Origin of the sequence: Halomonas aquatica, assembly GCF_040196335.1 — a bacterium.
GTDB lineage: Bacteria > Pseudomonadota > Gammaproteobacteria > Pseudomonadales > Halomonadaceae > Halomonas > Halomonas aquatica.
This window is the reverse complement of record NZ_JBEGCJ010000004.1, coordinates 394,384-451,489: the sequence shown is the minus strand read 5'-3', so window position 1 is coordinate 451,489 and position 57,106 is coordinate 394,384. Positions and strand designations below refer to the sequence as shown.

The window sequence follows — 57,106 nt, the reverse complement described above, 5'->3', positions numbered from 1 at the left end:
CCGGCGGTGCGTCCCTTCCAGAGTTTCCTGGGACCGGTGATGGGCCGCTTCGACCTTGCCACCCTGGCCACGGCCTTCGTGATCAAGGCGGCCAGCATCTTCCTGATCCTGCAGATCGCCGGCTTCGGCATGGCCCCGATCGCCGGCGTGGCTATCGGCTCCGTGGCCGCCATCGCCAACGCCATTCTCAAGATCTACTTCTTCGCCCTGATCGTGATGATCATCCTCAGTTGGGTGGCGCCCCAGGCCAGCCATCCAGGTGCCCTGCTGGTGATGCAGCTGCTTGAGCCGATCATGGCACCGGTGCGCAGGGTGATCCCGCCGCTGGGCATGATCGACCTGTCACCCATCGTGGTGTTCATCGCCATCAGCCTGATCGATGGTATCGTGGTGAGCTCGCTGACCCGCGCCGCCGGCATCGCCGGGGCCCTGGTCGGCCTCTGACGCTGGCCCATCACAACGACTGGACACGACAGACCGATGCCCGAGTTTCCCCACGATTCGGTCGGCCTGGTGACGCCCGAGACGGCGCACTTCGACGACCCCCTGGTCCTGGCCTGCGGCAGGACGCTGCCTACCTATGACCTGGTCTATGAGACCTACGGCACCCTCAATGCAGAGCGTTCCAATGCCATCCTGATCTGCCATGCCCTATCCGGTAACCACCATGCCGCGGGCTTCCACTCGCCGGACGAGCGTAAGCCCGGCTGGTGGGACTCGCACATCGGCCCCGGCAAGTCGATCGATACCGACCGCTTCTTCGTGGTCTCGGTGAACAACCTCGGCGGCTGCCACGGCAGCACCGGCCCCACCAGCGAGAACCCGGAGACGGGGCGCCGGTGGGGGCCGGACTTCCCGATCATGACGGTGAGCGACTGGGTACACAGCCAGGCGCGACTGGCCGACCGGCTGGACATCGAGTGCTTCGCCGCGGTGATCGGCGGGAGCCTGGGCGGCATGCAGGTGCTGCAGTGGACCCTCGCCTACCCCGAGCGCATCGCCCATGCCGTGGTCATCGCGGCGACGCCGAAGCTGTCGGCCCAGAACATCGCCTTCAACGAGGTGGCCCGCCAGGCGATCCGCTCCGACCCCGACTTCCACGACGGCTGGTACGCGGATCACGGCACGGCGCCGCGCCGCGGGCTCAAGCTCGCCCGCATGGTGGGCCATATCACCTACCTGTCCGAAGATGCCATGGGCAGCAAGTTCGGCCGCGACCTGCGCACGACCGACCTCAACTTCGGCTTCGACGTGGAGTTCCAGGTGGAGTCCTACCTGCGCTACCAGGGTGACACCTTCTCCACCTCCTTCGATGCCAATACCTACCTGCTGATGACCAAGGCCCTGGACTACTTCGACCCGGCCGCGGCCCATGACGGCGACCTGGCCCGGGCACTCGCCCCGGCGGCCTGCCCGTTCCTGGTGGTCAGCTTCACCACCGACTGGCGCTTCCCGCCGCCGCGCTCCAAGGAGCTGGTCAATGCCCTGGTGCGCGCCGACAAGTCGGTCAGCTACGTCAACATCGACTCGTCCCACGGCCACGATGCCTTCCTGATGCCCGAGCCCCGCTATCAGGCGGTGTTCGCCGCCTTCATGAACCGCGTGGCCGGGGACCTCGGCCTGGAGGGTCAATCATGATGCGTGCCGACCTCACGCTGATTCACGAGTGGATCCCCGAAGGCGCCCGGGTGCTGGACCTCGGCTGCGGCGAGGGCACGCTACTGGCGACGCTGGCCCGAGACAAGCGAGTCACCGGCTATGGCCTGGAGATAGATCCGGACGGCATCACCGCCTGCCTGGCGAAGGGCGTCAACGTCATCGAGCAGAACCTCGACGAGGGGCTGGCCAACTTCGAGGACGACGCCTGCGACCTGGTGGTCATGACCCAGGCACTGCAGGCGCTGCGCCGCCCCGACCTGATGCTCGACGAAATGCTCCGCGTCGCCGGCGAGTGCATCATCACTTTCCCCAATTTCGCCTACTGGCGCCATCGCGCCTACCTGGGCTTCAAGGGCTACATGCCGGTCTCCCGATCGCTGCCTCACGCCTGGTACGACACGCCCAACATCCACCTGTCGACCTTCAACGACTTTGAACGCCTGTGCCGCGACAAGGGTCTGAGCATTGTCGACCGGGCGGTGGGCATCGGCGACCACGAGGGCCACTGGACCTCGCGGTGGTGGCCCAACCTGTTCGGCGAGATCGCCATCTTCCGGGTCGCCCGTCGGCCGTGATCCCGGAAGGGCCTCTGACGAGATTCCCAGAGGGAGAACAGGCGATGATGCCGCAGCTCTGGTTAATGAACCGCCCCGTCGCGACATCGGCCGATGGAAGCAGCAGCGGGCTCGATCGAAGCAAGAGCAGTACCCTGGCCGGGGCAAGGTAGAACACCCGTCACGGTGACGGGACAGACCAGACCTCACTTGCGGCGTGTGGTGCACACACCCTGCGCCTACGCGCCTATCGTCTCGAGAACCTCCGCATGAAGCTCTGGCGTCGAGGTCGCCACCACGTAGCCGTCCGAGCCGAGATGCAGACGCTGTCCCTGCCAATCGGTAATGACGCCACCCGCGCCCTCGATGACGGGCACCAACGCCATGAAGTCGTAGGGCTGCAGGTTCATTTCCATTACGACGTCGATGTGGCCCGAAGCCAGCAGTCCGTAACAATAGCAATCCCCACCATAGCGTCGCATGGCAGAGAGGCTGCTGACGCGGTCGAACACCTTCAGACCGGCTGCATCGAAATTGTCGGGTGAGGTGGTGTAGGCCAGCGCATCGGCCAGCCCCGTGCAGGTGCTGGTGTGGCAGGCGACCCTGTTGAACTGGGTCGCTTGACCGTCTCGACCGATCCATAGCTCTCCCGTGGGCGGGATCGAGATCACACCCAGGACAGGGCGTCCGTCTTCGAGCAAAGCGATCAGGGTGCCGAAGATGGGCATGCCGGTGACAAAGGACTTCGTGCCGTCGATCGGGTCGAGAACCCAGACATGCTTACTGTCCAGATGGCTTGCGCCATGCTCTTCACCAAAGATCCCGTGGCCGGGATAGGTCTTCTCGATCAAGGCCCGCATTGATGCTTCGATGGATCTGTCGGCATGCGTTACCGGCGACAGGTCCGCCTTCTGTTCCACTGGGATATTCCGTCGGAAATACTCCATTGCCATGGGGCGCGCCAGATCGGCGAGCTCGCACGCGAAACTTGCCAAACCACCGGATTCCGTCTGCTCTGTACTTGGCTTCATGGCTCTTCCTCACCTCGGACTTCATCTGCCCCGTTTAAAAAAACAGTAGACAAAACGCAAAAAAACGCAAGACTACATAAATATACCCAAATCGCTTTGCCGCTTCGGGCAGCGAGGAGGGCAAGCAAAACCAAGACACGACATTGGGCCGTCTGTCTGCCGGGGCCAAGATGATGGTTTCGGCGCAGGGATGGCATATCGGACACAAGAACAAATGGAGAGGGAATGATGAAAAACTGGATCTACAACATTGGGCTGTCGACCCTTGTCATGGGCGCGGCGACCACCGCATCGGCTGGGTCGCTAACGATTTACACCGCGCTGGAGGAAGAAGAAGTTGCGGGGTATGTGGCCGCCGCGGAGAAAGCGTTGCCGGATGTCGAACTCAACGTGCTGCGGTTATCTACCGGCAAGCTGGGCGCGCGCATCCTGGCCGAGGCCGACAACCCCCAAGCCGATGTCATCTGGGGCTGGGCCGTGACCGCGATGATGGACCCGCGCATCCTGGACATGCTCGAATCCTACAAGACCAAGGGGGTCGAGGTGCTTGGCGATGCGTTCCGCGACCCGCAGGATCGATGGTTTGCGCCCATCGGTTACATGGGGGCGTTCTGCGTGAACACCGCGCGCCTTGAGGAAAAAGGGCTGACGATGCCTACCAGTTGGAAGGATCTGGAAGACCCTGCCTTCAAGGACGAAATTCTGATGCCTGATCCGAACTCATCAGGCACGGGCTACCTGCACGTCAACGCCGTCCTGCAATCCATGGGCGATGAGGCCGGTTGGGCGCAGCTCGAGGCCGTGGATCCCAACATGGCGCAATATACCTCCTCGGGGTCGAAGCCGTGCAAGTCGGCACGCGTGGGTGAGTACACCGTCGGCATCTCGCTGGCCTTCACCGCGATGCAATCCATCGAGGAAGGGTATCCTCTCGCCATGGTATTTCCCGAAGGCGGCGTCGGCTACGAGCTGGAAGCCTCCGGCCTGATGGCCAGCAGTGACAACAAGGCCGATGCCCAGAAATTCCTCGACTGGACCTTGTCGGAAGAGGCCACCGACCTGTACAGCGAATACAAGGCACTGATCACTATCCCGGGCGTCAAGAGCAAGGCCGCGACCCCCGAGATGGGGATGCCCGACGACATTGGTGACATCCTTGCCGATGTCGACTTTGCCGCCTCTGCCGATCGACAGACGGCGATCAAGAAGACATGGAAGGAAAAATTCGGGCGCTAACCCGGATGCGTGGTGCAAGGTGATCTTGCGAGGATCCATGCCTAGCGTGGCTGGTGCCAGTATGGGCACCAGCCACTGCGACCTCGAAAAAGAGAAACCCCAAACATGTATCTTACAGCCCGAAACGTTACCAAGAAATTCGGTGGTTTCACTGCGTTGGACAATGTTTCGATTTCCATTGCGAGTGGCGAATTCGTATGCCTGCTCGGGCCCAGCGGGTGTGGAAAGACAACGCTATTACGACTGATCGCCGGATTGGCCGAATTGGACGAGGGAGCTATTCGCCTGGAAGAGGAAGACCTGTCGCGAACCCCCGCGCGCAAGCGGGGGTTCGGCATCGTGTTCCAATCCTATTCGCTGTTCCCGAACATGACGATCGCGGAAAATATCGGTTATGGCCTGAAAATCCGCAACACACCGGCAGCCGACATCGCCGCGCGGGTTGCGGAGCTTCTGGAGCTCATCAAGTTGCCGCAGGCTGCCGACAAGTTTCCCGGACAGCTCTCGGGAGGACAACAACAACGCATCGCACTGGCAAGAGCCATCGCCGTGGAGCCGCGCGTCTTGCTCCTCGATGAGCCGCTGTCGGCGCTCGATGCCAAGGTGCGTGGCGAGCTGCGCAGCGAAATTTCGCATTTGCAGCGCCAACTGGGCATTCCCACCCTAATGGTCACCCATGATCAGGAAGAAGCGCTGGCGCTTGCCGACAAGATCATCTGCATGAACCAGGGCACGGTAGTCCAGACAGGCAGCCCCGAGGACCTCTACAACCGGCCCGCCACTCGCTTCGTGGCGGATTTCATCGGTACAAGCAATCTTATCGAAACCGCGCGGGCGCGCGAGGTTCAACCGGATCTGCTGGAAACTCGCCCCGAGGGAGCGGATGCCGCCTATGTCGCCTGCATCCGTCCTGAGCACATCATTCTGAGGCCTGATACCAATGGGCGGGCGACCGTGCGTTCGGTCATCTTCCTGGGCAACATGTGTCGTGTCGAAGTTGACGATCCTCTCGGTTTGCTGACCGTCGAAACCCATGGAGGGGAGAGCTATCGCGAGGGCGAGACGGTGGACCTATCCATACCGCGCGAGATGTGTACATGGGTCGCCGACGATGTCAGCGAGGCGGCGTCATGATCGCGCGCAACGCCATCACCGCTAGGAGCGGAGCTGCCCGGCGCCTTGATGGCGACCGGGTGCTGACATGGATCTGCGTGGGCCTGCCTACGCTCGGTCTAATACTCTTCTTCGTCTATCCGATGCTTATCGTGTTCGTTAAATCGATTACGGACCTCGATGGCGCCTATACCTTGGGAAACTATTCCGAGGTTCTGAATTCCGCCGGTTTCTGGCGCGCCACCCGCCACTCCATGGTGATGGGACTCTCGACCACGGTGATCAGTGTGGCCCTGGGCTTTATCATCGCACACGGATTGCATCGCTGTTCATTCCGGGGAAAGTGGCTGATCAGGGGCGCCATCGTCCTGCCGCTTCTGGCACCGTCGCTGGTTCAGGCGCTCGGCCTGATCTTTCTTCTGGGACGCAATGGACTGGTCAATCGCTTTCTTGGACTGGAACTGGACATCTACGGGTTCTGGGGGCTGATGATCGCCAATACCCTGTATGCCCTGCCACAGGCCGTCATGATCATCGGTGCGTCGCTGGTATTGCTTGATGCACGCGTTTATGAGGCCGCAGAGGTGACAGGCGCGACGCCATTGCAGCAATTCCGGGATCTGACGCTGCCGGCTTCACGGTTCGGCGTGTTGAATGCTGCTTTCGTTGTGTTCATCATCACCATTACCGATTTCGGCAATGCCGCGGTGATCGGCGGGGACTATTCGGTCCTTGCCACCGAAATCTATGCACAGGTTATCGGACAGCGCAATTTCAACATGGGTGCGGTCGTGGGGATCATGCTCTTGTTGCCTACCGTCGCGGCCTACTACATTGAGCGCCAGGCAATGAAGCGCCAACAGAGCACGAAAGCAGGGGATACGCAGCCTTTCGTACCGAGCTTCAGGCCGCTTCGCGATCTTCCCATGGCTGGACTTTGCTTCGCGGTATGTACTGCAATCGTGGCGATCCTCGGCGTCGTCATTTTCGCCAGCTTCGTGCATCTGTGGCCCTACAATTACTCCCTTAGCCTGCGGCACTACGACATCACCCTCGCGGGAGGATATTCATCGCTCTGGATCACCATTGTCATTTCCGTGATGGCGGCGACCGGAGGGACACTGGCCGTGTTCCTTCTCGGCCTGGGGATGCGCCGCATCGCCGACAGGGTCGCGGGCCCCTTGCAGGTGTTGGCGGCCATGCCGGCCGCCGTGCCCGGCATGGTGCTGGGTCTGGCCTATATTCTCACCTTCAATTCCACGGCAACGCCACTCTACCTGCTCTATGGCACAGCCGCGCTAATCGCCATCGTGAACTTCTACCATTATCATACACAGGCTTTCCTGACGACGATGACCGGCTTTCGACAACTCCCCGGCGCCTATGAGGAAGCGGCCAGCAGCCTGGGGGCGGGAATGGGGCGCATTGCCATCAACGTGATCGCGCCTTTCATCGCGCCGATGCTGATCTCGGTCTTCTTTTTCATATTCATGCGCTCAATGGTCACGCTCTCGGCTGTCGTGTTTCTCACCACCCCGCAACTCAACGTTGCCGCCGTTACCATCATGCGGCTCGACGATGCAGGGCTCACCTCTCAGGCTGCTGCTTTCTCTACCTGCCTAATGGCTGTCGTCATGGCAGCATTGCTGGGCATGAAGGGAATACTGGCCTATTATCGACGCAGAAAACCATTTGATACAGCAGGTTAGATCATCATATGTGGTCCAGGGAACGGCACAAGCGCATCCTGAATGTTCTGGAAACCAAGGGAAAGGTCAGCGCGAATGATCTCGCAAACATGCTTGGTGTGTCGCGGGAAACCGTGCGGCGTGATCTCGTCGATATCGAGGCGGATGGGCTGATTACCCGGGTCCATGGCGGTGCATTGCTGTCACAGGCGCGAACCGAAGCACCCTTCCGCAAGCGCCAGGACAAACAGATCAGGGCAAAGCGTGAAATCGCTCGCAAGGCCGCCGGCCTTGTGCTGCCGGGGCAGACCATTCTCGTGGATGCCGGAACGACCACTTCGGTGTTCGCGCACGAACTCGCGAAACTCAGCGGCATCACGGTCATTACCAACTCGATTGATATCGCCACCACGCTTCAAGGTGCCGGTACGAAAATCGAACTCTTACTACTGGGCGGCAGCATCATCAGCGATGTTCCCGCTACCTATGGTGAACTCACTCTTACGGAAATCCGACGTTTTCACGTTGATCTGACCTTTGTGGCACCGGTTGCGTTGGACAGTGAAAAGGGCGCTTTCGACTTCGACTTGCACGAGGCGACCGTGGCGGGCGCCATGATGGAACAAGCCACCGAAAGCGTGCTGCTGGTCGATCACACAAAGCTGGGGAAAATAAGCCGCGTGAAGTATTGCGATCCGGGGCAGATCGATATTCTGGTCACCGACAGATCCGTCTCCGATGCTGTTTTACACCCCTTTCAGGACAGGGGAATGCGGATCATAGTCTGACTGGTACGCCACGAAATTCCTGTGATCCTACCTCGCAGACTCGGATCGTCTAGGCGTTAAGGCCGATTCCTCAACCCATCGACCTTCAACGACCTGGCTTCAGCGACCTGCCTTCAAAGAAGTTGAACGCCTGTGCCTGGACAAGGGTCTGAGCATGGTCGACCGGGTGGTGGACGTCGGCGACCACGAAGGCCACTGGACCTCGCGGTGGTGACCCGACCTGTTCGGCGAGACGGCCATCTTCCGGGTCACCCGTCGGCCGTGATCCCGGAGGGGCCCCTGACCAGATACCCAGAGGGAGAACAGATCATGATGCGACACAGACTGGCAGCCCTGTTGATGAGCCTGATGCTGCTGGCGACCCTGCCTGCCCAGGCCCAGCAGTTCGAGCAGGTGGGGGACTACCAGATCCATTACAGCGCCGTGAGCACCAGTTTCCTGCCGGAGGCCGTGGCCCGTGAGCACGGCATCCAGCGAAGCCAGATCATGGCGCTGCTCAATGTCAGCGTGATGGAGCAGCTCGAGGATGGCTCGACCCGCCCCGTTACGGCATCGGTCGATGGAAGCAGCAGCGGTCTCGAAGGGGACGACAGCAGTCCGCTGGCCTTCCGCAGCCTGCGCATCGACGACACACCGACCCAGGTTGCAGTCTTCCGCATCCGCGAGGACGAGCCGATGCGTTTCGACCTTCGCGTGCGCTATGACCGCAATGCCGAGCCCGCCGAGGTGAGCTTCATTCAGCGTTTCTACATGGATCACTGATACATGCATCACCGAATACATATGTCACTGAAGCCTCGAGCCTCGCTGCCCTGTCCCTTCGTGAGCCTCCCGTCTCAATCGAGGACCTCGGCCTGGCTCACCTCGCGGGTGAGTGAGACAGGCAGCCTGCTCCCCAGACGGATCTCGACCGGCAACTCCCCCTCGCGGATGAGCTCGCAGCGCCGCGCCAGCACCTCCACGCCGCGAGCGGACACCTCTCGCAGGGCCACGGCGTAGGCGGGATCCAGGTGGGCCGCCGGCGCCACGTCGTCGATGCCCTCGTGGGCCACGCAGAAGAGCAGCACGGCCCGATGTCCCTGGGCCGCCAGCGCCGCCAGTGCCTCAAGGTGGCGCCGCCCCCGCTCGCTAACCGCGTCGGGGAAGTAACCATGACCATCGGCCTCCTGCAATGTCACCTGCTTGACCTCGACGAAGGCAGAACCGTGCCGAGGATCCTCGAGGAGAAAGTCCAGCCGTGTTCGTGCGAGGCCCTTTCCATCGACCTGCGCCTCGACCCGCGCCTCGCGCCTGAGCGCCGCGTAGCCCGTCAGCTCCTCCACTCGCCCCTCGCACAGCGCCTCCTCGACGATACGGTTGGCCCGCCCGGTATGCACAGAAGCCGCCGCCAGCGAGCCATCGGGCTGCGGGAGCTCGATCAGTTCCCAGGTCCAGGCCAGCTTGCGTGCCGGATTGTCGCTCGCGGCCAGCCATACCCGGCAGCCTGGCAGGTTCACCGCCCGCATCGAGCCGGTGTTGGGGCAGTGGGCCACCACCTCGCGGCCATCGTCGAGGCGCACGTCGGCCAGGAATCGCTTGTAGCGGCGCAGCAGGGTACCGGGCACCAGGGTCGGGTACTGCATCAGCGACGCGCCAGGAAGCGTTCGAGACGGCTCACCGCCTCCTCGAGCCGCGCTTCGCCGGTGGTGAAGGCGATGCGCACGTGATGCTCGCCATCCGTGAGGGCGAAATCGGTGCCCGGGGTGATGGCAACATTTTCCTCCTCGAGCAGCTCGCGGCAGAACGTCTCGCTGTCGCGGCTGACGCGCGAGACGTCTAGCCACAGGTAGAAGGCCCCCTGGGGCGGCAGCTCGGGCGCCAGCCCCAGCCGCGACAGGCCCGCCAGCAGGGCATCGCGACGCCTGCCGAGCTCGAGGCGGCGGGCCTCGAGCACCTCGCGGCATTCGGGCGTGAAGGCGGCCAGGGCGGCATGCTGGGCCGGGGTGGACGCCGCCAGGAAGACGTTCTGGGCCAGCCGGGTGAGCGGCTCCACCGCCGCCTCGGGGGCCAGCAACCAGCCCAGGCGCCATCCTGTCATGCCAAAGTACTTCGAGAAGCTGTTGACCACGAAGGCGTCCGGGGTGATCGAGGCCACCGATAGCGGCTCGAGGTCGTAGCAGAGCCCTTGGTAGATCTCGTCCACCAGGAGCTCGCCGCCGCGGGCCTTCACGGTATCGGCCACCGCCGCGAGCTGCCCCGCGTCGAGCATATGGCCGGTGGGGTTCGAGGGCGTGGCCAGCATGGCCAGGCGGGTGTCGTCGCGCCAGTGGCGCGCCACCAGGTCGGCATCCAGCTGCCAGCCACTGCGCGCCCCCACCGGCACGGCCTCAACCTCGGCACCCGCCAGGGCCATGAAGTGGCGGTTGCAGGGGTAGTTCGGATCGGCCATCAGCACCCGGTCACCGGGGCCCGCCAGCAGCTGGCTGGCCAGCAGCAGCGCCCCGGAGGCCCCGGGAGTGACCAGGATACGTGCCGGGTCTACCGTGGCACCGAAGTGCTCGGCATAGTGTCCGGCGATGGCCTCACGCAACGCGGGCAGGCCGGCCGCCGGAGTGTAGCGGGTATGGCCGGCCGACAGGGCTGCGTGGCCGGCCGCCACGACCGGCTCGGGGGTGGCGAAATCCGGCTCGCCGACCTCCAGGTGGATGACATCGTGGCCCGCGGCCTCCCGGGCCTGGGCGGTCTCCAGCAGGCTCATCACCCGGAAGGGGGCGACGCGCGCCACGCGGGAATTCCAGGACATGCTCGGCTCCTCTCGTCTCGCCGGGCAGAAGGGGACATCTGTATCCGGCGGCCGGTGGTCGAATTCGGCATGTTACGACTTTTGGCGAGCCGTCGCAGTCCTGTCGACGGAAGAGGTTGCAACATTCGCCTTTTTCCGATAAACAAGCACCCCTTTGGCGTAAGATACCGTGCACACCACGGGTATTGATCAGTAGTCACTCAAGTAACGAGGCAGTCCCATGCCAGTAGCAGCAAAGAAGATGGATGCTCCCAAGAAATTCACCCCGTACGAGCCGGCGCAGGGTGAAGAGTACATGAACGAGAAGCAGCTGGAGCACTTCCGGAAGATCCTGCTGGGCTGGAAACAGGAGCTCATGGAAGAGGTCGACCGCACCGTGCGTCATCTGCAGGAAGAAGCCAACAACTACGCCGACCCGGCCGATCGCGCGACCCAGGAAGAGGGCTTCAACCTGGAGCTGCGTACCCGGGATCGCGAACGCAAGCTCCTCAAGAAGATCAACGAGACCCTCGATAAGATCGACGACGATGATTACGGTTTCTGCGAGGCCTGCGGCGTCGAGATAGGCATCCGCCGCCTCGAGGCACGCCCCACTGCCACCCTGTGCGTGGACTGCAAGACCCTGGCCGAGCTCAAGGAAAAGCAGCTGGGCGGCTGACACGGCGGTGCCGATGCGCCGGATCACTCCCCGCGACGGGCACCCAAGGGTGCCCGTTTGCATGACAGCCTCCCGAGGCGGAGGGCACCGATGAGCGACTACAGCGGCCGCTTCGCGCCGACCCCCTCTGGGCCCCTGCACTTCGGCTCCCTGGTGGCGGCCCTGGCGAGTTTCCTCGATGCCCGCCGCGCGGGTGGCAAATGGCTGCTGCGCATCGAGGACATCGACCCCCCGCGCTGCCCGGACGGCGCCTCCGACACCATCCTGCGCCAGCTCGAGGCCTTCGGCCTGCACTGGGACGGCCCGGTGACCTGGCAGCACGACCATGATGACGCCTATATCGACGCGCTGGAGCGCCTGAAGACCCTGGGCCTGGCCTACCCCTGCAGCTGCTCGCGCAGGCAGTGGCGTGACCACCCCGTCTACCCCGGCTGGTGCCGCCACGGCATCAGCGAACCCGGCAAGCCGGCGGCCTGGCGACTGCGCAGCGACCTGGGGCTTCGCCCGGTCGTCTGGCGGGATCGCCTGTTCGGCGAGCAGCGCTTCGACCCGGCCGCACTCGGCGACGTGGTGCTGAAGCGCAAGGACGAGCTCTGGGCCTATCAGCTCGCCGTGGTGGTGGACGACGCCGACCAGGGCATCAGCGACGTGGTCCGCGGCTTCGACCTGCTCGACAACACCCCCTGGCAGCGCCAGCTCCAGCACGCCCTGGGCTATCCCGAGCCGCGCTACCTGCACCTGCCGCTGATCCTGGGTCCCGATGGCCAGAAGCTCTCCAAGCAGAACCTGGCACCGGCCCTGCCCGAGGAGGAGCAGGCCGTGCGTCCGCTGCTGCACGCAGCCCTGACGGCGCTGGATCAGGCCCCCCCGGAGGGGCTTTCCACGGCACCGGTGGCGGAGCAACTGCAGTGGGGCATCACTCACTGGGATATCGCCCGACTGCGCGCCGAGGCCCATCGCCAGACCAACGCCACCATCCCCTGAGAGGAGCCCGTCGTGTACGTCTATCGCATCATGCTCTTGCTGGTGTTCGGCGGATACCTGCTCTCGCCGCTGCTGATGAGCGGCTGGGCCAGCCCCGATATCGCCTGGTATCGCCCCTTCGTGATCTGGGCGGTACTGATCGCCCTGACCCTCTGGCTGGAGCAGAAGAGGAAGCTCGATGAACGCTAGCCTCGGCGGCATCCTGGCACTCGGCAGCGGCTACCTGCTGCTGCTGTTCCTCTGCGCCCTGGCGGTGGAGCGGGGCTGGATCCCCGCGCGGATCGCCCGACATCCGGTGGTCTACACCCTGGCACTGGGCACCTATGCCAGTGCCTGGGCGATCTACGGCAGCCTGGAGCTGGCCAGCCATTCCGGCTACGGCTATCTGACCTACTATCTGGGAGTGGCCGGCGCCTTCCTGCTCGCCCCGGTGCTGCTGGTGCCGATCCAGCGCATGACCCGCACCTACCAGCTCGCGTCGCTGGCCGACCTCTTCGCCTTCCGCTTCCGCTCGCGGTGGGTCGGCGCCCTGATCACCCTGGTCAGCCTGCTCGCCGTGCTGCCGCTGCTGGCCCTCCAGGTGCAGACTCTGGGTGACACCATCTTCCTGATGACCGGCACCGCCTCCCCGGCCCTCCTGGCACTGCTCTTCTGTGGGATGATCGCGTTGTTCGCCATCCTCTTCGGCGCCCGCCATACCCGGCTCCACGCCCGCCATGACACCCTGCTTGCCGCCATTGCCCTGGAATCGCTGGTCAAGCTCGTCGCCATGCTGGTGCTGGGAGCCTTCGCGCTGTTCGTGGTCTTCAACGGCCCTGCAGACCTGCAGGCATGGCTCGAGGGTCCCGGTCGCCTGGCCCAGGAGCGCGTGGAACAACTGGATCCGGCTCAGTGGCGCACCCTGCTGCTGCTGTTCTTCGCCGCGGCCTTCCTGATGCCTCACATGTTCCACATCACCTTCGCCGAGACCCTCTCGCGGCGCACCCTGCTCCAGGCCGCCTGGTCACTGCCGCTGTTCCTGCTGCTGATGGCGCTGCCGGTGCCGCTGATCCTGTGGGCCGCCCAGCGCCTGGGTGCCGACACCGGGGGACTGGGGAGCGCCTACCTGGCCTACGGCCTCTCTGAATCGCTGTGGCTGAAGGGCGTGGTATTCATCGCCGGCCTGGCGGCCACCAGCGGCACCATGATCATCATCTCCCTGGCACTGTCGGGAATGATCCTCAACCACCTGGTGCTGGCGGCCCATACCCCAGTGGACCAGCCGGACCTCTACCACTGGTTGCGGTGGCTGCGTCGCGCCCTGATCGGCGCGGTCATCTTCGGCGGCTGGCTCTTCTATCGCCTGGTGGGGATGAACCACGACCTCACAACCCTGGGGCTGGCCGCCTTCATCGGCATGGCTCAGTGCCTGCCGGGCATGCTGGCGCTGCTCTACTGGCCCGGTGCCAACCGCAAGGGCATGGTCACCGGGCTCCTTGCGGGCGTGCTGGTGTGGCTGGCCGGCACCTGGGTGCCCCTGCTGAGCGACTTTCCTGCCATGGTGCTGCTGCCGCCAGGCCTCGAGGCGCTGGCCGGCGAGCCGGACTGGTTCGTGGTGACCCTGGTATCGCTGACGGTCAACATGCTGACCTTCATCCTGATTTCCCTGGTCACGCCCACCTCCGCCGGTGAACGCGCCGCGGCAGAGGCCTGCTCAGTGGATGCCGTGATCCGGCCAAAGCGCCTGCCACTGGTCGCCGGTAACGGTGAGGAATTCAAGTTCCATCTGGCTCGCGCCCTGGGCGAGGAGATCGCAGGGCGTGAGGTCGACCGGGCGCTATCCGACCTCGGCCTCTCGCCGCTGGATGGCCGCCCCTACGCGCTGCGCCGCCTGCGCGACCGCATCCAGGCCAACCTGTCCGGCTTGATGGGCCCCTCTGTGGCCCAGGACATCGTCGACCGCCATCTGCCCTATCGCCGCGGCGGCCTGGAGCCCACCGACGATATCCACTTCGTCGAGAGTCGCCTGGAGGCATACCGCACCCGTCTGACCGGCCTGGCCCGAGAGCTCGACGGCCTGCGCCGCTACCACCGGCGAATCCTCACCCGGCTGCCGGTGGGCCTGTGCGCCTTCGGCGTCGATGACGAGCTGCTGATGTGGAACGACGCTCTCGCCGAGCTCACCGGCATCGACGGAGCCAGCGTGGTCGGTTCCCGCCGGGACGACCTCCCGGCCCCCTGGGGCTCCCTGCTGGGTCGCATGTTCCTCGAGCATCACGACCACCTCTACAAGCAGGCGGTGATGCTGGAGGGCACCACCCACTACCTGAGCCTGCACAAGGCCGAGCTGGAGCCCGATGAGAACATGCGCGGTGGCACCGTGGTCCTGGTCGAGGACCACAGCGAGATGAAGTGGCTGGAGGACGAGCTGGTACATGCCGCGCGGCTCGCCTCCATCGGTCAGCTGGCGGCAGGAGTGGCCCATGAGATCGGCAACCCCGTCACCGGCATCTCCTCGCTGGCGCAGAACCTGCGCTACGACACTGACGACCCGGAGGTGCAGGAGACCGCCACCCAGATCCAGCAGCTCACCGACCGAATCTCCCGCATCGTCGAGTCGCTGGTGGGCTTCGCCCACGGCGGACGCCATGTGGCGGGGCAAACCTTCGCCCCGGTATCGCTGGCCGAAGTGACCGATGAGGCCTTGAACTTGATCCATCTCGCCCGCTCGGGGGAGGATATCCGTTACCATAACCGCTGCCCCGCCGAGCTCGAGGTCCATGGCGATGCCCAGCGGCTGTTGCAGGTACTGGTGAACCTGCTCGGCAACGCCCGGGACGCCAGCACCCCCGGCGGCGAGATCGTCATCGACGCCGGCCGGCAGGGCGAGTGGCTGCACATCACCGTCACCGACCAGGGCCACGGCATCGACGAACGCGTGCGCGACCACCTGTTCGAGCCCTTCACCACCACCAAGCCGCCCGGCGAGGGCACGGGACTCGGCCTGCCACTGGTCTACAGCATCATTGCCGAGCATGGTGGCCAGATCGACATCGACTCCCCGCCCCCAGGGCAGGCCAAGGGCACCCGCATCAACCTGTGGCTGCCCCTCAACCCAGAGCATGGTGACCCCACCGATGAGCCGGATCCTGATCGTTGAAGACGAAGCCATCATCCGCAGCGCGCTGAAGCGGCTGCTGGAACGCCATGACCACCGGGTCAGCGAGGCTGGCTCGGTGGCCGAGGCCCTGTCGCTCGAGCCCCAGGGCTTCGACCTGGTGATCAGCGACCTGCGCCTTCCCGGCGAGCCCGGCACCTACCTGATCGCCCGGGCCGCTCCCGTACCGGTGCTGATCATGACCAGCTACGCGAGCATGCGCTCGGCCGTGGAGGCCCTCAAGCTCGGTGCGGTGGACTATGTAGCCAAGCCCTTCGATCATGACGAGTTGCTCGAGACCGTGGCCAGGGTGCTGCACCAGCAGGCCATGCAGCACGGCGAGCCGCCCGACATCAGCGAGCCCGATGGAACGCGCCAGAGCATGATCGGCAACTGCCCCAACATGCAGGTGGTCTATACGCGCATCCGCAAGGCGGCACCAGCCGATGTCACCGTGCTGGTCCAGGGCGAGTCCGGTACGGGCAAGGAGCTGGTGGCCCGAGCCCTGCACCAGCAGAGCCGGCGCGCGAAGGCGCCGCTTATCTGCGTCAACTGCGCGGCCATCCCCGAGACGCTGATCGAGTCCGAGCTGTTCGGCCACGAGAAGGGCGCCTTCACGGGAGCCAGCGCCGCGCGCACCGGACTGGTCGAGGCCGCTGACGGGGGAACCCTCTTCCTCGACGAGATCGGCGAACTGCCCCTCGACGCCCAGGCGCGCCTGCTGCGGGTCCTGCAGGAGGGCGAGATCCGCAAGATCGGGTCGGTGGAGACACGCCATGTGGACGTCCGCCTGATCGCCGCCACCCACCGCGACCTGCAAGGTCTGTCGCGGACCGGCGAGTTCCGCCTCGATCTCTACTATCGGCTCAACGTGATGCAGATCGACTTGCCGCCGCTTCGGGAGCGCGAGGACGACATTCTGCAGATCGCCGACGTCCTGCTGGAGAAGGCCTGTCGACGCCACGAACGTGAGGGGCTGCGGCTCTCACGGGCCGCCCTTCGCACCATCCGCGACTACCCCTGGCCCGGCAACGTGCGTGAACTGGAGAACGCCCTGGAGCGAGGCGTCATCCTCGCCGAAGGCCATCTGATCCATCCCGACGACCTGGGCCTGGCCTCGGGGCCCCGGCCACTGGCCGAGCCCGCAATCGAAGGCTCAGTCCTGCCCGCCGCCATGGAGCCAAAAGCGAGCGACGGAGAGGACCTCTCCCTGGAGGACTACTTCCAGCACTTCGTACTGGAGCATCAGGACCAGATGAGCGAGACGGAACTCGCCCAGAAACTCGGGATCAGTCGCAAGAGCCTGTGGGAGCGGCGCCAGCGCCTGGGCATCCCGCGCAAGAAGAGCCCGCGCCGCACCACGGGATGATGCTCCTCTGGCCATACGACCCCTGACCATACGGCCCCTGACCATACGGCCATAGTGCAAGCGCCCGCGACCGATGCCTTGGGCGCGCTTGCTCCACTTCCGCCTGGCCCCCTGCACCAACTGTTACCTTCCCACACAGTTGCTGCCCCATCGCGGAGCCAGATGGGTAACACTCCGCCGACTCACCAGGACTCGATCACCCCGTCATCTCTACAATCAGTTGTCTTTATTGTTTTTTCTCGGTCATGGCACGCCTTCTGCTACTTCTAGGGCAAGAAAAACAAACCCGGATGTCACCTGCCGCCGCCAACAACAACATAAAGGGGCAGCAAGATATGACAGGGCCAGGCCCTTCAACAACAACAAGATACCCGGCCTTCTACGACTTCGGCGCCTGCCGACAACAAGAACAGCAGCGGCGCGAGGCCTTCGAGTCTCAACAACAACAAGCTTCTCGAAGCACCGGAGCCATAAGGACCCGACGCACCCACACACGGCCAATCCATAATGACAAGAGCCGTCGAGGTGCACCCCCGGGAACAATGCCAACAAACCGGGGGGAGGCATGCATCCATGCCGTCGTGGTAGGACTATTGTTTTGAATACGAGACGGTTGCCGTCAGGAGCATCAACAAACATAACAACACCGCTTGCCTGAACACTCCTTGGTGACTGTGGTGCGTATTCAGGGCGATGCGCCATCACGAAGAAGAATCAGCTGCAGGGATGCAGCATCCTGCTTTTCAGGGGAGGCCATGGGCCTCCCCTTTCTGCGTCCAGGGAACCCCCATCAGCGTGACGCGCTTTGCAAGGTGTCACTGGTCGGCTACACTCAACGCTTTTCCGCGTCCCGCGAGTCGATATCGCCGCATGATCAAAGGTTTTACCCGCTTTCTGCAGAGTCCGGGGCCGCGCCTCAAGTCGCTGTTCGGCCCTCAGGATGCGCCGGCCGGCAGCACCGGGCCCCGCATCATTCCCCGCCAGGAACACCCTGTATCGCGTCAGCATTTCAGTGACGCCGCCCTCAAGGTGCTCTACCGCCTGCACAATGCCGGCTTCCAGGCCTTCCTGGTCGGCGGGTGCATCCGTGACTCGCTGCTCGGCCACATGCCCAAGGATTTCGATGTCGCCACCGATGCGACGCCCGAACAGATCCGCGAGCTGTTTCGCAATTCGCGCATCATCGGCCGACGATTCCGCATCGTGCATGTCCGTTTCGGCCGCGAGGTGATCGAGGTCACTACGTTCCGCGGCAAGCCGAACGACGACCATGCCGACCATATCTCCCAGCAGTCGGACGATGGCCTTCTGCTGCGCGATAATGTGTGGGGCGACATCGAGGAAGACGCCCTGCGCCGCGACTTCACGGTCAATGCCCTCTACTACAATATCGCCGATTTCTCGATCCACGACTTCGCCGATGGCGTGAAGGACATCGAGGCCCGCACCCTGAGGCTGATCGGCGACCCGGCGACTCGCTACCGCGAGGATCCGGTGAGAATGCTGCGCGCGGTGCGTTTCGCCGCCAAGCTCGACTTCCACCTCGATCGGGCCACCGAGACGCCTATCCACGACGCTGCGCCGCTGCTGTTACAGATTCCCCCGGCCCGGCTGTTCGACGAGGTGCTCAAGCTGTTCATGGCAGGCCAGGGGGTCGAGACCTTCCATCTGCTGCGCGATTACGGCCTGTTCGCGATGCTGTTCCCCGAGGCCGATGAGGCCATGGAGGAACTGCCCTGGGCCGAGCGTCTGGTCGAACTGGCGCTGGAGAGCACCGACCGCCGGATCCGCGAGGAGCGACCGGTGACGCCGGCCTTCCTGTTCGCCGCCCTGCTCTGGGCTCCCGTCCAGCAGCGTCAGGCGATCCTGGAGGCCGAAGACATGCCGCCCATCCCCGCCCTCCAGGCGGCCTCCCAGCAGGTGGTCTCGCGCCAGCTTCAGCACATCTCGATTCCCAAGCGCTTCAGCCTGCCGATGCGTGACATCTGGGACCTTCAGCAGCGGCTGCCGCTGCGCCGGGGCAAGCGTGTCTTCCAGACCCGCGAGCACCCAAGGTTTCGGGCCGCCTATGACTTCCTGCTGCTGCGTGAAGGGGCCGGCGAGATCACGCCGGGACTGGGCGACTGGTGGACCGCCTTCCAGAAGGCCGACGAGCACGAACAGCGTCGTCTGCTGGGCAAGGTCGATGCCGACCCGGCAGGCAGCGGTCAGCCGCGCAAGCGCCGCCGGCGCCGCAGGAAGCCGCGGGGCCCTGCAAGCGACGCATGAATGACCCGGGGCATCATGCCTGGATCGGCCTGGGCAGCAACCTGGAGGGGCCACGCGAGCATGTCGAGCGTGCCTTGGGGGAGCTCGACCGACTGCCCCTGACGCGCCGGGTAGACGCCTCGCGACTCTATGCCAGCCGCCCGGTGGGACCCGCCGACCAGCCCGACTACATCAATGCCGTGGCGCACCTGATGACCCGGCTCTCGCCGCTCGCCCTGCTCGACCAGCTACAGGCCCTCGAGCAACGTCATGGACGTGTCCGCGGCCGGCACTGGGGCCCTCGGACACTTGATCTGGACCTGCTGCTGTTCGATGACTGCCGATTGACCCTGCCGCGGCTGACCCTTCCTCATCCGGAGATGGCCCGGCGCGCCTTCGTGCTGGTGCCACTGGCCGAATTGGCCCCGGCCATGGAGTTCGAGGGTCAGACGCTGATCCGACTGGCGGCTGGAATCGATACCGACGGCCTGCATCCAGTGTTACCGGCAGGCTGAAGACCACCCCGCAATGCTACCTGTCGACACCCTGGCATGATTCGGGTAACAATCGCGGGCTAGACCTGGGACGGTCCGCCAGAGGCCTCCCACGACCAGAAAATGAGAGCACGCCATGAAAACCGTCACCCTGAGCACGCTTTCGGCCTTCAAGCGCGCCGGTGAGCCCTTCAGCTGCCTGACCGCCTACGATGCCTCCTTCGCGCGGGCAGCCGGCGAGGCGGGCATCGAGGTGCTGCTGGTGGGCGACTCCCTGGGCATGGTCCTGCAGGGACACGCCAGCACCCTGCCGGTCACCCTGGACGAGGTCTGCTACCACACCCGGTGCGTGGCTCGCGGCAAGAGCCATAGCCTGCTGATGGTCGACCTGCCCTTCATGAGCAACTCCAGCACCGAACGCCTGCTGCAGGATGCCGGCGCGCTGATGCGTTCAGGTGCCGAACTGATCAAGGTCGAGGGCGAGGCCTGGATGGCGGACGGCATCCGCGAGCTGACCCGCCGAGGCGTTCCGGTCTGCGCCCACCTGGGACTGACTCCCCAGTCGGTCTACCAGCTGGGCGGTTACAAGGTGCAGGGCCGCGAGGCCGAGCAGGCGACGCGAATCCTCGAGGATGCCCGCACCCTGGTCGATGCCGGCGCCTCGGTGATCCTGCTCGAGTGCGTGCCGGCAAGCCTGGGTCGCGCGGTGCGCGAGGCGCTGGAGGTGCCGGTGATCGGTATCGGCGCCGGCCCCGACACCGACGGCCAGATTCTCGTGATGCACGATGTGCTGGGGGTGACCCACGGTCGAACGCCGCGCTTCGTCAAGAACTTCATGCCCGAGGCCGATGATATCCAGGACGCCTTTCGCCACTACCACGAGGACGTCAAGGCCCGCCGCTTCCCGGCCGAAGCGCACTGCTTCTAGGAGCTTGCCACGATGCGCACCCTGCAAGAGATTGCGCCCCTGCGCGAGGCCCTGGACGACGCCCGACGCCGCGGCCTGCGCATTGCCCTGGTCCCGACCATGGGCAACCTCCATGAGGGCCACCTGGCCCTGGTGGCGGAAGCCAGCCGGCGCGGCGACCTGGTGGTGGCGAGCATCTTCGTCAACCCGATGCAGTTCGGGCCCGGCGAGGACCTCGATGCCTACCCGCGCACCCTCGCGGAAGACCAGCAGAAGCTCCAGGATGCCGGCTGCCAACTGCTGTTCGCCCCACAGGCCGCCACCATCTACCCCCGCGGTCTCGAGGCCCAGACCCGCGTCTGCGTGCCCGGGATCAGCGAGGGCCTATGCGGCGGCGACCGGCCTGGCCACTTCGACGGTGTCGCCACCGTCGTCACCATGCTCTTCCACCTGGTCCAGCCCGATGTGGCCTGCTTCGGCAAGAAGGACTACCAGCAACTGGCGGTGATCCGCCGCCTGGTGGCCGACCTGCACCTGCCGGTGGAGGTCGTGGGCGTGCCCATCGTGCGCGCCGAGGACGGCCTGGCGCTCTCCTCGCGTAACGGTTACCTGGATGCGACACAGCGCGCCATCGCTCCGGCCCTCTACCGCACGCTGTGTACGCTGTGCGATGCACTGGAGAATGGCGCCGACATGGATGCAACCCTAGACGACGGTCTCTCCCGACTGGAGGGAGCCGGCTTCGACCCGGACTACCTGGAGCTGCGCGCCGCCGACCTGGGCCCGGTTTCGGCGACTACCCGCGAGGCCGTCCTGCTGGCCGCGGTACGCCTGGGCCCCACCCGACTGATCGATAACCTGAGCCTGACCCTGCCACGCTGAAGGCGTGGCATCGAGAACAGAGGAACCCTTGTCCCATGCAGACCATCATGCTGAAGGCCAAGCTGCACATGGCCCGCGTCACTCATGCCGTACTCAACTATGAAGGCTCCTGCGCCATCGACGGCGAGTTGCTGGACATGTCCGGCATCCGCGAGAACGAACAGATCCAGATCTACAACGTCGAGAACGGACAGCGCTTCACCACCTACGCCATCCGCGCCGAGGAAGGCTCTAGGGTCATCTCGGTGAACGGGGCGGCCGCCCACCTCGCCAGCGAAGGCCAGCGGGTGATCATATGCAGCTATGCCCACTACAGCGACGCGGAACTCGACCGCCATCAGCCGTCCCTGGTCTACCTCCAGGAAGGCAATGTCGTCAGCCACACCAGCAATGCCATCCCCGTGCAGCTGGCCTGAGCCTCGCCGGGCACCCCGCCGCGGGGTGCCCCTGCCTCCTCGACCGTACCTACGGCCATGGAAGCATTGCCGCGACGCACAAGACTCCCCTATGCTGATGGAACAGGCTCTGCCTGGGACGTTACCGACTCCAGACACTGCCGCAACAAGCCCGTTACCTATTCTTCAGGAGTATCCCGCATGCAAGACGTGGTGATCGTTGCCGCACGCCGTACCGCCGTTGGCACCTTCGGCGGCTCCCTCGCCGGCATCCCCGCCAGCGACCTGGGTGCCCATGTCATCAAGGACATCATGTCCTCCACCGGCGTCGCCGGCGATCAGGTCGACGAGGTCCTGCTCGGCCAGGTTCTCACCGCGGGGGTTGGCCAGAACGCCGCACGCCAGGCGAGCATCAAGGCCGGCCTGCCGGACGGGGTTCCCGCCATGACCATCAACAAGGTCTGCGGCTCCGGCCTCAAGGCCCTGCATCTGGCGACCCAGGCGATTCGCTGCGGTGACGCCGAGCTGATCCTGGCCGGGGGGCAGGAGAACATGTCGCTGTCGCCGCACGTGCTGCCCAACTCACGTACCGGCCAGCGCATGGGCGACTGGAAGGCCATCGACACCATGGTCCACGATGGCCTGTGGGACGCCTTCAACGGCTACCACATGGGCATCACTGCCGAGAATCTCGCCGAGAAGTACAGCATCACCCGCGAGGCGATGGACGAGTTCGCCGCCGCTTCCCAGCAGAAGGCTGCCGCCGCCATCAGGGACGGCAAGTTCAAGGGGCAGATCGTCCCCGTCGAGATTCCACAGCGCAAGGGCGACCCGGTGGTCTTCGACACCGACGAGGGTCCGCGTGACGTGACCGCCGAGAAGCTTTCCGGCATGCGCCCGGCCTTCAAGAAGGACGGCACCGTGACCGCCGGCAACGCCTCCTCCATCAACGATGGCGCCGCCGTGGTCATGCTCTGCTCTGCCGAGAAGGCCAAGGCCCTGGGGCTGGAGCCGCTGGCGCGCATAAAGGCTTACTCCAACGCCGGCGTCGACCCCGCGATCATGGGCATCGGTCCGGCCCCGGCGACCCGTCGCTGCCTCGAGAAGGCCGGCTGGAGCCTGGACGACCTCGATCTCGTCGAGGCCAACGAAGCCTTCGCCGCCCAGGCCCTGGCGGTCAACAAGGAACTCGGCTGGGACGCCTCCAAGATCAACGTCAATGGCGGCGCCATCGCCATCGGCCACCCGATCGGCGCTTCCGGCTGCCGCATCCTGGTGACCCTGGTGCACGAGATGATCGCCCGCGATGCCAAGAAGGGCCTGGCGACCCTGTGCATCGGCGGTGGGCAGGGTGTCGCCCTGGCCATCGAGCGCTAAGCCAAGCGCCAAGCGCCAAGCGCCAAGCGCCAAGCGCCAAGCAGGAGAACGTGCCCCGGGATCGATTCCCGGGGCACGCTTTTTCCCTCCCACGTTTTCCCTTCCAAAGAAAACCGCCGCCAGGGTTAACCTGGCGGCGGTTTTTGCCTTGCGCCTTGTAGCTGGTTGCCAGGCGCCGGGCACCTACAGCTGCGGTTCGGCGGCTTCCTCGGCCTCGAAGGCGGCCTTCTCTTCCGGGGTCATCTCCTTGATGGTGAGCTTCACCCGGTTGCGATTGTCGATGTCGAGCACCTTGACAATGGGCTCGTCACCCTCGTTGAGGAAGTCACGCACGTCGTTGACCCGCTCCGGCACGATCTGGGAGATGTGCACCAGGCCATCGGTGCCCGGCATGATGTTGACGAAGGCGCCGAAATCGGCAATGCGAACCACCTTGCCGCGATAGAGCTTGCCGATCTCGGCCTCGGCGGTGATCGCGAGCACCGTGTCGATGGCCGACTTCGCCGCCGACTTGTCCTCGGCATAGATGCGCACGGTGCCATCATCGTCCAGGTCGATGGAAGCGCCGGTATCCTCGCAGATCTTGCGAATGGTGGCGCCGCCCTTGCCGATGACGTCGCGGATCTTCTCCGGATCGATCTTGATGGTCGCCATCGAGGGAGCATTCTCGGAGACCTCGGCGCGGCTCTCGGCGATCACGTTGTTCATCTGCTCGAGAATCTGCTGGCGGGCATCATAGGCCTGCTGCAGGGCGATCTCCATGATCTCCTCGTTGATGCCCTCGATCTTGATGTCCATCTGCAGAGCGGTGACGCCGGAGGCCGAGCCGGCCACCTTGAAGTCCATGTCGCCCAGGTGGTCCTCGTCGCCGAGGATGTCGGTGAGCACGGCGAAACCGTCGTCATCCTTGACCAGGCCCATGGCGATGCCGGCCACCGGCGCCTTCATCGGCACACCGGCATCCATCAGTGCGAGTGACGAGCCACACACTGACGCCATGGAACTCGAACCGTTGGACTCGGTGATCTCGGACACCACGCGGATGGTGTAGGGGAAGTCGGCGTCGTCGGGCAGCATGGCCTGCACGCCACGGCGCGCCAGGCGGCCGTGGCCGATCTCGCGGCGCTTGGGCCCACCCATGAAGCCAGCCTCGCCTACGCTGTAGGGGGGGAAGTTGTAGTGCAGCAGGAAGCGGTCCTTGCGCTCGCCCTCCAGCGACTCGATCAGTTGGGAGTCGCGCAGGGTACCCAGGGTCGCCACCACGATGGCCTGGGTCTCGCCCCGAGTGAATATCGCCGAGCCATGGCTCTTGGGCAGGCTGCCAACCTCGATGGAGAGCGGACGCACGGTCTTGTGATCGCGGCCGTCGATGCGAGGCTCACCCTTTACCACGCGCGAACGCACCACGCGCTTCTCGAGGGCGGCGAAGGCGCCCTTCACCTCGTCGGCATCGAACTTGCCCTCTGCCTCGCCGGCGAGTAGCTCGACCGCCTCGTCCTTGAGAGCGGAAAGGGTGTCCTGGCGGGCCATCTTGTCGGTGACGCGATAGGCTTCCCCGACCTTGGCCTCGAAGGCCTCGGCCATGGCGCCCTTGAGGGCGACGTTCTCGGCAGGCAGCTGCCAGTCCCACCTAGGCTTGCCGGCCTCGGCGGTCAGCTCGTTGATGGCCTGGATAGCCACCTGCATCTCCTGGTGGGCGAAGAGAACGGCACCCAGCATCTCGTCCTCGAGCAGTTCCTTGGCCTCGGACTCGACCATCAGTACCGCCTTTTCTGTCCCCGCGACCACCATGTTGAGCTCGGAGTCACCCAGTTCTTCCACGGTGGGGTTGAGGAAGTAGCCGTTGTCCTCGGTGAAGCCCACACGCGCGGCGCCGATCGGGCCGTTGAAGGGCACGCCGGAAATCGCCAGGGCGGCGGAGGTACCGAGCATGGCCGCGATGTCCGGGTCATGATTGCGGTCGGTGGAGAGCACCGAGCAGACCACCTGGACCTCGTTCATGAAACCCTTGGGAAAGAGCGGACGGATCGGGCGATCGATCAGCCGCGAGGTGAGAGTCTCCTTCTCGGTGGGACGCCCCTCGCGCTTGAAGAAGCCGCCGGGAATCTTGCCGACCGCGTAGGTCTTCTCCTGATAGTGGACGGAGAGCGGGAAGAAAGGCTGGGCGGGGTTGGCCTCCTTCCTTGCCACCACGGTGCACAGCACCACAGTGTCATCCATGGTGACCATCACGGCACCAGTGGCCTGACGGGCGATGCGCCCGGTTTCCAGGGTGACGGTGCTGCGACCGAACTGAAATGTCTTCTTGACCGGATTCACGGCGACTTCCTTCAACGTTACTTTTCTGTGTTTGGGTCGTTTCCACTCGGCGACCATTTTAGGGGTTGACGCCCGTCGGGGCCACCGGATGACGTCATTTCCGAACACGCCGCGCAAAGGGGGCGACGGGGACAGGCCGAAGAGCAGGTCCGAGTCCCAGGGGTGAGGAGCACTGCCCCTAACGGGCTGGCCAAGGATGGCCAGCACCGGACCTGCAAGCGGAGCAGGACGCGAGAGCGAAGCAGGACCGAGGTGTCGCCCAGGCAAGGATTCATGGCGCCTCCCTGATGGTCCCGACACGTCGGGGCCTGTTCCGGGATCAGCCCCCGAGTCAGTGTATTAACGAGACATATACGCAAAACGGGCAGCCTTCCGGCTGCCCGTTTCTCTACCGCTTGGGTCATGTCGCTTAGCGACGCAGACCCAGACGCTGGATCAGCGCCTGATAGCGCTCCAGATCCTTGCGCTTCAGGTAGTCCAGCAGCTTGCGGCGCTGGTTGACCATGCGGATCAGGCCACGACGGGAGTGGTGATCCTGCTTGTTGGTCTTGAAGTGATCCTGCAGGCCATCGATGTTGGCGCTCAGCAGGGCCACCTGAACCTCGGGGGAACCGGTGTCGTTGTCGCCACGTCCGAATTCAGTGACGATCTCGGACTTCTGTTCAGCGGTCAGTGCCATCTGTCTCTCCAGTAAGCAATATGCCTGGGTAATGAATGTGTGAGACCACGCATATTTGCAGTCTCGAGCTTCTTTCCTTCATTCGGCCGCGGTGCTCAGCAGCCGCATCGGCGCCACTTCCTGTGGCCCCGTCACCGTGCCGAGACCCAGGAAGGCCTCGCCACGATAGAGTCTTGTCGTCTCGCCCTCGGCTCCCACTCCGGCTTCGACCCGGGCCGCCTGGCCGTGGGTCAGGCGCCCGGCCGCCACGAGATCGACGTCCAGTCGCGGCAGGTGATCGACCAGCACGTCCACGGGCAACAGCGTTGCCTCGCGCTCGGCCTGCTCGGCCAGGGCCTCGAGCGAATCGAGATCGAGCATCCCCTCGGCGTCGAAGGGACCGGTCGCCAGCCGTCGCAGTGCGCTGATATGGGCCCCACACCCCAGGGCGCGGCCGATGTCCTCGGCAAGCGTGCGGATGTAGGTGCCCTTGCTGACGCGCACCTCAAGCTCGAAGGCTTCTTCCTCGCAGGCGAGAAGCCGAGCATCATACACCGTCACGCGACGGGCTGCACGCTCGATCGACTTGCCTTCCCGAGCGAGCTCGTAGAGCTTGCGCCCGTGGTGCTTGAGGGCCGAGTACATCGGCGGCACCTGGTCGATCTCGCCGCGAAAGCGCGCCAGCACACCCTCGACGTCAGCCTCGGTCAGCCGCGGCACGGCATGGCGCTCGATCACAGTGCCCTCGGCATCGCCGGTATCGGTGACCACCCCGAGCTCTACCCGAGTGCGGTAGACCTTGTCGGCCTCCAGCAGGTGGGCAGAGAACTTGGTCGCCTCGCCGAAGCAGACCGGCAGCAGGCCGGTGGCCATGGGATCGAGTGTCCCGGTGTGGCCGGCCTTCTGGGCCTGGAACAGGCGCCGCACCCGCTGCAGGGCATGGTTGCTGGACAGGCCCGCAGGCTTGTCCAGCAGCAGCACGCCGTTTACCGGCAGTCCGCGACGTCGCCTTGCCATCAGTCGCGCTCGTCCCTGTCTAAAGAACCATCCACAGAACCATCGAGGGCGTCACCACCCGAGACATCGTCGTCCGTCGCCTCATCATGCAGGTCGCGGTCGCTGGCGACGGCCTCGTCGATCAGCGACGACAGCCGCTGGCCGCGAACCACGCTCTCGTCGTAGTGGAAACGCAGCTCCGGCACGTGACGCAACTTGATCCGCCGGGCGATCTGGCTGCGCAGGAAACCGGCGGCCCGCTTGAGCACCGCCAGATTCTCCCTGATGCGCTCGGGCGTCTGCTCCCCCAGCAGGGTCACGTGAACATCGGCGTAGCCGAGGTCACGACTGACCTCGACGCCGCTGACGGTGACCATGCCCAGCCGCGGGTCCTTGACCTCACGCTGGATGAGTACCGCCAGCTCCTTCTGGAGCTGGTCGGCTACCCGGTCGGTACGCTTGAATTCCCGCATGGTCGACTCCTCGGGACCTTAGAGCGTCCGCTCGACCTTGACCTGATCGAAGACCTCGATCTTGTCGCCGACCTGGACATCGTTGTAGTTCTTCACGCCGATGCCGCATTCCATGCCGTTGCGCACTTCCTGGACGTCGTCCTTGAAGCGACGCAGGGACTCGAGTTCGCCCTCGTAGATCACCACGTTGTCGCGAAGCACGCGGATCTTCTTGTTGCGATGAACATTGCCCTCGACCACCATGCAGCCGGCCACGGCGCCGATCTTCGGTGCCCGGAAGACGTCACGGACCTCGGCCACGCCGACGATCTCTTCCTTCCACTCCGGTGCCAGCATGCCGCTCATGGCCTGCTTGACCTCGTCGATCAGCTGGTAGATGACGCTGTAGTAGCGCAGGTCCAGGCCCTCACGCTCGATGATCTCGCGAGCGGCGGCATCGGCACGCACGTTGAAGCCGACCACGATGGCGTCACTGGCCAGCGCCAGGTTGGCGTCGGTGCCGGTGATGCCACCCACGGCGGAAGAGACCACGGCCACCTCGACCTCGCTGGTGGAGAGCTCTTCCAGCGCACCCTTGATCGCCTCCAGGGAGCCCTGGACGTCGGCCTTGAGCACGATATTGAGCTTGGCGGCAACATCCTGGCCCATCTGGCTGAACATGTTCTCCAGCTTGGCCTTCTGCTGGCGCGCCAGGCGCACCTCGCGATACTTGCCCTGACGGAAGTTGGCGACCTCGCGGGCCTTCTTCTCGTCGGCCAGCACCATGAAGTCGTCACCGGCCTCGGGAGTGCCGTCCAGGCCCTGAATCTCCACCGGTGTGGACGGTCCGGCCTCGTCGACCTGCTTGCCCAGCTCGTTGGTCAAGGCACGCACGCGGCCATAGTGCAGCCCGGCGAGCACGGTATCACCCTTCTTCAGGGTGCCGTTCTGGACCAGCACGGTGGCCACGGGGCCGCGGCCCTTGTCCAGGCGAGACTCGACCACCACGCCCTTGCCGGGCGCCTCGGGTACGGCCTTCAGCTCGAGCACCTCGGAGACCAGCTGGATCGACTCCAGCAGCGCCTCGATGCCCTCCCCGGTATGCGCGGAGACGTGCACGAACTGGGTGTCGCCACCCCACTCCTCGGAGATGACGCCGTGCTGGGACAGCTCGTTCTTGACCCGGTCCGGATCCGCACCCGCCTTGTCGATCTTGTTGACCGCGACCACCATCGGCACCTCGGCGGCCTTCGAGTGCTCGATGGCCTCGATGGTCTGGGGCATGACGCCGTCATCGGCGGCCACCACCAGCACGACCACGTCGGTGGCCTTGGCACCGCGGGCACGCATGGCGGTGAACGCCGCGTGGCCCGGGGTGTCCAGGAAGGTCACGCCACCGTGGTCATCTTCCACGTGGTAGGCACCGATGTGCTGGGTGATACCGCCAGCCTCACCGGTGGCCACCTTGGCCTTGCGGATGTAGTCGAGCAGCGAGGTCTTGCCGTGGTCGACGTGTCCCATCACCGTGACCACCGGTGAACGAGTGATCTCCTCGCCTTCGTAGGAGATGCCCTCGAGGACCTCGGTCTCCAGCGCATCGTCCTTGACCAGCTTGGGCTTGTGGCCCATCTCCTCGACCACGATGGCCGCGGTGTCCTGATCGATGGTCTGGTTGATGGTCACCGCCGCGCCCATGGTGAACATGGCCTTGATGACCTCGTTCGCCTTGATCGACATCTTGTCGGCCAGATCGGCGACGCTGATCGACTCGGGGATGGAGACCTCGCGGACGATCGGCTGGGTCGGCTTCTGGAAGCCATGCTTGCCGCCGCCCTGGGCACCGCCACCGCGGCGGCCACCACGACGCTCGGCGCGCTTGGCCTTCTTGCCGCCCCGGCGACGCTCCTCGCGATCACCACGATCATCATCGTCACGCTCGCCACGGCCCTTCTTGCCGGCGCCGGCCTTGGTGGTAGCCTTCTTGACCGCGGCGCGACGCGGCTCGGGACGACCCTCCTTCGGCGGTGCCGGCGGCTCCTCCGTGGACGGAGTGGTGTCGAGCTCCGGCACCGGAATCTCGGGCTCGCTGACGGCCTTCTCGGCCTCGAGCTTGGCCGCAGCCTCTCGCGCGGACTCCTCGGCGGCAAGCGTCTTGGCCTCCTCGGCCTCGCGCGCATCCTTGGCGGCCTCAGCCTGCTGGGAATCGGCCATGTCGCCGACCAGCTGGCGCGGACCGGCATCGGCCTCGGGCTCGCTCTTGGCGGCTTCCTCATCGGCACGCTTGACGTAGGTACGCTTCTTGCGAACCTGCACCTCGATGCTCTTGCCGCGCTCTCCGGTATTGATACGGCTGCGCGTCTTGCGAGTCAGGGTGATGCGATTCTTCGCCCCGGCACCGCCGCTGCCGCCGTGGCTCTTGGTGAGATAGTCGAGCAGCTGACGCTTGTCCTCCTCGGACACGGCATCATTCTCGGCCTTCTGGCCGAGTCCTGCTTCCTTCATCTGCTCCAGCAGACGAGGCACGTCGCGCCCCACCTTCGCTGCAAAATCCTTAACGGTCATTTCTGACATTACGACCCTCCTCAGCCCGTGACCCGTTTACTGTTCGTTCTCGAACCATGGCGCACGGGCAGTCATGATCAGTGCCGCGGCGCGCTCCTCGTCGATTCCCTCGATGTCAATCAGATCATCGACGGACTGCTCGGCCAGGTCCTCCATGGTGATAATGCCTCGACTGGCCAGAATAAAGGCCAGGTGGCGATCCATACCGTCCACCTCCAGCAGGTCGTCGGCCGGCTGGGCGCCGTCGAGTTCCTCCTCGGAGGCAATGGCGAGGTTCAGCAGTTCATCCTTGGCGCGAGCGCGCAGTTCCTCGATGGTATCCTCGTCGAACTCCTCGATCTCCAACATCTCCTCGACCGGCACATAGGCGACCTCCTCCAGGGAGGTGAAGCCTTCTTCCACCAGCAGGCGCGCCACGTCCTCGTCGATATCCAGGTGCTGGATGAAATGATCGACGAGGCTGTCGATCTCCTGGTCGCGCTTGGCATCGGCCTCGTCCTCGGTCATGACGTTGAGACGCCATCCGGTGAGTTCGGACGCCAGACGCACGTTCTGGCCGCTACGGCCGATGGCCTGGGCCAGGTTGTCCTCGGCGACGGCCACATCCATGGCGTGGGACTCTTCGTCGACGAGGATCGAGGCGACGTCGGCCGGCGCCATGGCATTGATCACCAGCTGGGCCGGGTTGTCGTCCCAGAGCACGATGTCCACGCGCTCGTTCTGCAGCTCCGAGGAGACGGCCTGCACACGCGAACCACGCATGCCGACACAGGCACCTACCGGGTCGATGCGGCGGTCGTTGGTCTTGACCGCGATCTTGGCCCTGGAGCCCGGGTCACGAGCCGCGCCCTTGATCTCGATGAGTTCCTCGGCGATCTCCGGCACCTCGATGCTGAACAGCTCGATGATCAGCTCCGGGCAGGTGCGCGAGAGGATCAGCTGCGCGCCGCGGGCCTCGGGATCGACCTTGACCAGCAGTGCGCGGACCCGCTCGTTCATGCGGTAGCGCTCGCCCGGGATCATCTCGCTGCGCGGCAGGAAGGCCTCGGCATTCTCGCCCAGGTCGATGATCAGCCCGTCTCGCGTGGTTTTCTTGACGATGCCGGCGACCAGTTCGCCCTCGCGCTCAGAGTACTGACGCACCACCTCGGCCCGCTCGGCCTCACGCACCTTCTGCACGATGACCTGCTTGGCGGTCTGGGCGGCGATGCGGCCGAAGGCCGCGTTCTCGATACGCTCCTCGACGACATCACCCAGCCCCAGGGGCGGGTCACGTCGCTCGGCGAAGGAGAGCTTGATCTGGGCATCGGGCCCGTCGAAGTCGTCGTCCTCGACCACCTCCCAGCGACGGAAGGTCTCGTAGTCGCCTGTGTTGCGATCGATGTGCACGCGCACGCTGGCTTCCACATCATCGAAGCGCTTGCGCGATGCACTGGCCAGGGCCGCCTCGACGGCCTCGAAGATCACCTTGCGGGAGACCCCCTTCTCGTTGGAGATCGTATCGACGACCGCCAGAATTTCTTTACTCATGACTTAGCCTCGCCAGTGAACCTGTCCTTATACACCAAGCTCATCACGTGAACTGCGGGACGACCCGCGCCTGATCGATGCCCTCGATGGGAAAGCAATATTCCTCGCCGTCGACCTGCAGCAGCACCTCGTCATTCTCGATCCCGGCCAGCAGACCCTGAAACTTGCGCCGGCCGTCGAAGGGCACACGCAGCTTCACGCTCACCACATGTCCGGCGTAGCGCTCGAACTGCTCGAGGGTGAACAGCGGTCGGTCCATCCCCGGCGAGGAGACTTCCAGCCGATACTCTCCCGGCACCGGGTCCTCGACATCGAGCACCGCGCTGACCTGACGACTGACGTCGGCGCAATCGTCCACGCTCACCCCGTCCTCATGATCGATATAGATCACCAGGCGGGAATGTTTGCCCTGGGACAGATGATCGATGCCCCATAGCTCGAACCCCATGGCCGAGGCCACCGGTTCGATCAGCGCATGCAGCGCAGCATCCTTGATTGCCACGGAAGAAAGCTCCTACAGCCGTTGCATCAGGCACCTGGCCGGGAGTTGAGAGAAGAGTCAGGTGGCTGATTGGCGTTGCTCGAACAGCTCACCGGCATCTCCGGCTGGCAAGCTGCTAACAAAAAGCCCCTTCACAGGAAGGGGCTTTCACAAGAAACCTGTATACCATTCCTGCCCTCTGACATGCCCCTGAGTCTTGCGCATGCCCGCCAGGAAGATGGTAGCGGGGACCGGATTTGAACCGATGACCTTCGGGTTATGAGCCCGACGAGCTACCAGACTGCTCCACCCCGCATCAATCTAGGCCGGTGATTGTAAGCCCACATGACATCTTCGTCAAGCGGCAACACCGCATACTGCCAATCCTGCCTCGAAGGCGCGAACCTTGCATCGCCTGCTTCGAGATGGTGCCGAAGGCGGGACTTGAACCCGCACGACCATAAGGTCACTACCCCCTCAAGATAGCGTGTCTACCAATTCCACCACTTCGGCAACGGGGAGGCTGGATGACGACTTCAGTCGCCGCTTTCCTCCAGCGCTGGCGACGTATTATCCACACCACTACCGGCACCGTCAAGGCTAGGCACGGCATTCTGCTGCTCGATCATCTCGGCATCGGGGATGCCGGCTTCCGGCGCGTCTCCGGCCTGGGACGCGAAGTACGCCAGGGCCAGAGACGTTGCGAAGAAGGCCGCGGCGAGCAGCCCGGTGAACTTCGCCAGGAAGCTGCCGCTGCCCCGCGAGCCGAACACGGTCTGGGAGGCACCGCCACCGAAGGCGGCACCGGCTTCGGCGCCCTTGCCCTGCTGCAGCAGGATCAGGACGACCAGGGCGATGGCGATCGCCACATGGGTCATGAGAATGGCAACTTGCATGGATTCAACCTGCTGACTGACAAATGGCTAGGAAATCGTCGACCTTGAGCGAGGCTCCGCCCACCAGGCCGCCGTCGATATCGGGTTGGGCGAGCAGTTCGGCGGCATTATCCGCCTTCATGCTGCCGCCGTAGAGGAGGCGCATGCCCGCGGCGAGCGCCTCATCATAACGCGTCAGGCGACCACGGACGGCCGCATGCACGGACTGGGCCTGATCGGGCGTCGCCGTGCGGCCGGTACCGATCGCCCAGACGGGCTCATAGGCAACGACCAGGCGAGATCGCTGCCCCTCGTCGAGGGCGTCGAACACCGCCTCGAGCTGACCCAGCACCACCGCTTCGGTCCGCTGGGCCTCGCGCTCCTCGAGGGTCTCGCCGACGCAGAGTACCGGCGTGAGCCCCTCGAGGAGCGCCGCCTTGACGCGTGACAGCACCGCCGCGTCGTCCTCACCGAACAGTGAACGCCGCTCGGAATGGCCGACCAGCACCAGGCGGGCACCGCACTCTCTCAGCATGGTCGCGCTGACCTCGCCGGTGAAGGCGCCGGAGGGCTGATCGCTGAGCGTCTGCGCGCCCACCGTCACGGCGGTCTCGCCAAGCGCTCGTCCCGCTGATTCCAGGAAGGGGAAGGGCACCATCACCGCCACCTCGACGTTCACGGGCAAGGAGACATCGGTGAAGGCCCGACCGAACTCCTCGACCAGGGCCAGGGAGCCGTTCATCTTCCAGTTTCCAGCGATCAGCGGCATGCGCATCAGGCTTCCTCTTTCAAGGTGGTGCGAAATGGTATAGGAGGGGCTCAGTCAAGACAACCAGAGTCAAGACTGCAAACGCCATTCGATCAACCGAGCAGCGCCTCGACGTCACCGGCCAGTCGCCTCGCCAGGCCATCGACGTCCAGATGGGCCCTCCCCTCGACCATCACCCGAATCAGCGGCTCGGTGCCCGAGGCCCGCAACAGCACCCGTCCCTGGTCGCCGAGCTCCCCCTCCAGGGCGCTCACCGTCTCCTTGAGCGTCGACTGCTCCAGCAGCGCCTTGGCATCGCTGCCGGGCGTCAGACGCACATTGACCAGCGCCTGTGGAGCCTTCTCCAGGCCGGCGAGCAGGCGTCCAAGCGATTTCTGCTCGCGAATCATGATCGCCAGCACCTGGAGCGCCGAGACGATACCGTCACCCGTCGTCTGCACATGTCCGCAGACGATATGCCCGGATGACTCGCCGCCCAGTTGCCAGCCATTGGCCGCCATGCGCTCCATGACGTAACGGTCGCCTACCCTGGCGCGCTCGAAGGGGATGTCGAGCGCCTCCATGGCGGCCGCGAGCCCGAAATTGGACATCAGAGTGCCCACCACACCACCGCCCAGATCGCCACGGGCATGACGATCGCGGGCGATCAGGTAGAGGATGTCGTCGCCATCGATCTCACGACCATCGGCATCCACCAGCAGGACCCTGTCGCCGTCGCCGTCGAAGGCCACACCGAGGTCAGCGCCCTGCTCGATCACCGCCGCGCACAGGGCGGCAGGATGGGTCGAGCCCACCTCATGATTGATGTTGAGACCGTCGGGGGCGGCGCCAATCAGGCTGACATCGGCACCCAGCTCCCGAAACACGCTGGGCGCGATGTGGTAGGTGGCGCCATGGGCGCAGTCGACCACCATCTTCAGTCCATGCAGGCTGACCCGGTCGGGAATGGTCGACTTGCAGAACTCGATATAGCGGCCGGGGGCATCGTCGACCCGCACCGCCTTGCCCAGACGAGACGGACCCACGGTGGCCAGACTCTCCTCCAGCGCCGCCTCGATGCTCGCCTCGACCTCATCGGCAAGCTTGGTCCCGGCGGCTGAAAAGAACTTGATGCCGTTGTCCTGGAAAGGGTTGTGGGAAGCCGAGATGACGATGCCCGCATCGGCGCGGAAGGTGCGGGTCAGGTAGGCGATGGCCGGCGTGGGCATGGGCCCCAGCAGCATCACGTCGACCCCGGCGGCGGAGAGCCCCGACTCGAGCGCCGACTCGAACATGTAGCCGGAGATCCGCGTGTCCTTTCCGATCATCACCCGGGGCCGCCCCTTCTCGCGCGTCAGCACGCGACCGGTGGCCCAGCCCAGCTTGAGCATGAAGTCGGCGGTGATGGGGGGCTCCCCCACGGTGCCGCGGATGCCGTCGGTGCCGAAATAGCGTCTAGTCATTCGAGCAGCCTTCCTCTAATACGGCCCAGGTCATGTTCACCGCGTCCACGTGGGGCCCCACGTCGTGAACGCGCAGAATACGTGCGCCACGCTCCACCGCCAGGGCGGAGAGCGCCAGGCCACCGGAGAGGCGTTCCTCCACCGGGCGGCCGAGCACCTTGCCGATCATGCTCTTGCGCGACATGCCCACCAGCAGTGGCAGCCCGAGCCGCGCCAGGTGATCCATGTGCTTGAGCAGCCGCAGGTTGTGCTCCACCGACTTGGCGAATCCGAAGCCGGGGTCGAGCAGCATCCGCTCGCGACGCAGCCCGGCGGCTTCGCAGGCCGCCACCCGCTCCGCCAGAAAGTCGGTCACGGCCTCCTCCACCGGCCGGTCGAAATGGGGGTCCTCCTGCATGTCGCCCGGCTCACCAAGCATGTGCATCAGGCACACCGGCAGGCCGCTGGCGATCGCCGCCGACAGGGCACCCTCGCGGCGCAGGTTTCGCACATCGTTGATCATGCCCGCACCGGCCTGCGCCGTCGCCTGCATCACCTCGGGCGTACTGGTATCCACAGAGACCAGTGCATCGAACTCACGCACCAGCGATTCCACCACCGGCACCACCCGATCCAGCTCCTGCTGGACCGCGACCGGCTCGGCGCCGGGACGCGTGGACTCGCCACCCACGTCGATGATTGCGGCCCCCTCGGCCAGCATGCGCTCGGCATGGCGCAGCGCGTCATCGGGTACCGCATGGCGCCCGCCATCGGAGAAGGAATCGGGGGTGACGTTGAGGATCCCCATGATGCGGGGAAAGGAGAGGTCGAGGCGGTGCCGGCCACACTGCAGATGCGTCGCTGTACTGGTATCCATCATCTTCCTGTTGGTCGCGAACGGCAAAGGCGCCCCGCAGGGCGCCTGAGATTTGCTGCCGGGCCACTTCAGCTGCCGGCCGGGCCACCCAGCGGGTCGGAGGGGCGACGCGAGGGAGTGTCATCATCCTCGGCATCGTCACTCGACTCCGGGGAGGCCGAGCCGGCCTCGGCGCGAGGCTCGCCGCCGGTGGGGGCGCCGCTGCTCGGGTCATCCCAGCCCTCCGGGGGACGCGGGTCGCGACCTTCCATGATGTCCTTGAGCTGAGTGGAGTCGATGGTCTCGTACTTCATCAGCGCCTCGGCCATGGCATCCAGCTTGTCGCGGTTCTCCTCGAGGATCTGCTGGGCCTGCTCGTAGCAGCCGTCGATGATCTTGCGCACCTCCTTGTCGAGCCTGGAGGTGGTCTCGCCGGACTTGAGCTTGCCACCCTGGCCGGGGCCACCGAGGAACTGGTGGGACTCGTCCTCGTCGTACATGATCGGCCCCATCTCCTCGGAGAGCCCCCACTTGGCGACCATGTTATGAGCAAGCTCGGTGGCACGCTTGATGTCATTGGAAGCCCCGGTGGTCACACCATCCGGCCCCAGGGTCATTTCCTCGGCGATACGGCCACCGAACAGTGAGCAAATCTGGCCAATCAGCTGTCGACGGGAAAGGCTGTAACGATCCTCCTCGGGGAGGAACATGGTCACGCCGAGGGCACGACCCCGCGGGATGATGGTGACCTTGTAGACCGGGTCATGCTCCGGCAACACCAGCCCGATGATGGCATGGCCCGACTCGTGGTAAGCCGTATTGAGCTTCTCCCTGTCGGTCATGACCATGGACTTGCGCTCTGCGCCCATCATGATCTTGTCCTTGGCAAGCTCCAGCTCTTCCATGCTTACCAGACGCTTGTTGCGACGCGCGGCGAACAGGGCGGCTTCGTTGACCAGGTTGGCCAGGTCGGCGCCGGAGAAGCCCGGTGTGCCACGGGCGATTAGCGATGGCTTGACGTCATCGGCCAGCGGCACCTTGCGCAGGTGCACATTGAGGATGTGCTCACGGCCGCGGATGTCGGGCAGCGGCACCACTACCTGGCGGTCGAAGCGGCCCGGACGCATGAGTGCCGGGTCGAGAACGTCCGGACGGTTGGTGGCGGCGATGACGATGATGCCCTCGTTGGCCTCGAAACCGTCCATCTCCACCAGCAACTGGTTCAGCGTCTGCTCGCGTTCGTCGTTGCCACCACCCATGCCGGCGCCGCGCGAGCGGCCCACGGCATCGATCTCGTCGATGAAGATGATGCAGGGCGATTGCTTCTTGGCCTGCTCGAACATGTCACGCACGCGAGAGGCGCCCACGCCGACGAACATCTCGACGAAGTCGGAACCGGAGATCGAGAAGAACGGCACCTTGGCCTCGCCGGCGATGGACTTGGCGAGCAGCGTCTTGCCGGTACCGGGCGGCCCCACCATCAACACGCCGCGCGGAATGGTACCGCCCAGGCGCTGGAACTTGGTCGGGTCACGCAGGAAGTCGACCAGTTCCTCGACCTCCTCCTTTGCCTCGTCGCAGCCGGCGACATCGGCGAAGGTGGTCTTGATCTGGTCCTGGGAGAGCAGCTTGGCCTTGGACTTGCCGAAGCTCATGGGCCCGCCCTTTCCGGCGCCGCCCCCCTGCATCTGACGCATGAAGAACATGAAGATCGCCAGGATCAGCAGGATCGGGAAGCTGGCGATCAGCAGGCGCATCCACAGGCTCTGCTGCTCGGGCTCCTTGCCCACCACCGTGACATCGTTGGCCAGCAGGTCATCCATCAGCTTGGGATCCTCCGCCGCCGGACGGATAGTCCTGAACGGGGAGCCATCCGTGCGCTCACCGGAGATGGTATAGCCATCAATGGTCACGCTGCGGACCTGCTGGTTCTGCACCTGCTGGACGAACTGGGAATAGTTCATCGCCTGCGGTGCGTTGTCGACGCTGAAGTTGTTGAACACCGTCAGCAGCACCGCCGCGATGACCAACCACAGAATCAGGTTCTTCGCCATATCATTCAAGGGACTACCCTCATTGCAAGAATCTGTCGGCCGAAAATGCCTGGTCCTTCGACACTACATGAGCGGCACATGTTCAGCCAGCCTAAGGCCAGAGCGGGAAATCGCCGCCACTGTGACACAGTCACGGCACCCTGTCCGGCAATCGGCCCGTTAGGCTCCGCCTATCGCGGCGGCCCCTGATGCTGCAGCAGAGGCCACGCCTCAGCCGCGAAACCCTTCTGCCAGGAGGTAGACCTCACGGGAGCGTGCCCGGGAGGCCTCCGGCTTGCGAGTCACTACCCGCTTGAAGCTACCGCGCAGCTCCTTGAGGAACTCGTCGAACCCCTCACCCTGGAAGACCTTGGCCAGGAAGGTGCCGCCGGGAGACAGCGTCTGGCGCGCCAGGTCCAGCGCCAGTTCCACCAGGTACATGGCCTGGGGCTGGTCGATGGCCGCCATACCACTCATATTGGGGGCCATGTCCGACATCACAAGGTCCACGGGACGATCGCCGAGGGTATCGAGGATCGACTCGAGCACGCTCTCCTCGGTGAAATCGCCCTGGATGAAGTCGACATCCGCCAGGGCATCCATCTCGAGGATGTCCGAGGCGATCACCACGCCACCCGACCCGACCTTCTCGGCGGCCACCTGGCTCCAGCCACCGGGGGCGGCTCCCAGGTCGATCACGGTCATGCCGGGACGCAGGAGACGGTCCTTCTCGTCCAGCGCCAGCAGCTTGTAGCTGGCCCGGCTGCGGTAGCCGTCCTGCCAGCGCTGCTGCACGAACTGGTCGTCGAAGTGCTCCTTCAGCCAGCCCTTGCTGGTCTTGCTGGTCTTGCTGGCAGAAGCCTTGCTGGCCGGCGCCTTGCCGGCGGCGCCCTTGGCGCGGGGAGCATGGGAACGTGCCACGGCATCACCTGTGAATGACCATGAATGACAGGCAGTCGAGCGGATTCCGGAAAGAACCGGTGAAAGACCCGGTGGAGGTGCGACGGGGTGCTGACCTGCGGACCCGGCCGGTGGATGAAGCACGCCGACAAGGCGACGAGCTTTCGCCGCGCGGCAATTCACCGTACCATGTGCGCTGCGCGCCAACCGGGAAGAAGCAAGATACCATGAGCTTGTCACAGGCACAAAAGAAAGCATTCCGCAGCATCGGCCACCATCTCGACCCCGTGGTCGCCGTCTCCGAAAACGGCGCCTCCGAGGGCGTGCTGGCTGAACTCGACCGGGCACTGCGCGACCATGAGCTGGTCAAGGTCAAGCTCGCCCTGCCCGACCGCGACGATCGTGCCGCCATGCTCGACGAGCTGGTGGCGGCGAGCGATGCCGAGCTGGTGCAGAAGATCGGCAAGATGGCCCTGCTTTACCGCCACAATCCAAGGGTCAACCCGAAGCTCTCCAACATCCAGCGCTTCGAGAATCACCACGGGCGGTTCTGACACGGCCAAGGATAGGGCACGGTGACAAAGAGAAACCCCGCGGATGCTGCTCTGCGGGGTTTCTTCTTGTCTGGCTGCGGCCGCCGCCCGTCACCGGGCGGCTTGGCGCTTGGCGCTTAGAGATGCTCGACGCTGGCGATCTCGTATTCGACCTCACCGCCCGGGGTCTTCACCAACACCACCTCGCCCTCTTCCTTGCCGATCAAGGCACGGGCGATGGGTGAGGTGACCGAGATACGACCCTCCTTGATGTTGGCCTCATCCTCGCCGACGATCCGATAGGCCACCTCCTCGTCGGTCTCCAGGTTGATCAGGCCCACGGTGACCCCGAAGATCACCTTGCCGGTCCGGGGCAGCTTGGCCACGTCGATCACCTGGGCGTTTGAGAGCTTGCCCTCGATCTCCTGGATGCGCCCCTCGATGAAGCCCTGCTGCTCGCGGGCCGCGTGGTACTCGGCATTCTCCTTCAGGTCGCCGTGCTCGCGAGCCTCGGCGATGGCAGCAATCACTCTTGGACGCGCCTCCCCCTTCAGCTCCTCGAGCTCCTTGCGCAACCGTTGCTCACCAGCGACGGTCATCGGGACCTTGTTCATTGCGTAGCTCCTGCATGCAGTTCCTGTAACCGCCGCACGGTAATGGCATTGCCGTACTCGAGCGCCATGCAAACGGCATTGGCCCCTGCCAGCGTCGTGGCATAAGGAACCTTGCGGGCGAGTGCAGTGCGACGGATCACCGAGGAGTCGTTGATGGCCTGGCGGCCCTCGGTGGTGTTGACGATATAGGCGACCTCGTCGTTCTTGAGCAGATCGACGATATGCGGACGGCCTTCATAGACCTTGCTGACGACCTCTACCGGCAGGTCGGCGGCCTCGAGTGCCACCGCCGTGCCACGGGTCGCGCACAGGGTGAATCCCAAGGTTACCAGAGAACGGGCCACCTCGATAACTCCCGCCTTGTCCGGGTCGCGCACCGAGAGGAACGCCTTGCGCTCGCCCTCGAGCCGCGGGATCGCCTCTCCTGCCCCCAGCTGCGCCTTGTAGAAGGCCTCGGCGAAGGTATCGCCCGAGCCCATCACCTCGCCGGTGGACTTCATCTCGGGCGAGAGGATCGGGTCGACGCCCGGGAACTTGTTGAACGGGAAGACCGCCTCCTTGACGCTGAAGAAGTGCGGCACGATCTCGCGGGTAAAGCCCTGCTCGGCCAGGGTCTTGCCGGCCATGCAGCGCGCGGCCACCTGGGCCAGGGAGGTACCGATGCACTTGGAGACGAAGGGCACGGTCCGAGAGGCCCGAGGATTGACCTCGATGACGTAGATCTCGCCGTCCTGCCAGGCCAACTGGACGTTCATCAGGCCCTTGACGCCGAGCTCCACGGCCATCTTCTTGACCTGCTCGCGCATCTCGTCCTGCACCTCGGCGGGCAGCGAATAGGGCGGCAGCGAACAGGCGGAATCACCGGAGTGCACGCCGGCCTGCTCGATATGCTGCATGATGCCACCGATCACCACCTGCTCACCGTCGCTGACCGCATCGATGTCGATCTCGACGGCGGCATTCAGGAAGTGGTCGAGCAGCACCGGGGAGTCGTTGGAGACCTTGACTGCGTGGGTCATGTAGTTCTCGAGCTCGGAGGCGTCGTAGACGATCTCCATGGCCCTGCCGCCGAGCACATAACTCGGGCGCACCACCAGCGGGTAGCCGATCGCCTCGGCCTTGGCGAAGGCCTCCTCGAAGCTGCGCGCGGTGGCGTTGGGCGGCTGCTTGAGGCCCAGCTTGTCGATCATCTGCTGGAAGCGCTCGCGATCCTCGGCCCGGTCGATGGCATCCGGGGTGGTGCCGATGATCGGCACGCCGGCGGCCTCGAGCTCGCGGGCCAGCTTGAGCGGGGTCTGGCCGCCGAACTGCACGATCACCCCGACCGGCTGCTCCTTGTCGGCGATCTCCAGCACGTCCTCCAGGGTCACCGGCTCGAAGTAGAGGCGGTCACTGGTGTCGTAGTCGGTGGAGACGGTCTCCGGGTTGCAGTTGACCATGATGGTCTCATAGCCGTCGTCGTGCATGGCGAAAGCGGCATGCACGCAGCAGTAGTCGAACTCGATGCCCTGGCCGATACGATTGGGCCCGCCGCCCAGCACCATGATCTTCTGGCGGTCGGAGACCTCGGCCTCGCATTCCTCCTCGTAGGTGGAGTACATGTAGGCGGTATCGGAGGCGAACTCCGCGGCGCAGGTGTCGACCCGCTTGTAGACGGGACGGATGCCGGCCTTCTGGCGCGTGCGACGGAACTCCTTCTCCGCGACGCCCAGCAGGCTCGCCAGGCGGGCATCAGAGAAGCCCTTGCGCTTGAGCATGTAGAGCTCGCGTGGCGTGAATTCTGAGAGCGAGCGCTGGGCGACCTCGGCCTCGACCCGAACCAGGTCCTCGATCTGCACCAGAAACCAGCGGTCGATGTTGGTCAGGGCGAAGACCTCCTCGAGGCTCATTCCGGCGCGCATGGCGTCGGCCACGAAGAAGATCCGCTCGGCACCGGCGGCCTGCAGCTCGCCCTTGATGTGCGCCATGGCTTCGGCGCTGAACTCGCCGGCCTTGAATTCAGGAAACTTGGGGTCGAGGCCGTCGTTGCCTGTCTCCAGGCCGCGCAGCGCCTTCTGCAGCGACTCCTGGAAGGTACGGCCGATGGCCATCACCTCGCCCACCGACTTCATCTGGGTAGTCAGGCGGTCGTTGGCCTGGGGGAACTTCTCGAAGGTGAAGCGCGGAATCTTGGTGACCACATAATCGATGGACGGCTCGAAGGAGGCCGGGGTGCGCCCCCCGGTGATGTCATTGTTGAGCTCGTCCAGGGTGTAGCCCACGGCCAGCTTGGCGGCGATCTTGGCGATCGGGAAGCCGGTGGCCTTGGAGGCCAGCGCCGAGGAGCGCGATACCCGCGGATTCATCTCGATGACCACCATCCGGCCGGTCTGCGGATCCATGCCGAACTGCACGTTGGACCCGCCGGTCTCGACGCCGATCTCGCGCAGCACCGCCAGGGAGGCGTCGCGCATGATCTGGTATTCCTTGTCGGTCAGCGTCTGGGCCGGGGCCACGGTGATGGAGTCGCCGGTGTGAACGCCCATGGGGTCGAAGTTCTCGATGGCGCAGACGATGATGCAGTTGTCGTGCTTGTCGCGCACGACCTCCATCTCGTACTCCTTCCAGCCCAGCAGCGACTCGTCGATCAACAGCTCATGGTTGTTCGAGAGCTCGAAGCCACGCTGGCAGATCTCGTCGAACTCCTCCTTGTTGTAGGCCACGCCACCACCGGAGCCGCCCATGGTGTAGGAGGGACGGATGATGGTCGGGAAGCCCAGTTCGGCCTGGATCTCCAGGGCCTCTTCCATGGAATGGGCCACCTTGGCCTTGGGGCATTCCAGGCCGATGTTCTTCATGGCCTTGTCGAAGAGGTCGCGGTCCTCGGCCTTGTTGATGGCATCGGCGTTGGCGCCGATCATCTCCACGCCATACTTCTCCAGCACGCCATGCTTGTCGAGGTCCAGGGCACAGTTCAGCGCCGTCTGGCCCCCCATGGTGGGCAGGATCGCGTCCGGGCGCTCGGCCTCGATGATCTTCTCCACCGTCTGCCAGGTTATCGGCTCGATATAGGTGGCATCGGCCATCGCCGGGTCGGTCATGATGGTGGCCGGGTTGGAGTTGACCAGGATGACCCGGTAGCCCTCCTCGCGCAGCGCCTTGCAGGCCTGGGCGCCGGAGTAGTCGAATTCGCAGGCCTGGCCGATGACGATGGGGCCAGCACCAATGATCAGGATGCTCTTGATGTCGGTACGCTTGGGCATGACGGTTTCCGCGGCTAATCGATGAATGACGGTCTGATGCAGGGCGATTCGTGCCTAGCGGCGTTCCTTCATCATGGTGACGAAACGGTCGAACAGTGGCGCGACATCCCGGGGCCCCGGGCTCGCCTCCGGATGGCCCTGGAAGCTGAAGGCCGGCCGATCGGTGCGCTCGATGCCCTGCAGGGTGCCGTCGAACAGTGAGCGGTGGGTGGCGCGCAGGGTCTCGGGCAGGGTCGACTCCTCGGCCGCGAAGCCGTGGTTCTGGCTGGTGATCATCACCTGGCCGGAATCGAGGTCCTGAACCGGATGGTTGGCACCGTGGTGGCCGAACTTCATCTTCACCGAGCTGGCCCCGCTGGCCAGCGCCAGCAGCTGGTGGCCCAGGCAGATGCCGAACACCGGCACCCCGGTCTCGAGCAGCTCGCGGATGGCGGTGATGGCATATTCGCAGGGCTCCGGGTCGCCGGGGCCGTTGGAGAGGAAGATGCCGTCCGGGTTCAGCGCCATGACCTCGCTGGCCGGGGTCTGGGCCGGCACCACGGTCAGGCGGCAGCCGCGGGAGGCCAGCATGCGCAGGATGTTGCGCTTCACCCCGTAGTCATAAGCGACCACGTGAAAGGGACGCTCGGCCTTTCCATCAGGACCGGCCGCATCGGCATAACCCTGGCCCAGGGTCCACTCGCCCTCGGACCAGGCGTAGGGCGACTGGCAGGAGACCACCTTGGCCAGGTCCATGCCCTTGAGTCCCGGGAAGGCCTTGGCTGCCTCGAGGGCGCGCGTCACGGCGTCCTCGCCCTCGGCGTCCGCGCCGGCGAGGATCGCGCCGTTCTGGGCGCCCTTGTCACGCAGGATACGGGTCAGGCGACGGGTATCGATGTCGGCGATGCCCAGCACGTTCTGGCCCTTGAGGTAATCGGAAAGCGACTGCTCGCTGCGGAAGCTGCTGGCCAGCAGGGGGAGGTCGCGGATCACCAGGCCAGCCGCGGCGATGGCGCCGGACTCGACGTCTTCGGCGTTGACCCCGGTATTACCGATATGCGGATAGGTGAGGGTCACGATCTGTCGGGTATAGGAGGGGTCGGTCAGGATTTCCTGGTAGCCGGTCATGGCCGTATTGAACACCACCTCACCGCTGGTCAGTCCATCGGCACCGATGGCCGTGCCATGGAACACGCTTCCATCTTCCAGGGCCAGTATCGCCGGTTTGTTCAATGCAACGTCCTCCGATGTGTAAGAGCTTGCCCGTCTTGGAATCCTGCTCACCGGGGCGCGGCCCCGCTGGCCGGCCCGTAAATCGGCCCGTAAAAAAGCGGGACGAAACCCGATACAGACCGGTTTCATCCCGCTTGTTGTCATCCGCTCGGAACGGATTCGGAGCGCTGGGGGCCGAAACAACAAGCGCTCGAGGGGGCTTCTCGCCCATGCGCCCGGCCAAAATTTTCGAGATGTTACAGGAAACGGTGCCCAGCGACTACCCCCGCGGCCTACAGACCCAGCACATCCTGCATGGTATAGCGGCCGTTGCCATGGCCGGCCACCCAGCGCGCCGCACGTACCGCGCCCTTGGCGAAGGTCATGCGGCTGGAGGCCTTGTGGGTGATCTCGATGCGCTCGCCCTCGGTAGCAAACATCACGGTATGCTCGCCGACGATGTCCCCGGCACGCACGGTGGCGAAGCCGATCTCCTTGTCGCTGCGCGGCCCGCACTGCCCCTCGCGGGAAAAGACGCCGTGCTCCTTGAGGGTGCGACCCAGGCTGTCGGCCACCACCTCGCCCATCTTCAGGGCGGTGCCGGAGGGCGCATCCACCTTGTGGCGATGGTGGGCCTCGATCACCTCGATGTCGTAGCCCTCGTCGCCCAGCGCCTTCGCCGCGGTCTCCAGCAGCTTGAGGGTCAGGTTGACCCCCACGCTCATGTTCGGCGCAAATACCATGGGCACCCGGTCACGAAAGCCGTTGAGTTCGACGAGCTCGTCATCGGAGAGGCCGGTGGTGCCGATGACGATGCGCTTGCCATGCTCGGCACAGAAGGCCAGGTTGGCCAGGGTGACCTGCGGCGAGGTGAAGTCGATCAGCACGTCGAAGTCGTCGACGATGGCGTCGAGTGAGTCCACCGCCGCCACGCCCAGCTTGCCGACCCCGGCCAGTTCGCCGATATCGGCGCCGGCGAGCGAACTGCCCGGCTCGACGACACCCCCGGCCAGGGAGGCCTCGGCATCCTGCTGCACGGCGTTGACCAGGGTGCGGCCCATCCGGCCGGCGACACCGACGATGGCAATACGGGTCATGCGGACTCCTGCGAATTCGATGGCTTCGGAAATAGCGCTTAGAAAATGGCACTTCGGACATGGCACTTCGGAAGTGGCGGCAGTATACCAGAGGGCCAGCCGCACGGGGTGGCCGTAGCCTCGACCATCCATACCGTCATGGGCACATCGCGGGCCAGGCTCTCGTCTGCCCGGCGCCGCCCTGGCAGATCAACGCGCGGGGGTTGAGGGCGTGTCGCGCAGCAGCAACAGGATCGCGGCGATGACCATCAGACTGCCCGGCAGCCAGGCCCAGCCGACCCGCCCGGGTTCACGGACGAACAGCAGCAGCATGGAGACGAAGGGCACCAGATAGCTGTAGGCGGTGACCGCGGACGGCGTCAGCACCGCGGTGGCGCGCTGCAGCAGCCAGAAGGTCAGGGCGCTGGAGAAGAGCCCTAGATAGACCAGCACCAACAGATCACGGCCGGTCATGGCCGCCAGGCGCCCCATCGGCTCGAGGGCGAGGCCCGCAAACCCGACCAACACGGCCCCCAGGCCCAGGCTCCAGAAGGTACGTACCGCCGCCGACGCCGGCAGTCGACCGGTCGCCAGGCCCCACTTGCTGAGTACCGGATAGAGCGCCGTTGCGAAGCAACCGAGGAAGAACACCGCCTCGCCCATGCCGAACCGCAGACGCCCGCCCTGCTCCAGGGATTCGGCGATGGCCAGGCCCAGCGCCCCCGCCGCGCCCAACGCCAGGATCGCCGGCAACCGCCAGGCCAACCGCTCGACCCCGAAGCCCAGCCCCAGCAGGAAGGCCAGCAGCGGAACCGTGACGAACAGCGTGGCCATGGAAAGCGCCGTGGCATGATGCGCCGCCCAGAACATGGCACCGAAGAAACCGGCGAGGCATAGCCCCATCAGGGCATACAGCGGCAGCTCGCGCCAGCCGGGCAGGAAGGTCGGCGAACGCCGAACCAGCCACCACAGGCCGGCGCAGGCGATGAGGAAGCGCAGCGAAGTCAGCGAGAGCGGCGGCAGCTCGCTCATTGCCCCCACTGCGGGAAAGGACAGCCCCACCAGCACCGCCCACAACATCATGCCGAGGTGGGCGGCACGAGCCGACTGCCGGTCGTTCAATTTTCCCAGACGATGTCCAGGCTCACGCCCGTCAGGCCTTCGAGCGCGGCATTCACCTTGCCTTCCAGGCGATCCAGGGTTCCGTCATCCAGCGTCTCGACGGCCACGACCAGGCGGTCCGGCTGGGCCTCAAGCAGGCAGCTACCCTCGTCGAATCTCACCCTCGCCTGGGTCTCCTCACGATCGATAGGCCGAGCATCGGCCCACTCCCTGCACAGTCGTTCGACCAGTTCCTTGGCATCCTCGGCAGGCATATCGGCTCTTGAAATCGGCATGGCGATCTCCGCAACTCGTTGGATGAATACTCAGCCTATGACGATGCCCCCCAGAAACGCCAGCCCCGTTTCGGCCCCTCGCCCGCCTTGACACCCGGCACGAACCGGTATGGGCGACAGGCAACCACGCCCAGGCACTATGCTGTTGCATGTATAGGGGCACTACCACCCATCGAGAGGGTTCGGCAATGATCATCAACTGTGCGGTCTATGAGAAGGGACGTCGCCTTCAAGACATCCAGATCGAGGAGGTCGGCGACTACCTGGGCCAGACGGACCGTTTCGTGTGGGTGGCACTGCACGAGCCGGACGAGGCGGAGATGGCCCGCTTCCAGGAGGTTTTTAGCCTGCACGAGTTGGCCGTGGAGGACGCCCTGAACGGTCACCAGCGTCCCAAGCTCGAGGAGTACGGCGAAGCACTGTTCGTGATCATGAACATGATCACGATGCGCGATGACCAGCTCGAAACCGGCCAGGTGGCGGTGTTCGCAGGCCCCGGCTACGTGCTGTCGGTGCGACTGCACCCGGGCCAGGGCTTCACCGAGGTTCGCCAGCGCTGTGAGAGCGAGCCGAAGCTGCTGAAGCATGGACCGGCCTTCGTGATCTATGCCCTGATGGACACCATCGTCGACCGCTACTTCCCGGTCATCGAATCGCTGCAGGCCGAGCTCGAGAGCATCGAGGACGAGATCTTCGTGAAGGGGTCGGCCCGCCAGAGCCTGGAGCGCCTCTACAAGCTCAAGCGCCAGACCATGAAGCTCAAGCATGCTGCCATGCCGCTGGTTGAAGCCGCCGGCCACCTGTCGGGCGTTCGTGTGCCGGTCCTGTGCAACAAGACCCGGGAGTACTTCCGCGACGTCTACGACCACCTGCACCGTATCGAGTCGGCGGTGGATACCATCCGCGAGATGACCATCACCGCGATCCAGGTGAACCTCTCGATGGTGGCGATCGACGAGGGCGAGGTCCACAAGCGGCTCGCGGCCTGGGCCGCCATCTTCGCGGTAGCCACCATCCTCGCCGGCATCTGGGGCATGAACTTCACCCACATGCCCGAGCTCGACTGGCGCCTGGGCTATCCCCTGGCCCTGCTGGTGATGGGCGGCGCCTGCGGCTGGCTCTACCAGCGCTTCCGGCGGGCCGGGTGGCTATAGAAAGGGGCCATCGGCCTGCACGCCATGACGCGACAGGGCCCCGGCATCGTTCGATGCCGGGGCCCTGTCGGTTACTGCGGGGACTCGCCTTACGGCTTCATGTCCTCGAAGAACTTCCTCACGCCGTCGAAGAAGCCTGACTTCTTCGGCGAGTGGTGGTGCCCGTCGCTGCCACCCAGGCTGTCCTGGAAGGTGCGCAAGAGCTCCTTCTGCTCCTCTTTGAGCTTGACCGGGGTCTCGACCACGACCTTGCACAGCAGGTCGCCGGGGGGACCGCCGCGCACCGGCTTCACGCCCTTGCCACGCAGGCGAAACAGCTTTCCGGTCTGGGTCTCGGGCGGGATCTTCAGCTTGACCCGGGCATCCAGGGTGGGCACTTCGAGCTCGCCGCCTAGCGCCGCGTCGACGAAGTTGATCGGCACCTCGCACTGCAGGTGACGGCCGTCGCGCTGGAAGATGTGGTGCGGCTTGATCGCCGCCTGGACGTAGAGATCCCCGGGCGGGCCACCGTTGATGCCGGCCTCGCCCTCGCCATTGAGGCGGATGCGGTCGCCGGTATCCACTCCGGCCGGGATCTTCACCGAAAGGGTGCGGGTCTCGCGCACCCGGCCCTCGCCGTGGCACTTGTGGCACGGCACCTTGATGTGCTGGCCGCCACCGTGACAGGTCGGGCAGGTCTGCTGCACGGCGAAGAAGCCCTGCTGCATGCGCACCTGGCCCATGCCGTTACAGGTCGGGCAGGTCTCCTTGCTGGAGCCCGGCTCGGCACCTCCACCGTCGCAGCGCTCGCATTCGACATGGCGCGGCACGCGGATATCCACGCTGGTGCCGGCCACGGCATCCTCGAGATCGAGCTCGAGGTTGTAGCGAAGATCGCTGCCGCGCTGCGGAGCGTTGGGATGGCGGCGTCCGCCTCCCCCACCGAAGATGTCGCCGAACACATCGCCGAAGATGTCGCTGAAGCCACCGGCCCCGGGGCCACCGAAGCCACCGCCGCCGCCACCGGCCTGACCGTCGACGCCTGCATGGCCGAACTGGTCATAGGCGGCACGCTTCTCGCTGTCGCTCAGGACCTCGTAGGCTTCCGAGATCTCGCGGAACTTCTCGGCCGCCGTGTCATCATCCGGATTGCGGTCGGGATGGAATTTCTGGGCGAGGCGTCGGTAGGACTTCTTGATGTCCTTCTGGTCGGCACCGCGCTCGACGCCCAGTACTTCGTAATAGTCACGCTTGGACATGAGTCTGTCCGCCTCCGTAGTGACTCTGCGGAAACACCAACGCGGGAGTCAGGCCCCCGCGCTGGCGTCATCCGTGGTTCAGATGTCGTGGTTTACTGCTTCTTCTGGTCGTCGTTGACTTCTTCGTACTCGGCATCGACCACGTCATCTTCCTGCTTGGCGCCAGCCTCGCTGCCGGCCTCACCGGCCTGCTGGGCGGCTTCGCCCTGCTCGGCGTACATCTTCTGCGCCAGGTTGCCGGAGGCCTCGGTCAACTTGTCCAGCTTGGCCTGGATGTCTTCCTGGTCGTCGCCCTTGATGGCCTCTTCCAGCTCGGAAGCGGCGGTCTCGATGGCCTGCTTCTCCTCGTCGCTGGCCTTGTCGCCAGCCTCTTCGAGGGTCTTGCGAGCGGCGTGGATCATGCCGTCGGCCTGGTTGCGCAGCGCCACCAGTTCCTCGAACTTCTTGTCCTCGTCGGCGTGGGCCTCGGCGTCCCGGACCATCTGCTCGACCTCTTCCTCGGACAGACCGCTGGAGGCCTTGATGACGATGGACTGTTCCTTGCCGGTGGCCTTGTCCTTGGCGGACACGTTCAGGATACCGTTGGCGTCGAGGTCGAAGGCAACCTCGATCTGCGGCACGCCGCGCGGTGCCGGCGGGATGTCGGCCAGGTCGAAGCGACCGAGCGACTTGTTGCCGCTGGACTGCTTGCGCTCGCCCTGCTGGACGTGAATGGTCACGGCCGTCTGATTGTCATCCGCGGTGGAGAAGGTCTGGGTCTTCTTGGTCGGGATGGTGGTGTTCTTCTCGATCAACGGGGTCATCACGCCGCCGAGGGTCTCGATGCCCAGGGTCAGCGGTGTGACGTCGAGCAGCAGCACGTCCTTGACGTCACCGCCCAGTACGCCGCCCTGGATGGCGGCGCCCACGGCCACGGCTTCGTCCGGGTTGACGTCCTTGCGGGCTTCCTTGCCGAAGAAGTCGGCCACGGACTTCTGCACCATGGGCATGCGGGTCTGGCCGCCGACCAGGATGACGTCGTCGATCTCTGAACCGGACAGGCCGGCATCCTTGAGCGCGGTCTTGCACGGCTCCATGGAGCGCTTGACCAGCTCTTCCACCAGCGACTCCAGCTTGGCCCGGGTCACCTTCACGTTGAGGTGCTTGGGGCCGGTGTTGTCAGCGGTGATGTAAGGCAGGTTGACGTCGGTCTGCTGGGCGCTGGACAGCTCGATCTTGGCCTTCTCGGCGGCTTCCTTGAGGCGCTGCATGGCCAGGTTGTCACCGGAGAGGTCGATGCCGCTGTCGGCCTTGAACTGATCGACCAGGTAGTTGATCAGCTTGAGGTCGAAGTCCTCGCCGCCCAGGAAGGTGTCGCCGTTGGTGGCCAGCACCTCGAACTGGGTCTCGCCGTCGACATCGGCCACCTCGATGATGGAGATGTCGAAGGTACCGCCGCCCAGATCATAGACCGCGATGGTCTTGTCGCCACGGGACTTGTCCATGCCATAGGCCAGCGCCGCCGCGGTGGGCTCGTTGATGATGCGCTTGACCTCGAGACCGGCGATGCGGCCGGCATCCTTGGTGGCCTGGCGCTGGCTGTCGTTGAAGTAAGCCGGCACGGTGATGACCGCCTCGGTGACTTCCTCACCGAGATAGTCTTCCGCGGTCTTCTTCATCTTCTTCAGCACCTCGGCGCTGACCTGGGGCGGAGCGAGCTTCTTGCCCTTCACTTCCACCCAGGCATCACCGTTGTCGGCCTCGGCGATGGTGTAGGGCACCATCTTGATGTCCTTCTGGACGACGTCGTCCTTGAAGCGACGGCCGATCAGGCGCTTGATGGCGTACACGGTGTTGTGCGGGTTGGTCACCGCCTGGCGCTTGGCCGCCTGGCCCACCAGGATCTCACCGTCCTCGGTGTAGGCGATGATGGAAGGCGTGGTGCGCGCGCCTTCGGCGTTCTCGATCACCTTGGCCTTGTCACCGTCGAGCACGGCGACACAGGAGTTGGTGGTCCCCAGGTCAATACCGATGATGCGTCCCATAGGAAATCCTCGAAATTGCGGTTGAATTCGTGATCTGCGGCTTTCACCGCGGGTTGCCGTCTATCTGGGGGCCCTCGAAACCTTTTCAAGACCCGAGGGCCGCTTTTCTGCGGTCTGAGGTCAGCCGGCGGCCTGGCTGACCACCACCATGGCCGGGCGGACCAGGCGCCCGTTGAGCAGGTAGCCCTTCTGCATGACGTCCATCACGGTGTTGGGCTCCATCTCGGGATTGGGCACCATGGCCATGGCCTCGTGGTACTGCGGGTCGAAGGGCTCGCCATGGGGCTCCACCACCTCGACGCCGAACTTGGACAGCACGTCGTGCTGCATCTTGAGCGTCATGGAGACGCCCTCGAGGTGGGCCTCGCTGGCCCCATCCCCCATGGACTCCAGAGCCTTCTCCAGGCTGTCGACCACCGGCAGCAGCTCCTTCACGAACTTCTCCAGTGCGAACTTGCGGGCCTTCTCGGCCTCCTGCTCGGCACGCCGACGCACGTTCTGCGCCTCGGCAGCCGCTCGCAGGGCCTGGTCCTTATACTCGGCGATACTCTGCTCGAGTTCCTCGACCTGGGCCGCCAGCATCTCGGCCTCGGGGTTGTCGGCGGTCTGGGCCTCCGTGGCGGTCTGATCGGCGCCCTCGATGGCGTCCTCCAACTCACCCTCCACGGTCTCGGTCTCGGACTGCGGCTCGGCTTCCTGCTCTTGGCGAGCGAGTTCGTCGTCCAGCGGGGTCTGGGAGTCTTTGGCCATGTGGCTCTCCTGAATGGCAATCAGCGGCAGGGCCGCTGGCAAGGCATGAATGATGACTTGGATAACTGTCTGCGGGATATATGGGGCTGGCCGTGGCGAACTCAAGTCATCATCGCGACACGAATCTGATTGTGCATTGTGGGTCAGGGTTGACTACTGTATAAACGCACATTACGTGTATGGATAGACAGTATTCCCTCGGTGCGAGAGCACCGTGTACCGAACGACCCCAGACAGGCCCCGGGAGGCACCATGCTGACAGAGCTTGCCATTCGCGACTTCGCCATCGTCGACCACCTCGAGCTGGACCTTGCCGGCGGCATGACCGCCATCACCGGCGAGACGGGGGCCGGCAAGTCCATCCTGCTCGGCGCCCTGGGGCTCTGCCTGGGCGAACGCGCCGACAGCGCCAGCGTGCGCCATGACCGCGAACGTGCCGACTTGAGCGCCCGCTTCGACCTCCAGGCGCTCCCCGAGGCGCGTATCTGGCTCGAATCCCGCGAGCTGCCCACGGACGACTGCCTGCTGCGCCGGGTGGTGACCCGTACGGGGCGTTCCAAGGCCTGGATCAACGGCCAGCCGGCCACGGTGGCCGACCTCCGAGCGCTGGGCGAACACCTCATCGAGATCCATGGGCAGCACGCCCACCAGGCGCTGTTGCACGAGGACACCCACCTGCGCCTGCTCGACGATTTCGCGGGCCATCGCGAGCGGGTGGCCGAGATGCGACTGGCCTTCCGCGAATGGCAGGCAAGCCATCGTCGCCTCGAGCGCCTGGCCGAGGACGGCGACGAGATCCGTGCCCGTCGCCAGCTGCTGCGCTACCAGGTGGAAGAGCTCGACCAGCTGGCCCTCTTCGAGGGCGAGCTCAAGGGGCTCGAGGAGCAGCAGGAGGAGCTGGCTCACGCCGAGGAACGGCTGCGCGAGGCCCAGTTTGCCGCCGAGTGCTGCGACGGCGAGGAGGGGGGCGCCCTGTCGCTGCTCAACCAGGCGATCCACCACCTCTCGGAACTGCCGGGCAGCGACCGCGGCAGTCTGGCCGACACACTCAGCATGCTCGGCGATGCGCGCATCCAGGTCGAGGAGGCCGGCCGCGAGCTCGGCCATTTCGCCGACAGCGTCGAGCTGGACCCCGAACGGCTGGCCTGGGTCGAGGAACGTCTGGGCGAGGTGCACCGCATCGCCCGCAAGCACCATGTGCTGCCCGAGGAGCTGGTCACCTTGCACCGGCGCCTGGCCAACGAGCTCGAGGCGCTCGAGGGCGGCGACGGCGACCTCGAGACGCTGGCCGCCGAGGTCGAAGCGCTGAAGGCCCGCTGGAACGAGCAGGCCTCGACGATCTCCCGGGCTCGGCGCAAGGCCGCCCGCCAGTTCGGCCAAGCCGTGCAGGAACAGCTGGCTTTCCTGGCCATGGACAAGGCGACCTTCGAGGTCGAGCTTGCGCCTCGCGACACCCCGGCCGCCGAGGGACTGGAGGGGGCTCGCATGCTGATCAGCGCCAACCCGGGCCAGCCGGCCCGACCGCTGGCCAAGGTGGCCTCAGGCGGGGAGCTGTCGCGCATCAGCCTGGCGATCCAGGTGGTGGCGGCACAGCACTCCACCATTGCCAGCCTGGTCTTCGACGAGGTGGACGTGGGGGTCTCCGGGGCCACGGCCGAGATCGTCGGCCAGCTGCTGCGCCGACTGGGGGAGAACGGCCAGGTGATGACCGTGACCCACCTGCCCCAGGTGGCCGCCCAGGCGCACCAGCACCTGCACATAGAGAAGCAGGCCGGCGAGGCCTCCACCCTGACCCGCATGGCCCTGCTCGACGAAGCCGGTCGGGTCGGCGAGCTGGCTCGCATGCTCGGCGGCGTGAACCTCTCAGACCGCACCCTGGCCCACGCCCGGGAGATGCTCGACGCCAGCCAGCGCGCCCACCACTGACCCGGCCCGACACCCAGACCCACCAACTCAACGCGGCCCTGATCCGGAGATCGGGGCCGCGTTGCGTAACGAAGCTGGGAGTCAGACCGAGGGCATCACTTCTTCTGGATGCCTTCCTGGCGGGTCGCCCGGGAGCCACGTGGCCTCACATAGAGCACCAGGGCATGATCGACGAGCTCATAGCCGTGCTCCTCGGCGATCTCCTGCTGACGACGCTCAATGGTCTCGTCGAAGAACTCGACGATCTCACCACTCTCCAGGCACACCATGTGGTCGTGGTGCTCCTCCTGGGAGAGCTCGAAGACGGCATGACCACCATCGAAATTATGGCGGATCACCAGGCCGGCGGACTCGAACTGGGTCAACACGCGATAGACGGTGGCCAGGCCCACGTCCTCACCTGTATCCAGCAGGGTCTTGTACACATCCTCGGCACTCAGGTGGTGCTTTTCAGACGCGTTCTCAAGGATCTGCAGGATCTTGACGCGCGGCAGGGTCACCTTCAGACCGGCCTTGCGCAGTTCGTGGTTCTGGTCGGCCATGGTCGCTCTTCGCAGTATCGGGTAGGGTCGGTTATGATCGACCGAATCCACGATAGTGAAGAACAGGCGCAAATGCAAAAGCTGACAAGAATCATCACCCTTACCGTCGCCCTGCTGATGATCACCGGTTGCAGCTACTTCGGCGTGTACAAGCGAGACCTGCCCCAGGGCAACCTGGTGACCGAAGGCATGGTCGAACAGCTACAGACCGGAATGAACCGACAGCAGGTGGTCGGCCTGATGGGCAGCCCGCTACTCGAGGCCCCCTTCGATGCCAGCCAGTGGGACTATGTATACCGTCTCGACGAAGCTTACGGCGGCGTGGAGCAGCGGCGCGTCACCCTGACCTTCGCCGGCGGTCGTGTCGTGGAAATTGAGCGGGAGGGGGACTTCTCGAAGGCGCCGTCGCTCAGCGACGAGCGCGGCATCGGTCCCGACAACGAGACCGTTTCAACCACGCAGGGAGCCCCGCTCGACAACGTCACACCGGACCGCCCCTGAGATCACCGCAGCCCCTGACGCCCCGCACCGGCCCTCGCCGGGCGGGGCGTCAGCGCTTCTCACGGGCGGCTCGCTGGGCGCGTGCCGCCTTGGGATCGAGCTCGAGCGGCCGATAGACCTCCACCCGATCCCCGGCCTTGAGCGGCTGCTCGTCAGGGTCGCGCAGCCGCTTGCCGAAGATGCCCAGGTCGGCCTCCTGGAAGACCGCCGGCGAAACCTCCGGGAACTTAGCCTCCAGACCTGCTATCTCGACGGCCTCCCGGGCGGTGGTGCCGCCGGCCACCCTGAGCGGGACGATGCACTGCCGCTCAGGGAGCGCAAAGGCCACCTCGACCTCGATCATGTTGGAGGAGCTAGCGACCATAGAGGTTGTCAGCGCGGCGGGAGAAGGAATCCACCAACTGCCCGGCCACCTGCTGGAAGAGCCTGCCGAAGGCCATCCCCAGCAGGCGGTTGGCGAACTCGAACTCCAGCTCGAGACTGACCTTGCAGGCCCCCTCGCCCATGGGCAGGAACAGCCAGCGGCCGCGCAGGCGCTTGAAGGGACCGCTGACCAGCGACATCTCGATGCGCTCGGGCTCGATCAGATCGTTGCGGGTGGTGAAGCTCTGCTCGATGCCGGCACGACCCAGGGTCATCTCGCCGATCAGGTGCGCGTCGTCGCGTTCGAGCAGGCGGGCGCGCCGACACCCCGGGAGGAATTCCGGGTAACGCTCGAAGTCATTGACCAGGTCGAACATGTCCTGGGGGGTGTGCCGCACCATGGCGGACCGATTGACCGTTGGCATTGAGCTCTCCGCTGACTTCACAGTGCCCAGGGCGTATCATGAGCGGTTATTTCAGGCCTTGAATGGTACCACGCTTCCCCCCACATCGAAGGGGGAGGCGCCACCGGCAGATACAGGACACGAGGTTTCATGGCCAACAAGAAAGGCAAGAGCAAGGGGCCCGGCGGCAACGTCATCGCCCAGAACAAGAAGGCACGCTTCGAGTACCACATCGACGAGGCCTTCGAGGCAGGCCTGGTGCTGGCCGGATGGGAGGTGAAGAGCCTGCGCGCCGGCAAGGCTCAGCTCACCGATACCTACATCCTGGTCAAGAACGGTGAGGCCTGGCTGCTGGGCAGCCACATCATGCCGCTCAACACCGCCAGCACCCATGAGATCGCAGACCCAACGCGCACCCGCAAACTCCTGCTCCATCGCAAGGAGATCGCCAAGATCTTCTCGCGCACCCAGGAGAAGGGTCACACCTGCGTGCCGCTCAAGCTCTACTGGAAGAACAACCGGGTGAAGTGCGAGCTGGCCCTGGTGACCGGCAAGAAGCTGCACGACAAGCGAGCCACCGAGAAGGACCGCGACTGGCAGCGTCAGAAAGGCCGCATCATGCGCGAACAAACCAAGGCCTGAGGTGTCACAGAACCACGCATCCTGTTAGGATGCGCAGTACGGGGGCGACACGGTTTCGACGCCGGTGACAATCCCCGAGGTGCATGCCGAGAGCGTGATGTATCTCGTAAATACAACATCATGATTAAATAGTCGCAAACGACGACAACTACGCTCAAGGCGCGCTGGCAGCCTAACAGCTGTTAGCTTCTAGCCTGGCCCCAAAGTGATGTGCCCATTCATCACGGCGGGGATACGAGCGACGATTGATGGGATCGCGACTGACGGCGTCTTCACGTCAGTTGTTAAAACTTTGAAGAATCGCGTGGCTGGATCCTGCTCGTCGGAGCCAGTTGCGTTAAATCAAATGACGAAACT

At 65.0% G+C, this 57,106-nt stretch carries 52 protein-coding genes, 2 tRNA genes and 1 other RNA gene (2 of these 55 running past the window's edge); 25 read left to right on the top strand and 30 right to left on the bottom strand.

What is annotated here, in order from left to right:
* The 3 genes in view from ABE960_RS11145 to metW are tightly spaced (at most 36 nt apart) and all read left to right on the top strand, a layout consistent with a single transcriptional unit that may run on beyond the window.
* Window positions 1-444: the 3' portion of a YggT family protein gene (locus tag ABE960_RS11145; protein WP_349762340.1), read on the top strand. The gene continues 150 nt to the left of window position 1, outside the view; 444 of the gene's 594 nt are visible here — the last part of the coding sequence; the start codon falls outside the window, past its left edge; its stop codon occupies window positions 442-444.
* Window positions 445-480: 36 nt separating this feature from the next.
* Window positions 481-1,638 (top strand): homoserine O-succinyltransferase MetX, encoded by a 1,158-nt coding sequence (metX, locus tag ABE960_RS11140; RefSeq protein ID WP_349762339.1) that lies wholly within the window; start codon window positions 481-483, stop codon window positions 1,636-1,638.
* Window positions 1,638-2,234: a methionine biosynthesis protein MetW gene (gene metW / locus ABE960_RS11135; RefSeq protein WP_349762360.1), complete on the top strand. Its 597-nt coding sequence runs from the start codon at window positions 1,638-1,640 to the stop codon at window positions 2,232-2,234. Before metX ends, metW begins: the two co-directional genes overlap by 1 nt.
* Window positions 2,235-2,452: 218 nt before the next feature.
* On the opposite strand, the gene hisN is transcribed toward metW, so the two are convergent.
* Window positions 2,453-3,244, bottom strand: coding sequence for a histidinol-phosphatase (gene hisN / locus ABE960_RS11130; RefSeq protein ID WP_349762338.1), 792 nt, complete (start codon window positions 3,242-3,244; stop codon window positions 2,453-2,455).
* A gap of 228 nt (window positions 3,245-3,472) precedes the next feature.
* On the opposite strand from hisN, the gene ABE960_RS11125 reads away from it, so the two are divergent.
* The 5 genes from ABE960_RS11125 (at window position 3,473) to ABE960_RS11105 (ending at window position 8,831) form a co-directional block, all read left to right on the top strand.
* Window positions 3,473-4,480 carry an ABC transporter substrate-binding protein gene (locus tag ABE960_RS11125; protein ID WP_349762337.1) on the top strand — a complete coding sequence of 336 codons (1,008 nt, stop codon included), beginning with the start codon at window positions 3,473-3,475 and terminating at the stop codon, window positions 4,478-4,480.
* A 105-nt stretch (window positions 4,481-4,585) separates the two neighbouring features.
* Window positions 4,586-5,614 (top strand): ABC transporter ATP-binding protein, encoded by a 1,029-nt coding sequence (locus ABE960_RS11120; protein ID WP_349762336.1) that lies wholly within the window; start codon window positions 4,586-4,588, stop codon window positions 5,612-5,614.
* Entirely contained in the window at window positions 5,611-7,302 is a 1,692-nt protein-coding gene (locus ABE960_RS11115) for an ABC transporter permease subunit (protein ID WP_349762335.1), read from the top strand. The genes ABE960_RS11120 and ABE960_RS11115 overlap by 4 nt, the downstream gene beginning before the upstream one ends.
* 8 nt (window positions 7,303-7,310) lie before the next feature.
* Window positions 7,311-8,069, top strand: coding sequence for a DeoR/GlpR family DNA-binding transcription regulator (locus ABE960_RS11110; protein WP_349762334.1), 759 nt, complete (start codon window positions 7,311-7,313; stop codon window positions 8,067-8,069).
* Between the two features lie 309 nt (window positions 8,070-8,378).
* Window positions 8,379-8,831, top strand: coding sequence for a DUF4426 domain-containing protein (locus ABE960_RS11105; RefSeq protein WP_349762333.1), 453 nt, complete (start codon window positions 8,379-8,381; stop codon window positions 8,829-8,831).
* A 74-nt stretch (window positions 8,832-8,905) separates the two neighbouring features.
* Here ABE960_RS11105 and sfsA read toward each other — a convergent pair whose 3' ends face one another.
* Both sfsA and ABE960_RS11095 read right to left on the bottom strand, forming a co-directional pair.
* Window positions 8,906-9,691, bottom strand: coding sequence for a DNA/RNA nuclease SfsA (sfsA, locus tag ABE960_RS11100; protein ID WP_349762332.1), 786 nt, complete (start codon window positions 9,689-9,691; stop codon window positions 8,906-8,908).
* Window positions 9,691-10,851, bottom strand: coding sequence for a pyridoxal phosphate-dependent aminotransferase (locus ABE960_RS11095; RefSeq protein WP_349762331.1), 1,161 nt, complete (start codon window positions 10,849-10,851; stop codon window positions 9,691-9,693). Before ABE960_RS11095 ends, sfsA begins: the two co-directional genes overlap by 1 nt.
* Window positions 10,852-11,071: 220 nt before the next feature.
* Here ABE960_RS11095 and dksA point away from each other — a divergent pair, with 220 nt between their 5' ends.
* The 11 genes from dksA (at window position 11,072) to ABE960_RS11040 (ending at window position 23,300) form a co-directional block, all read left to right on the top strand.
* Window positions 11,072-11,509: an RNA polymerase-binding protein DksA gene (gene dksA, locus ABE960_RS11090; protein ID WP_349762330.1), complete on the top strand. Its 438-nt coding sequence runs from the start codon at window positions 11,072-11,074 to the stop codon at window positions 11,507-11,509.
* 90 nt (window positions 11,510-11,599) lie between these two features.
* The gene (gluQRS, locus tag ABE960_RS11085) at window positions 11,600-12,493 is read left to right on the top strand and encodes a tRNA glutamyl-Q(34) synthetase GluQRS (RefSeq protein ID WP_349762329.1); all 894 of its coding nucleotides are present in this window, start codon (window positions 11,600-11,602) and stop codon (window positions 12,491-12,493) included.
* A 12-nt stretch (window positions 12,494-12,505) separates the two neighbouring features.
* Window positions 12,506-12,682, top strand: coding sequence for a hypothetical protein (locus tag ABE960_RS11080; protein ID WP_349762328.1), 177 nt, complete (start codon window positions 12,506-12,508; stop codon window positions 12,680-12,682).
* On the top strand, window positions 12,672-15,632 hold the full coding sequence (locus ABE960_RS11075) for an ATP-binding protein (RefSeq protein ID WP_349762327.1): 2,961 nt from the start codon (window positions 12,672-12,674) through the stop codon (window positions 15,630-15,632). Before ABE960_RS11080 ends, ABE960_RS11075 begins: the two co-directional genes overlap by 11 nt.
* Window positions 15,610-16,998: a sigma-54-dependent transcriptional regulator gene (locus tag ABE960_RS11070; RefSeq protein WP_349762326.1), complete on the top strand. Its 1,389-nt coding sequence runs from the start codon at window positions 15,610-15,612 to the stop codon at window positions 16,996-16,998. The genes ABE960_RS11075 and ABE960_RS11070 overlap by 23 nt, the downstream gene beginning before the upstream one ends.
* A gap of 870 nt (window positions 16,999-17,868) precedes the next feature.
* The gene (gene pcnB / locus ABE960_RS11065) at window positions 17,869-19,266 is read left to right on the top strand and encodes a polynucleotide adenylyltransferase PcnB (RefSeq protein ID WP_349762325.1); all 1,398 of its coding nucleotides are present in this window, start codon (window positions 17,869-17,871) and stop codon (window positions 19,264-19,266) included.
* Window positions 19,263-19,760: a 2-amino-4-hydroxy-6-hydroxymethyldihydropteridine diphosphokinase gene (folK, locus tag ABE960_RS11060; protein WP_349762323.1), complete on the top strand. Its 498-nt coding sequence runs from the start codon at window positions 19,263-19,265 to the stop codon at window positions 19,758-19,760. The genes pcnB and folK overlap by 4 nt, the downstream gene beginning before the upstream one ends.
* Before the next feature lie 115 nt (window positions 19,761-19,875).
* Window positions 19,876-20,667, top strand: a complete 792-nt coding sequence (panB, locus tag ABE960_RS11055) for a 3-methyl-2-oxobutanoate hydroxymethyltransferase (protein ID WP_349762322.1) — start codon at window positions 19,876-19,878, stop codon at window positions 20,665-20,667.
* A gap of 12 nt (window positions 20,668-20,679) precedes the next feature.
* Window positions 20,680-21,528, top strand: a complete 849-nt coding sequence (gene panC / locus ABE960_RS11050; protein WP_349762321.1) for a pantoate--beta-alanine ligase — start codon at window positions 20,680-20,682, stop codon at window positions 21,526-21,528.
* A gap of 35 nt (window positions 21,529-21,563) precedes the next feature.
* Window positions 21,564-21,944, top strand: a complete 381-nt coding sequence (gene panD, locus ABE960_RS11045) for an aspartate 1-decarboxylase (RefSeq protein ID WP_349762320.1) — start codon at window positions 21,564-21,566, stop codon at window positions 21,942-21,944.
* A 180-nt stretch (window positions 21,945-22,124) separates the two neighbouring features.
* A complete protein-coding gene (locus tag ABE960_RS11040) occupies window positions 22,125-23,300 on the top strand; it encodes an acetyl-CoA C-acetyltransferase (protein WP_349762319.1) in 1,176 nt (391 codons plus the stop codon).
* Between the two features lie 183 nt (window positions 23,301-23,483).
* On the opposite strand, the gene pnp is transcribed toward ABE960_RS11040, so the two are convergent.
* The 15 genes from pnp to rlmE form a co-directional block, all read right to left on the bottom strand.
* A complete protein-coding gene (gene pnp, locus ABE960_RS11035; protein ID WP_349762318.1) occupies window positions 23,484-25,619 on the bottom strand; it encodes a polyribonucleotide nucleotidyltransferase in 2,136 nt (711 codons plus the stop codon).
* A gap of 409 nt (window positions 25,620-26,028) precedes the next feature.
* A complete protein-coding gene (rpsO, locus tag ABE960_RS11030) occupies window positions 26,029-26,298 on the bottom strand; it encodes a 30S ribosomal protein S15 (RefSeq protein ID WP_349762317.1) in 270 nt (89 codons plus the stop codon).
* 78 nt (window positions 26,299-26,376) lie between these two features.
* The gene (truB, locus tag ABE960_RS11025; RefSeq protein WP_349762316.1) at window positions 26,377-27,294 is read right to left on the bottom strand and encodes a tRNA pseudouridine(55) synthase TruB; all 918 of its coding nucleotides are present in this window, start codon (window positions 27,292-27,294) and stop codon (window positions 26,377-26,379) included.
* A complete protein-coding gene (rbfA, locus tag ABE960_RS11020) occupies window positions 27,294-27,746 on the bottom strand; it encodes a 30S ribosome-binding factor RbfA (protein ID WP_349762315.1) in 453 nt (150 codons plus the stop codon). Before rbfA ends, truB begins: the two co-directional genes overlap by 1 nt.
* An 18-nt stretch (window positions 27,747-27,764) precedes the next feature.
* Window positions 27,765-30,296 (bottom strand): translation initiation factor IF-2, encoded by a 2,532-nt coding sequence (gene infB, locus ABE960_RS11015; RefSeq protein WP_349762314.1) that lies wholly within the window; start codon window positions 30,294-30,296, stop codon window positions 27,765-27,767.
* Between the two features lie 27 nt (window positions 30,297-30,323).
* Window positions 30,324-31,817, bottom strand: a complete 1,494-nt coding sequence (nusA, locus tag ABE960_RS11010) for a transcription termination factor NusA (RefSeq protein ID WP_349762313.1) — start codon at window positions 31,815-31,817, stop codon at window positions 30,324-30,326.
* A gap of 43 nt (window positions 31,818-31,860) precedes the next feature.
* Entirely contained in the window at window positions 31,861-32,319 is a 459-nt protein-coding gene (rimP, locus tag ABE960_RS11005; RefSeq protein WP_349762312.1) for a ribosome maturation factor RimP, read from the bottom strand.
* Between the two features lie 218 nt (window positions 32,320-32,537).
* Window positions 32,538-32,614: transfer RNA gene (locus tag ABE960_RS11000), tRNA-Met, on the bottom strand.
* A gap of 110 nt (window positions 32,615-32,724) precedes the next feature.
* Window positions 32,725-32,811: transfer RNA gene (locus ABE960_RS10995), tRNA-Leu, on the bottom strand.
* A gap of 23 nt (window positions 32,812-32,834) precedes the next feature.
* Window positions 32,835-33,194: a preprotein translocase subunit SecG gene (gene secG / locus ABE960_RS10990; RefSeq protein ID WP_349762311.1), complete on the bottom strand. Its 360-nt coding sequence runs from the start codon at window positions 33,192-33,194 to the stop codon at window positions 32,835-32,837.
* A 4-nt stretch (window positions 33,195-33,198) separates the two neighbouring features.
* Window positions 33,199-33,948, bottom strand: coding sequence for a triose-phosphate isomerase (gene tpiA, locus ABE960_RS10985; RefSeq protein ID WP_349762310.1), 750 nt, complete (start codon window positions 33,946-33,948; stop codon window positions 33,199-33,201).
* Between the two features lie 86 nt (window positions 33,949-34,034).
* Entirely contained in the window at window positions 34,035-35,384 is a 1,350-nt protein-coding gene (gene glmM, locus ABE960_RS10980; RefSeq protein ID WP_349762309.1) for a phosphoglucosamine mutase, read from the bottom strand.
* Complete coding sequence (gene folP, locus ABE960_RS10975; protein WP_432765364.1) at window positions 35,377-36,240, bottom strand: dihydropteroate synthase; 864 nt, start codon at window positions 36,238-36,240, stop codon at window positions 35,377-35,379. The genes glmM and folP overlap by 8 nt, the downstream gene beginning before the upstream one ends.
* Window positions 36,241-36,308: 68 nt before the next feature.
* Complete coding sequence (gene ftsH, locus ABE960_RS10970; RefSeq protein ID WP_349762308.1) at window positions 36,309-38,282, bottom strand: ATP-dependent zinc metalloprotease FtsH; 1,974 nt, start codon at window positions 38,280-38,282, stop codon at window positions 36,309-36,311.
* A gap of 201 nt (window positions 38,283-38,483) precedes the next feature.
* Entirely contained in the window at window positions 38,484-39,173 is a 690-nt protein-coding gene (gene rlmE, locus ABE960_RS10965; RefSeq protein ID WP_349762307.1) for a 23S rRNA (uridine(2552)-2'-O)-methyltransferase RlmE, read from the bottom strand.
* A 206-nt stretch (window positions 39,174-39,379) separates the two neighbouring features.
* On the opposite strand from rlmE, the gene yhbY reads away from it, so the two are divergent.
* Complete coding sequence (yhbY, locus tag ABE960_RS10960) at window positions 39,380-39,706, top strand: ribosome assembly RNA-binding protein YhbY (RefSeq protein ID WP_349762306.1); 327 nt, start codon at window positions 39,380-39,382, stop codon at window positions 39,704-39,706.
* Between the two features lie 116 nt (window positions 39,707-39,822).
* Here the strand turns inward: yhbY and greA are convergent, their stop codons facing one another.
* The 6 genes from greA to ABE960_RS10930 all read right to left on the bottom strand — a co-directional run bounded on the left by greA (window position 39,823) and on the right by ABE960_RS10930 (window position 47,205).
* The gene (greA, locus tag ABE960_RS10955) at window positions 39,823-40,299 is read right to left on the bottom strand and encodes a transcription elongation factor GreA (protein ID WP_349762305.1); all 477 of its coding nucleotides are present in this window, start codon (window positions 40,297-40,299) and stop codon (window positions 39,823-39,825) included.
* Window positions 40,296-43,541, bottom strand: coding sequence for a carbamoyl-phosphate synthase large subunit (gene carB, locus ABE960_RS10950; RefSeq protein ID WP_349762304.1), 3,246 nt, complete (start codon window positions 43,539-43,541; stop codon window positions 40,296-40,298). The genes greA and carB overlap by 4 nt, the downstream gene beginning before the upstream one ends.
* Window positions 43,542-43,595: 54 nt before the next feature.
* Window positions 43,596-44,753, bottom strand: a complete 1,158-nt coding sequence (carA, locus tag ABE960_RS10945) for a glutamine-hydrolyzing carbamoyl-phosphate synthase small subunit (protein ID WP_349762303.1) — start codon at window positions 44,751-44,753, stop codon at window positions 43,596-43,598.
* A 272-nt stretch (window positions 44,754-45,025) separates the two neighbouring features.
* On the bottom strand, window positions 45,026-45,829 hold the full coding sequence (gene dapB / locus ABE960_RS10940; protein ID WP_349762302.1) for a 4-hydroxy-tetrahydrodipicolinate reductase: 804 nt from the start codon (window positions 45,827-45,829) through the stop codon (window positions 45,026-45,028).
* A gap of 189 nt (window positions 45,830-46,018) precedes the next feature.
* On the bottom strand, window positions 46,019-46,930 hold the full coding sequence (locus ABE960_RS10935; protein WP_349762301.1) for a DMT family transporter: 912 nt from the start codon (window positions 46,928-46,930) through the stop codon (window positions 46,019-46,021).
* Complete coding sequence (locus tag ABE960_RS10930; protein ID WP_349762300.1) at window positions 46,927-47,205, bottom strand: DUF2218 domain-containing protein; 279 nt, start codon at window positions 47,203-47,205, stop codon at window positions 46,927-46,929. Before ABE960_RS10930 ends, ABE960_RS10935 begins: the two co-directional genes overlap by 4 nt.
* A gap of 188 nt (window positions 47,206-47,393) precedes the next feature.
* On the opposite strand from ABE960_RS10930, the gene corA reads away from it, so the two are divergent.
* Window positions 47,394-48,359: a magnesium/cobalt transporter CorA gene (gene corA / locus ABE960_RS10925; protein ID WP_349762299.1), complete on the top strand. Its 966-nt coding sequence runs from the start codon at window positions 47,394-47,396 to the stop codon at window positions 48,357-48,359.
* A gap of 89 nt (window positions 48,360-48,448) precedes the next feature.
* Here the strand turns inward: corA and dnaJ are convergent, their stop codons facing one another.
* The 3 genes from dnaJ to grpE form a co-directional block, all read right to left on the bottom strand.
* A complete protein-coding gene (dnaJ, locus tag ABE960_RS10920) occupies window positions 48,449-49,597 on the bottom strand; it encodes a molecular chaperone DnaJ (protein ID WP_349762298.1) in 1,149 nt (382 codons plus the stop codon).
* Between the two features lie 92 nt (window positions 49,598-49,689).
* On the bottom strand, window positions 49,690-51,621 hold the full coding sequence (gene dnaK, locus ABE960_RS10915) for a molecular chaperone DnaK (RefSeq protein WP_349762297.1): 1,932 nt from the start codon (window positions 51,619-51,621) through the stop codon (window positions 49,690-49,692).
* Between the two features lie 120 nt (window positions 51,622-51,741).
* Entirely contained in the window at window positions 51,742-52,371 is a 630-nt protein-coding gene (grpE, locus tag ABE960_RS10910) for a nucleotide exchange factor GrpE (protein ID WP_349762296.1), read from the bottom strand.
* Window positions 52,372-52,623: 252 nt separating this feature from the next.
* Here grpE and recN point away from each other — a divergent pair, with 252 nt between their 5' ends.
* A complete protein-coding gene (gene recN, locus ABE960_RS10905; RefSeq protein ID WP_349762295.1) occupies window positions 52,624-54,297 on the top strand; it encodes a DNA repair protein RecN in 1,674 nt (557 codons plus the stop codon).
* Window positions 54,298-54,392: 95 nt separating this feature from the next.
* On the opposite strand, the gene fur is transcribed toward recN, so the two are convergent.
* Window positions 54,393-54,839 carry a ferric iron uptake transcriptional regulator gene (gene fur, locus ABE960_RS10900; protein WP_349762294.1) on the bottom strand — a complete coding sequence of 149 codons (447 nt, stop codon included), beginning with the start codon at window positions 54,837-54,839 and terminating at the stop codon, window positions 54,393-54,395.
* Window positions 54,840-54,911: 72 nt separating this feature from the next.
* Here fur and ABE960_RS10895 point away from each other — a divergent pair, with 72 nt between their 5' ends.
* Complete coding sequence (locus ABE960_RS10895; protein ID WP_349762293.1) at window positions 54,912-55,340, top strand: outer membrane protein assembly factor BamE; 429 nt, start codon at window positions 54,912-54,914, stop codon at window positions 55,338-55,340.
* A gap of 49 nt (window positions 55,341-55,389) precedes the next feature.
* On the opposite strand, the gene ABE960_RS10890 is transcribed toward ABE960_RS10895, so the two are convergent.
* Together ABE960_RS10890 and ABE960_RS10885 are read right to left on the bottom strand one after the other, a co-directional pair.
* Window positions 55,390-55,704 (bottom strand): RnfH family protein, encoded by a 315-nt coding sequence (locus ABE960_RS10890; protein WP_349762292.1) that lies wholly within the window; start codon window positions 55,702-55,704, stop codon window positions 55,390-55,392.
* Window positions 55,694-56,128, bottom strand: coding sequence for a type II toxin-antitoxin system RatA family toxin (locus tag ABE960_RS10885; protein WP_349762291.1), 435 nt, complete (start codon window positions 56,126-56,128; stop codon window positions 55,694-55,696). The genes ABE960_RS10890 and ABE960_RS10885 overlap by 11 nt, the downstream gene beginning before the upstream one ends.
* A 129-nt stretch (window positions 56,129-56,257) precedes the next feature.
* On the opposite strand from ABE960_RS10885, the gene smpB reads away from it, so the two are divergent.
* On the top strand, window positions 56,258-56,749 hold the full coding sequence (gene smpB / locus ABE960_RS10880) for an SsrA-binding protein SmpB (RefSeq protein ID WP_349762290.1): 492 nt from the start codon (window positions 56,258-56,260) through the stop codon (window positions 56,747-56,749).
* A 40-nt stretch (window positions 56,750-56,789) separates the two neighbouring features.
* Window positions 56,790-57,106: a transfer-messenger RNA gene (ssrA, locus tag ABE960_RS10875) on the top strand (it continues 63 nt past the right edge of the window).

Coding starts and splice junctions, on each gene's coding strand:
- pcnB (WP_349762325.1), top strand. CDS start 17,869: ATGATCAAAGGTTTTACCCGCTTTCTGCAGAGTCCGGGGCCGCGCCTC.
- ABE960_RS11040 (WP_349762319.1), top strand. CDS start 22,125: ATGCAAGACGTGGTGATCGTTGCCGCACGCCGTACCGCCGTTGGCACC.
- greA (WP_349762305.1), bottom strand. CDS start 40,299: ATGAACAAGGTCCCGATGACCGTCGCTGGTGAGCAACGGTTGCGCAAG.
- ABE960_RS11075 (WP_349762327.1), top strand. CDS start 12,672: ATGAACGCTAGCCTCGGCGGCATCCTGGCACTCGGCAGCGGCTACCTG.
- metX (WP_349762339.1), top strand. CDS start 481: ATGCCCGAGTTTCCCCACGATTCGGTCGGCCTGGTGACGCCCGAGACG.
- dnaJ (WP_349762298.1), bottom strand. CDS start 49,597: ATGTCCAAGCGTGACTATTACGAAGTACTGGGCGTCGAGCGCGGTGCC.
- smpB (WP_349762290.1), top strand. CDS start 56,258: ATGGCCAACAAGAAAGGCAAGAGCAAGGGGCCCGGCGGCAACGTCATC.
- ABE960_RS10895 (WP_349762293.1), top strand. CDS start 54,912: ATGCAAAAGCTGACAAGAATCATCACCCTTACCGTCGCCCTGCTGATG.
- dksA (WP_349762330.1), top strand. CDS start 11,072: ATGCCAGTAGCAGCAAAGAAGATGGATGCTCCCAAGAAATTCACCCCG.
- panC (WP_349762321.1), top strand. CDS start 20,680: ATGCGCACCCTGCAAGAGATTGCGCCCCTGCGCGAGGCCCTGGACGAC.
- yhbY (WP_349762306.1), top strand. CDS start 39,380: ATGAGCTTGTCACAGGCACAAAAGAAAGCATTCCGCAGCATCGGCCAC.
- panD (WP_349762320.1), top strand. CDS start 21,564: ATGCAGACCATCATGCTGAAGGCCAAGCTGCACATGGCCCGCGTCACT.
- rpsO (WP_349762317.1), bottom strand. CDS start 26,298: ATGGCACTGACCGCTGAACAGAAGTCCGAGATCGTCACTGAATTCGGA.
- rbfA (WP_349762315.1), bottom strand. CDS start 27,746: ATGCGGGAATTCAAGCGTACCGACCGGGTAGCCGACCAGCTCCAGAAG.
- dapB (WP_349762302.1), bottom strand. CDS start 45,829: ATGACCCGTATTGCCATCGTCGGTGTCGCCGGCCGGATGGGCCGCACC.
- infB (WP_349762314.1), bottom strand. CDS start 30,296: ATGTCAGAAATGACCGTTAAGGATTTTGCAGCGAAGGTGGGGCGCGAC.
- ABE960_RS11070 (WP_349762326.1), top strand. CDS start 15,610: ATGAGCCGGATCCTGATCGTTGAAGACGAAGCCATCATCCGCAGCGCG.
- ABE960_RS11125 (WP_349762337.1), top strand. CDS start 3,473: ATGAAAAACTGGATCTACAACATTGGGCTGTCGACCCTTGTCATGGGC.
- ABE960_RS10930 (WP_349762300.1), bottom strand. CDS start 47,205: ATGCCGATTTCAAGAGCCGATATGCCTGCCGAGGATGCCAAGGAACTG.
- ABE960_RS11105 (WP_349762333.1), top strand. CDS start 8,379: ATGATGCGACACAGACTGGCAGCCCTGTTGATGAGCCTGATGCTGCTG.
- corA (WP_349762299.1), top strand. CDS start 47,394: ATGATCATCAACTGTGCGGTCTATGAGAAGGGACGTCGCCTTCAAGAC.
- panB (WP_349762322.1), top strand. CDS start 19,876: ATGAAAACCGTCACCCTGAGCACGCTTTCGGCCTTCAAGCGCGCCGGT.
- ABE960_RS11115 (WP_349762335.1), top strand. CDS start 5,611: ATGATCGCGCGCAACGCCATCACCGCTAGGAGCGGAGCTGCCCGGCGC.
- ABE960_RS10890 (WP_349762292.1), bottom strand. CDS start 55,704: ATGGTCGCTAGCTCCTCCAACATGATCGAGGTCGAGGTGGCCTTTGCG.
- metW (WP_349762360.1), top strand. CDS start 1,638: ATGCGTGCCGACCTCACGCTGATTCACGAGTGGATCCCCGAAGGCGCC.
- grpE (WP_349762296.1), bottom strand. CDS start 52,371: ATGGCCAAAGACTCCCAGACCCCGCTGGACGACGAACTCGCTCGCCAA.
- dnaK (WP_349762297.1), bottom strand. CDS start 51,621: ATGGGACGCATCATCGGTATTGACCTGGGGACCACCAACTCCTGTGTC.
- tpiA (WP_349762310.1), bottom strand. CDS start 33,948: ATGCGCATGCCGCTGATCGCTGGAAACTGGAAGATGAACGGCTCCCTG.
- secG (WP_349762311.1), bottom strand. CDS start 33,194: ATGCAAGTTGCCATTCTCATGACCCATGTGGCGATCGCCATCGCCCTG.
- carB (WP_349762304.1), bottom strand. CDS start 43,541: ATGCCCAAGCGTACCGACATCAAGAGCATCCTGATCATTGGTGCTGGC.
- ABE960_RS11095 (WP_349762331.1), bottom strand. CDS start 10,851: ATGTCCTGGAATTCCCGCGTGGCGCGCGTCGCCCCCTTCCGGGTGATG.
- ABE960_RS10885 (WP_349762291.1), bottom strand. CDS start 56,128: ATGCCAACGGTCAATCGGTCCGCCATGGTGCGGCACACCCCCCAGGAC.
- glmM (WP_349762309.1), bottom strand. CDS start 35,384: ATGACTAGACGCTATTTCGGCACCGACGGCATCCGCGGCACCGTGGGG.
- ABE960_RS11120 (WP_349762336.1), top strand. CDS start 4,586: ATGTATCTTACAGCCCGAAACGTTACCAAGAAATTCGGTGGTTTCACT.
- gluQRS (WP_349762329.1), top strand. CDS start 11,600: ATGAGCGACTACAGCGGCCGCTTCGCGCCGACCCCCTCTGGGCCCCTG.
- folP (WP_432765364.1), bottom strand. CDS start 36,240: ATGGATACCAGTACAGCGACGCATCTGCAGTGTGGCCGGCACCGCCTC.
- hisN (WP_349762338.1), bottom strand. CDS start 3,244: ATGAAGCCAAGTACAGAGCAGACGGAATCCGGTGGTTTGGCAAGTTTC.
- ABE960_RS11110 (WP_349762334.1), top strand. CDS start 7,311: ATGTGGTCCAGGGAACGGCACAAGCGCATCCTGAATGTTCTGGAAACC.
- recN (WP_349762295.1), top strand. CDS start 52,624: ATGCTGACAGAGCTTGCCATTCGCGACTTCGCCATCGTCGACCACCTC.
- nusA (WP_349762313.1), bottom strand. CDS start 31,817: ATGAGTAAAGAAATTCTGGCGGTCGTCGATACGATCTCCAACGAGAAG.
- folK (WP_349762323.1), top strand. CDS start 19,263: ATGAATGACCCGGGGCATCATGCCTGGATCGGCCTGGGCAGCAACCTG.
- truB (WP_349762316.1), bottom strand. CDS start 27,294: ATGGCAAGGCGACGTCGCGGACTGCCGGTAAACGGCGTGCTGCTGCTG.
- fur (WP_349762294.1), bottom strand. CDS start 54,839: ATGGCCGACCAGAACCACGAACTGCGCAAGGCCGGTCTGAAGGTGACC.
- sfsA (WP_349762332.1), bottom strand. CDS start 9,691: ATGCAGTACCCGACCCTGGTGCCCGGTACCCTGCTGCGCCGCTACAAG.